Origin of the sequence: Herbidospora mongoliensis (genome assembly GCF_001570545.1) — a bacterium.
Classification (GTDB): Bacteria; Actinomycetota; Actinomycetes; order Streptosporangiales; family Streptosporangiaceae; genus Herbidospora; species Herbidospora mongoliensis.
The window spans coordinates 1-56,049 of the sequence record NZ_BBXD01000021.1 but is presented as its reverse complement, the minus strand read 5'-3'; the positions used below and the strand labels follow the sequence as shown (position 1 = coordinate 56,049).

The following is a 56,049-nucleotide window of genomic DNA, read 5'->3' as shown; positions in this document are numbered from 1 at the left end:
CGCATGATCACCATCAACGGCACCACCTGGGTCGCCGAGCCCATCGCCGAGGGCATGGAGCGGCTCTGGCGGATCGACGAGATCATCCACAGCGAGAGCACGCCGTTCCAGACGCTCGACTTCGCCAGGACCGCCCACGGCGTCACCCTCTTCGCCAATGGTGAGCGGCAGAGCAGCGAGCAGACCCAGGAGGTCTACCACGAGGCCCTGACCATCCCGCCGGTGCTTCTGGCCGACAGGGTGGACAGGTGCCTGGTCATCGGGTCGAGCGAGGGCGTCGCCTGCCAGATGCTCGTCGCCTGCGGCGCGACCGTCGTCGACCACGTCGACATCGACGAGCAGGCGGTACGCCTGTGCGCGAGCCGCCTGCCCTACGGCTACACCGAGAAGGAGCTGAAGGCCGCCGAGACCGGGGACGGCCCGATCAACGTCCACTTCGAAGACGGCTACGCCTTCGTCGAGGCGGCGGTCAAGGCCGGTCACACCTGGGACGTCATCATCGTCGACCTCCCCGACGAGACCGACGACGGCGAGGCCCAGCACGACCGCCTCTACAGCTCCACGTTCCTGGGTCTGTGCGCCCAGGCGCTCGCACCGGGCGGCGTCATCTCGACCCAGGCCGGCTGCCCGACCATGTGGCGGCAGACCACGCTCCGGCGCTCATGGCACAACTTCATCGCCGCCTTCCCGACGGTGGTCTACTTCGGATCGGCGGCGCACGAATGGGCCTTCATCAGCGGCCGGCGGGACACCGTGGACCGGCCCCACGACGTCATGGGGAAGCGGCTCCGCACCCTGTCCTACCGACCGGTCAGCATCGACGTGCGGACCCTGGACGCGGCCCTCGTACCCCCGCTGGAGGTCCGGGGAAAGTACCCGAAGCCCTGGCGACGCCGGCCTTTCGGGGGGCCGTCGCCCCGCTCATGACGTTCACGTTGCACGGCGTCCGTGAGGTTCTCTGGCACCCCGGGAACTGATCGGCGAAGGGCTCCGGACCACCCCTCCGGAGCCCTTTCCCGTTACTCGGCGCACTGAGATCTTGTGGACGAGCTCGCGATCCTCGTGCCTGGATATCCTGCCGGTGCCACTGACGTCCGCGATGGGGGTTCGCATGTCTGATCACCTGATCTTCTCCTACGGGACCCTGCGCCTTCCGCAGGTTCAGCGGGCCCGGTTCGGCCGGGAGCTCGAAGGCCGCGCCGACGCCCTGCTCGGGTTCCGCCTGGAGACGGTGAAGATCACCGATGCCTCGGTCGTCGCCGACAGCGGCAGCGACGAGCACCCCGTCGCCGTCCCGTCCGACGATCCGGGCGACTCCGTCGAGGGCATGGTCTTCACGCTCACCGCGCAGGATCTCGCCGCCGCCGACGCCTACGAGGTCGACGACTACCTCCGCGTCCGGGCCGACCTCCGTTCGGGGGAGAAGGCGTGGGCGTACGTCGACGCCGCCACCGCCGAGGAGTTCCGGGCCAGGCGGCTGCTGAACGCCCAGGCCAACGCCATCACGCTCTTCGACGAGATCGTCAAGCGTGACCTCATCGCCCCGGGCCGGCGGGAACGCGAGATCAGCGACGACATCCGCGACCTGGCCAACGAGATGTTCGGCACCACCCGCCACTGGCACAAGCGCATCGTCCGGTCGGGGCCGAACACCCTGTTCCCCTACCAGGAGAACCCGCCCGACCGGGCCGTCGAGGCCGACGACATCGTCTTCTGCGACTTCGGCCCGATCTTCGAGGAGTTCGAGGCCGACCTCGGCCGCACCTACGTCCTCGGCGACGACCCCGTGAAGCGCCGGCTCGCCGACGACCTGCCGGTCATCTTCGAGGCAGGCCGGAAGTTCTTCGCCGACGACCCCGGGATGACAGGAGACCGGCTGTTCGCCGAGGTCGACCGGCTGTCCCGGGAGCGCGGGTGGACGTTCGGCGGGGCCATCGCCGGTCATCTGGTGGGGGAGTTCCCGCACGAGAAGATCGACGCCGCCGACATCGAGTCATATGTCGCGCCGGGCAGTTTCACCCCGATGCGGCGCAAGGACAAGGCCGGCCGGATCGCCCACTGGATCCTGGAGATCCACCTCGTCGACACCGAACGCGACTTCGGCGGCTTCTACGAGCAGCTGCTCGACCTCGGCTAGCCCAGCAGAAGCCTGACGAGCTGGCCCGCGCCGTAGATGGCCCACAGCGATACGAAGGCCAGCAAGATCGACCAGAGGCAGCCGCGCCCGCCCTTCATCCGGTTGGGCGTGGCGGCCTTCCCCTCGCCGGGCCCTCGCCACAGGGGGCGGGGTTCCAGTACGAGGAACGGCAGGATCCCGAGCTGCCCGGCCGTGCACAACCAGAACCAGGCGAACCGGTTGGCCAGGCGGGTGGTGGTGTACGTCATCAGGAGGAAGGCGGTCACCCACGCGACGGCGGGCCAGATCAGCTGGTCGCCGCCCCGGAAGGCGAACGGCCACCCGGGCAGCAGCGGGAGGCTGCCCGCCTGGCTCCTGGTGTCTTCCTGCCGCCACGACGGAGGTGGCCGCACCCGGTCCAGGTCCGCCAGGAGCCGCCTCTTGTCGTAGAGGCCACGGGAGTCGGTGAACGTGTGCCCGTCCTCGGACCACATGATCTCGTGCCAGATCAGCGGCGACTCCGACCACACCAGGGTGGAGAAGCCGCCGCGGTCGGCGAGCAGGAAGGCGACCCGGTCGACCTGACCGGCCGCCAGCGCGGCCTGGAACTGCCCGAGTGTCCGGGGCGACGGGGCGTAGGAGGCGCCGGAGAGGAGCACGCCGGCCGTCAGGGTCAGCAGCAGCGACACCCGGAGGGCGAACCCCGCCAGGCGGAGGATGCGCGACGCCGGAGCGGGGTCCATCTCTCCTTGCTACCCGCAGCCCCGCGAAACCGCGTCACAACGCCGAAATCTGGCGCTGTCGGAGAACTCAGCCGCGCTCCGCTGCGATCGTGTCGTAGTCGGGGATCCGCGCCGAGATCTGGTCGCCGGTGAAGTCGCCGACCCAGCCGTCGTCGTCGTGGAAGAAGCGGATCGCGGTGAAGTGGGGGCTGGTGCCCATGTCGAACCAGTGAGTGGTGTTCTTCGGCACGCTCAGCAGGTCGCCGGGCTCGCAGAAGACGGCGTTCACCCGGCCGCCGACGTGGAGGTAGAAGATGCCTGAGCCGGCCACGAAGAAGCGGACCTCGTCGTCGTCGTGGGTGTGCTCGTTGAGGAACTTCGCGCGGGCGCCCGCGGCCACGTCGGCGGGGGCGTCCGGGCCGAGCTTGGCGACGTCGACGAACGTGTAGCCCTCTTCGGCGACGACGGCGGCGACCTCGTCGCGGTAGGCGGCGAGGACCTCGTCCTGGGTCGCGTCGTCGAGGCCGTCGACGATGTCCCAGTGGCGCAGGCGGACGCCGATCTCCTTCAGGGTGGTGGCGATCTCGGCCTGGTCTTCGGTCCGCAGGAGGGTCTCGGGGGCCGGGCCGTCGGTGTACACAGTGAGGTAGGTCATGGGCTTCGTCCCTAATCAACGGCTATCTGCGTAAATCCTACTTGAAAAGTAGACAATATCCGAGACGGTGCCTAGCATCCCGAGTGTGATTCACGCTCGACTCCTCGGAGCCTCTCTTCTCCTGGGCGTCCTGGCGCTCGCCGGATGCTCCCAGGGAACCCCTTCCACCGCCACTTCCGCGCCCGCGACGTCCGCTCCGGCGGCGGCCCCGGTCGCTTCACCTACCGTCTCCGTCCCGGCGAAGTTCGCCGCCGGGGGAGTGCGGGTCGCTCTGGTGCGTCAGCTCTCGTCCGGTGACTACTTCGAGCAGTGGCTCGCGGGGGCGCAGGCCGAGGCGCAGGCGCTCAAGGTCACGCTGGAGGTCTCCAGCGGCGACGGCAACAACGACAAGCAGGCACTCAACCTGGAGCAGGCCGTCCAGCAGAAGGCCGACGCGATCATCGTCGACCACGGGTTCGCCGACACCGTCCAGCCGGCCATCAAGAAGGCCGCTGACGCCGGCATCCCGCTGGTCGCCTTCGACGTCGACCCGGGCACGCCCAAGGCCGTCGCGCTGACCCAGGACGACCACAAGATCGCCGAACTGGCGCTCGGCGCGCTGAAGGCCGACACCGGGGGGACCGGCGAGGTCGTCTATGTGTACGTCTCCGGCTTCGCCCCCCTTGACCGGCGCAACGAGGTGTGGACGACCTTCAAGAAGGACAACCCGGGGATCAAGGAGGTCGCCCAGATCGGCGTGGTCAACAACTCGACCGCCTCGGCCGTGGCCGACCAGGCCAAGGCGACCCTCCAGGCCAACCCGAACGTGAAGGCGATCTTCGCTCCCTACGACGAGTTCGCCAAGGGCGCGGCCATCGCGGTCAAGGAACTCGGGCTGCAGGACAAGGTCAAGATCTACGGCGCGGACATCTCCACCGCCGACATCGGCGTCATCACCGAGCCGAACAGCCCGTGGGTGGCGACCGCCACGACCGACCCGTCGAACGTCGGCCGGATCGCGGTGCGGGCCGCCGCGCTGCTGGTCGCCGGGGAGCAGGTCGAGCCCGAGATCAAGATCCCGCCGGCCCTGGTCACCCAGAAGCAGCTCGTCGACGGCAAGATCGCCAACATCGAGCAGCTCACCACCGCCATCCCCGAGCTGACCACGCCTGACGTGGCCCCTGTGCCCTGGGCGGTTCCGTGACCCGTGCGGCCTACAAGTACGGCCTGCTGGTCGTACTCGCCGCGCTGATGGTCGTCTTCGCGGTGCTCCGCCCCGCTTTCGCCACCTACGGCAACGCGCTCATCGTGTTGCAGTCGGTGGCGATCGTCGGGGTGGTGGCGCTGGGCGTGACCGTGTCGATGACCACCGGCGGCTTCGACCTGTCGGCGGGGGCCAACGTCGGCGCGGTGGTCATGGTGACCGCGCTGACCATGGTCCGCTTCAACCTCACCGGCGCCACCGCCATCGTCGCCGGGCTGCTCACCGGCCTGCTGGTGGCGGGGGTGAACGCGCTGCTCACCGTGGTCGCGAAGATCCCCGACCTGGTGGCCACGCTGGGCACGATGTTCCTGTTCCAGGGCCTGGCGCTGATCCTCACCTCGGGCAAGTCGGTCGCGCCCGGCATGACCGTCGACGGCGCGCCCGCGCCCGGCCGCTACACCGAGGGCTTCGCCTGGATCGGCAGCGGCAAGATCTGGTCGGTGCCGGTCCCGGTCATCGTGTTCGCGCTGGTCGCGGTCGTCGTCTGGCTGTTCCTCGAACGCACCCGCTGGGGCGTCGCCCTGTACGCCATCGGCGGCAACGCCGAGGCCGCGCGGCTGGCCGGCATCCGGGTGACCCGCTACCGGGCGATGGCCTACGCCGTGTCGGGGCTGTGCGCGGCGGTCGCCGGGATCATGCTGTCGGCCCGCCTCGGGCGCGGCGACGTCGGCGCGGGCGACCCCTACCTGCTCCAATCGGTGGCGGCGGCCCTGATCGGCTACGCGGTGCTCGGCGCCAACCGGCCCAACGTGACCGGCACGGTCGTCGGCGCCGTCTTCATCGGCGTGGTGATCAACGGGATGACCATGCTGAACGCCCCCTACTACACCCAGACCTTCGTCCAGGGCGCCCTGCTGGCGGGCGCCCTCGTCGTGAGCTACACCCTCAGGAGTTCCGTTGACCGACTATGAGCTGCTCACCGTCGACAACGTCCCCGCCTACCTCGCGAGCAGGCCCGCCCTGGCGGCGTTCGCCGATCCCGTCTCCGTACGGGAGATCGGCGACGGCAACATGAACATCGTGTTCGCCGTGGCGACCGCCGACGGGCCCGGCGTGGTGCTCAAGCAGTCGATGCCGTACGTGAGAGTCGACCCCACCTGGCCGATCACCCCCGACCGCAACCGCATCGAGGCCGTGGTGCTGGCCGAACACGGGCGGGTGGCGCCGGGCCTGGTGCCCGCGCTGCTCGACTTCGACGACGAACGTCACGTCGTCGCGCTGGAGGACCTCTCTGACCATCGGGTCTGGCGTGGGCTGCTCAACGAGGGCGTGCGGACCGACGGGGTGGCCGCCGACCTGGGGCGCTATGTCGCCAAGGTGGCGTTCGGGACCTCGGTGTTCGGGCTGGGGAACTACCGGCACAAGGACGCGCTGGCCGCCTCGATCAACCCCGAGCTGTGCGAGATCACCGAGGACCTGGTCTTCACCGAGCCGTACATCGAGCACGAGCACAACAAGATCCTGCCCGCCACCAAGTCCGACGTGGCGGCCTACGTGGGCGACCCGGCGGTGCGGACCGCGATCGGGCTGGCCAAGCTGGCGTTCATGACCCACGGCGAGGCGCTGATCCACGGCGACCTGCACACGGGCTCTGTGCTGGTCCGGCCGGGGTCGCCGGTGTCGGCCCGCGCGTTCGACGTGGAGTTCGCCTTCTACGGCCCGGTCGGCTTCGACCTCGGCGCCCTGTGGGGCAACTACGTGCTGGCGGCGGCCCGGAGCTTCGTCCTCGGGGATACCGGCCACGCCACGTGGGCGCTCGGACTGGCCGAGGAGACCTGGACCGCGTTCGAGACCGAGTTCACCGCCCTGTGGCCGGACCGGGTCGACCCCCGGATCTACGGCGACGGCGTGCTGGCGGCCTACCTGGCCAAGGTCAGGGCCGACTCCGCGGTGTTCGCGGCGGCGAAGGCGACCCGGCGGATCATCGGCTTCGCCCGGGTCAGCGACATCGAGACGCTCCCCGAGCCGGAGCGCGCGACGGCCATCAGGGGCGTACTGCGGGTGGCGCGCCACCTGCTGACCACCGAGCCCGGCCGGGACGTGTTCGACCGAGTGGGCGACCTGCTCGTCAGCGCATAGCGGTCGGGCACATCGCCTGGCCGGTCGGCGGTCAGGCACGCCGCCGGCCGCATGCGCGCCAGGCGGCGGCCCGTTGGTGGCGGCCCATCAGCGGCGATTCGGCCGGGCGGCGATCGGTGATTCGGTACGCCGCCCGGCCGTCGTTCGTTCGGTCAGCGGATGGCGATGCGGTACGCCAGCAGCCACTCCACGCACTCGGTGATGTGCCGGGCCCGGTGCAGGGTGGGGGCCCAGGTGTAGAGGCCGTGGTTGGCGACGATCACGGCGGGGGTGCGGGGGTCGTACACGGCCTCGAAGCGGTCGCCCAGTTCGGTCATGTCCTGGCTGTTCTCGATGACGGGGATGACCACCTCGTCGTCGTGGGCCAGGCGGCCGATGCCCTTGAGGGTCTCGACGTCCTTCAGGACCACCCCCTTGGGCCAGTGGTGGCCCGCGAGCACCGCGTTCAGCGCGTGGACGTGCACGATCGCGTCGGCTCCCGACACCGCCGCCACGCGGGCGTGCAGACCGGCCTCGGCCGACGGGGTCAGCGGTTCGATGCCGGTGACCTCGACCGGTTCACCCTGCCCGCCGACCACGGCGATGTCGGAGGCGACGAGTTCGCCCTTGTCCAGGCCGCTGGCGGTGACCGCGAGCCGCAGCGGGTCGCGGGAGACCACCTCGGACAGGTTGCCCGAGGTGCCGCGCATCCAGCCCATGCCGGTGAACCTGGCCGCCTCGACGGCGAGCCGGGCGCCGGCGTCCAGCACGTGTTCCCGGTTCATCAGATCTCCTCGAAGCTCGTGGCCACGCGGTGCGCGCCGAAGTCGGCCCGCTCGCTGGGCTCGCCCGGCCGGCGGATGCCGATCGCCTGCCAGCCGGCCGCCGCCGCGGCGTCCAGTTCGGCCGGTACGTCTGACAGGAACAGTAGGTCGTCGGTGCCCAGCGCGGCGGCGATGCGCTCGTAGGACGCGCTCTCCCGTTTGGGGCCCGCGTTGACGGTGTCGAAGTGGTGCTCGATCAGCGTCGACAGGTCGCCGTCGGGGGTGTGCCGGAACCACGGCCGCTGGCTGGAGACCGCGCCGGAGGAGAAGACGGCCAGGTGACGGCCCTGGGCGTGCCATTCGCGCAGCCGGGGCGCGACATCGGGGAAGAAGTGCGCGGTGAGCTCGCCGTCGGCGAAGCCCGCCGCCCAGATCTGTCCCTGCAGGGTCTTCAGCGGGGTCGCCTTGACGTCGCCGTCCATCCACGCGTGCAGGATCGCGACGGTCTCGTCGGTGATTTCACCGCCGGTCTCCCGTACGGCCTGAGCGACCTCCGGGTCGTCGCGGTGGGCGTCGATCCACGGGCCGAGGCGCGGGCGGGCGTAGGAGTAGAGGCCGACGTGCACCGACTCGGTCGAGCTCGTCGTCCCTTCGATGTCCAGCACGATCCAGCTCATCGGGTGAGCACCTCCACGAAGTCGGCGACGAAGCGGGCCGCGTCCACCTCGGTGATCACCTTGGTCGGCGGGGCGGGCTCGTAGGGGAAGGCGGGTGGCAGGCCGTCGTGGGTGCGCATCAGCCTGGCTCTGGACATGAAACCATCGGTCCTCACGTTGACCGGGCCGTCGACTGAAGCGGTGGCGAACGTGGGGTCGAGCAGGATCGCGGCGGCGAGGGGGTCGTGCAGCGGGATGATCCGGCGGCCCCACTCGTTCTGGTAGAAGTCCATGTACGAGTCGAGGATCTCGGTGGCGAACCTCGCGATCGGGGTGTTCGTCGCGCGCAGGGCGCCGATGGCGACCTCGTCCAGGATCGTGGTCGCGGTGACGTTCACGCCGACCATGACCAGTTCGTTCCGCGGGGCCGAGAAGACCAGGCTCGCCGCCACCGGGTCGTTGTTGATGTTCGCGTCGACCATCAGCAGGGTGCCGGGCGGGGCGTAGGGGCCCGAACCGCCCATCAGCACGACCGAGCGGTAGCGGGTGAACAGGTCGGGGTCCAGGCGCAGCGCCAGGCCCAGGTTGGTCAGCGGGCCGAGGGCCAGCAGGTCGAGCTCGCCCGGCTGCTCCCGGCCCAGGCGGACCAGGAGTTCGGCGGCGCTCTCCTCACCCGTTTCCGGCAGAGGGCGGTCGTAGCCGACGTCGCCGAGGCCGTCCTTGCCGTGGACCGCACCGGCGATGCGGGGCTCGCCGACGAGCGGTTCGTTCGCGCCCCTGGATATCGGGACATCGAGGCCGACCAGGCGGTTCACGTAGGCGATGTTGCGGGCCGAGTCGGACTCGACGCAGTTGCCGTAGACCGAGGTGATCGCGACGATCTCCGCGTCGGGACGGCCGGCCAGGTAGAGCAGGGTGTGGGCGTCGTCGATGCCCGTGTCGGTGTCGACGACGATGCGCCTGGTCATAGTGCCTCTTTCACATTTTCCGGGCGGAAGGCGCCCTTTTCGGTGACGATCCGGGTGACCAGGTCAGGTGGGGTCGTGTCGAAGGCCGGGTAGTGGCCGGTGACGCCGTCGGCGGCGGTGCGGTGGCCGAGGACGTGCAGCACCTCGTCGGGGTCGCGGTACTCGATGACCACGTCATTCGGGGTGGGGGCCTGGGGGTCGGGCCGCTGGACGAGGGCGTAGAAGGGCCGGCCGAACCTGCTGGCGGCCAGGGCGACGCCGAGCGTGCCGACCTTGTTGATCACGTGTCCGTCGAGGGTGACCCGGTCGGCGGCGACGAGGGCGACGTCGGCGACGCCGTTCGCGAGCGCGGCGGCGACCATGCCGTCGGTGATCAGTGTCGGCTGGTAGCCCATCTCGACCAGGGTCGCGGCGGTCAGGCGTGCTCCCTGGAGGTAGGGGCGGGTTTCCGTACAGACGAATTCGAGGTATTTGCCCTGTTCCTCGGCGGCCTGCACGGTGGCGATCAGGTAGTAGTCGGCCCAGCAGTGGGTGAGCACCGTCGCGCCGTCGGGGAGCAGGTCGGCGGCGTGCCTGCCCAGGGCGGCGGACCGTTTCCGGTACGCGGCGTCGTGGGTGGCGGCGGCCTTCTGGACCTCGTCGGCCAGGTCTCCGTCTCCGAGGTCGCCGAGGATCGCGTGGACGGCGTCGCGGATGTGGTTGTTGGTGGGACGGGTCGCGATGAGCCTGTCGCCCGCTTTCCGTAGTTCCTCTACGGCCACGCCACGGGGGCGGTGCCGGACGGAACGGGCGGCCAGCACCATCGCGGCCGTGGTCGCGAACAGCGGGCCCGAGCTCTGGGTGACCATGTCCTTGATCGCCTGGGCGACCTCGTCGCTGGTCGTGCAGCGGACCCAGGTCCGCTCGAACGGGTAGACCCGCCGGTCGAGGATCTCCACGGCGTCGCCGGTCCACCGGACCGAATGCGCCAGCTCAGGCGTGCTCATGCGACCTCCTTCTCCACACCGCGGCGAGGACCAGCGCGACCAGGGTGATCACGTAGGGTGCGGCGTCGGCCGCCTGCTGCGGCAGCCCCGCGCCCTGAAGGCGGAAGCCGAACGCCTCGGCGACGCCGAACAGCAGGCAGGCCAGCAGCAGCCGGTAGGGCAGCACGCTGCTCAGCATCACCGCGACCACCGCGATCCAGCCGCGTCCGGCGCTCATGCCCTCGCTGAACAGCGTCACGTTGCCCAGGGAGAGCTGCGCTCCCGCCAGCCCGCACAGCGCGCCCGCCGCCAGCGTCACGCCGTGGCGGTAGGCGGCGACCGGCAGGCCGACCGCCTCGGCGGCCTCCAGATGCTGGCCCGCGCCGCGCAGCCGCAGGCCCGAGCGGGTCCGGGTCAGCCACCAGGCCATCGCCACGACCAGCAGCAACGCCAGCGGCACCAGCGGAGACTGCGGTCCCAGCACGGGTATGTCGAGGCCCAGTTCGGCCAGGGTGGGCAGACCGGCCAGGTCGGGGGAGCTGTAGGTGCCGCCGCTGCCGAAGATCTGCCGCATCAGGAACGCCGTCAGTCCGAGCGCCAGCAGGTTGAGGCCGACCGCGACCACGATGGGGTCGGCTTTCAGGCGTACCGAGGCCCCGGAGAGCAGTCCGGAGAACAGGACGGTCGCGATGATCGCGCCCGCCACGCCCGCCCACGCGCTGCCGGTCGCGTCGCTGACCACGACGGCGGTGAACGCGCCCCAGAGCAGCTGACCCTCCAGCGCGATGTTGAACACGCCCGCGACCTGGCAGAGCAGCCCGCCGAGCGCGGCCAGCAGCACCGGCGCGGTGGCGGTGAGCACACCGGACAGGAACGACCATTCGAAGATGTTCATCCGCGCACCCCCCGCCTGGCCCGGACGGTGGCCAGCACGGCGACGATCACGATGATCAGCCCTTGGACGATCTGGGTGAGCTGGCTCGGCACCCCGGCCTCCCGCTCCATGCCCAGGCCGCCGACCTGGAGCACTGTCAGCAGGGCCACCGCGACCGGGATCGCGAGGGGCCGGGCGCTCGCCAGCAGGACCGCCGCCACGGCGGTGAAGGTGTAGCCCGGCGCGGTGAGCGCGCCGTCGACGAACCGGTAGGGCGGGCCGAGCACGATCAGCGCCCCCGCGAGCCCGGCGAACGCCCCGCCGCCGGCCAGCGCCAGCGCCGCGACGCGGTCGACCTTGACGCCGCCGTAGCGGGCGAACTCCCGGTTCTGGCCGGTGGCGCGAATCTCGTACCCGGTGACGGTCCGGCCGTCGATGTGGAGCCAGAGGCCGGTGAGCACCACGATCAGCGGCAGGCCGATCGTGACGTAGCCGCTTCCGCCCATGAAGGGGAGATGCGAGGCGTCCGGCAGGGTCGGGGTCTGGGCGATGCCGGTGTTGGGCTCGGCCAGCGGGAAGCGGACCAGGTAGGAGGCCAGGGAGACGGCCGGGGCGCTGATCAGCAGGGTGCTGACGATGGCGGGGATCCTGAGCCGCGTGCTGAACGGCGCCGCGATCGCGGCGACCAGCCCGCCCGCGAGCGCGCCCGCCACCAGCGGCAGCACGACGGCGACGACCGGCGGCAGCGGCACGAGCAGGGCCAGAGCGGCGGCGGTGACCCCGCCGATGGCGAGCTGGCCGTCGCCGCCGAGGTTGAACTCGCCCGCGCGCAGCGGCAGGGCGAACGCCAGGGCCATGCCGAGCGTGGGGACGAAGGCGGCGATGGTGTATTCGAGGTTGCCGTCGAAGATCGCGCCCCTGACCAGGGCGGGGTAGGCGAGGGTGGGATCGACGCCTACGACAAGCATGACGAGGGTGGTCAGCGCGAGCGCGCCGACGACGGCCACTACCGGCGCGGAGGCGACGACCCGGCGGGCGAGAGCGGGTGCGGTCATGTGCTTGCTCCGGTCTCCGGGGCCACGACCGCGTTTCGGGATTTCACAAGAGCCCGACGGGTGCTTGTTCTGGCTGTGGTCATTCGGTCGCTCCCGTCATGGCGCGGCCGATGTCTGTCTCGTGGGCGTCGCCCTGGAACTCGGCGACGACGCGGCCCTCGTACAGGACCAGGATGCGGTCGGCGAGTTCGCGTAGCTCGGACAGCTCGCTCGACTGGAGGAGGATGGCGGCGCCCTCGTCGCGGGCGGCCAGGAGCAGGGCGTGGACGCGTTCCCGCACTCCCACGTCCACGCCCTGGGTCGGTTCCTCGGCCACCACCACGTGAGAGGGCCGCGTGAGTTCGCGGGCCAGCACCGCCTTCTGGGCGTTGCCGCCGGACAGGGCGCTGATGGGGATGTCGACCGAGGCGGCGCTGATGGAGAAGCGTTCCACCAGGTCTTTGGCGCGCTTTTTCACCGCCGCTCTCGGCAGGGACCAGCGGGAGCCCAGTTCGCGCTGGGCACCCATCAGGATGTTCTCGGCCACTGACATGCCCGGTGCGGTGGCGCGGCCGTGGCGGTCTTCCGGGACGTAGGCCACTCTCGGGTCGCGGCCGGACAGGACGGGGGTGCCCGCCAGGAACACTCCTGGCACCGCGCCGCGCAGGCCCGTCACCGAGTCGATGAGTTCCCGCTGGCCGCTGCCCGCGACGCCCGCGAGCCCGACGATCTCGCCGGGGTGGACGGACAGTGAGACCTCCGACAGCCGGGCCACGCCGTCGGCGTCGTGGATCGTCAGGTCGCGGACCTCCAGGACCGGGTTCTCCTGCGGGGGCTGCGCGCGCTTGGGTGCGGGTGGGGTGAGGGAGCGGCCGATCATGGCGTTGACGAGCTCGTTCGCGTTGGTCTCCCGCGTGGTGAAGCGGCCGGTGACCCGGCCTTGGCGGAGGACCGTCACGCGGTCGCCGACGGCCATGACCTCGGAGAGTTTGTGGGTGACCAGGAGGATCGATACGCCGGTCGCCGCCACGGTGCGCAGGACCTCGAAGAGGCGGTCGGTCTCGCCGGGGGTCAGGACGGCGGTCGGTTCGTCGAGGATGAGGATCTCGGCGTCGCGGTAGAGGGCGCGCAGGATCTCCACCCGCTGGCGCACGCCGACCGGCAGGCCGCGGACCAGGGCCGACGGGTCGGCGCGCAGGCCGTACTTCTCCGAGAGGGCGGCCACCGCCCGGTGGGCGGCGGCGCGGTCGAGGTGGCCTCTGCGGACGGGTTCGGCGCCGATGACGATGTTCTCGGCGACGGTCAGGTCGGGGAAGAGGCGGAAGCGCTGGTGGACCATGCCGAGGCCGTGGCGGATGGCGTCGGCGGGGGAGCGGAGGGTGATCCGCTGCCCGTCGCGGCGGATCTCTCCGGCGTCGGGGCGGTGCAGGCCGTACAGGATCGACATGAGGGTGGACTTGCCGGCCCCGTTCTCGCCGACCACGGCGTGCACCTCGCCCCTGGCGACTGCCAGGTCGATGCCGTCGTTGGCGAGTACGGGGCCGAACCGTTTGCTCACGCCGATCAACTCGGCGGCGAGATCGGTCATCAGCCGGCGAGCGGGTCCGCGACGGTGATCTTTCCGGCGACGATGTCGTCGCGGGTCTGCTTGACCTTGGCGACCACGTCGGGGCTGGCGGCCACCGTGCAGCCGGAGGAGGCCAGGTCGTCGCCCAGGGCGTTGACGCCCACGCCGCCCTCGGCCAGGCCGTAGACCTTCACGCCGCCGGCCTTGCCGTTGAAGATCTCCTTGATGGCGGCGTTCTCGGCGACATCCACATTCTTGAGGACGTTGTCGATGACGTTGCCGGGGCTCAGCGCGCACTGGTTGACGTCGACGCCGAAGGCCTTGCCGCCGGAGGCCGCGACCGCCTCGAAGACGCCCGGGTTGCCGCCGGAGGCCGCCGCCGCGATCACGTCGACGCCGCGTCCGGTGAGGGTCTGGGCCTGCGACTTGGCCCGCGCAGGGTCGCTGAACGGGTTGCTGCCGCCGACGTAGAGCGGAGTGCCTGCGCTCTCCGGCTTGACCGACTTCGCGCCTTCGAAGAACGGCTCGATCCAGCGGTGGATGAACGGGGTGTCCAGCGCGGCGACCACGCCGATCTGGCCGCTCGTGCTGAGCAGGCCCGCCTCGACGCCGGCCAGATAGGCGGCCTCGTGCTCCTTGAAGGAGACGCAGGAGAGGTTCGGGGCCTGGTCCTTGGCGCACGAGTCGACCTGGAGGAACTGCTGGCCGGGGTTGGCCTTGGGGACGGTGTTGAACACGTCGTCGAAGGAGAAGCTGATGCCCACGACCACGGTCGGCTTGGCGCGGACGGCCGCGTCGACGTTCTGCGCGATGGAGGTGGGGTCCTTGCTCTCGTACAGCTTGAAGGAGGCGCCGAGCTCCTTGGCGGCGGCCTCGGCACCCTTCACGCCGAGCTGCAGGAAGCTGTTGGTGCCGACCGGGTTGGGGGTGATCAGGATGATCGACTTGGCCGGAGGGGCCTCGGCGGCGGTGCCGCCGGTCTCGCCCCCGCCGCATGCGGCGAGGCTGAGGAGGAGGGCTACGGCGGCGATCGTGGGGGTTTTTCTCATGGGGTCCCGGTTCCGAGCTGCGGAGATGGTGCACGGAGAGCTTATCTACACTATTCCTACCGGAACAAGCGGGTATGTTGGGATGCCTGCCGCCTTCTGGAGACATCCATCGAGAAGAGGAGCGCATGAGCGTAGAGGTCGTGGCCGTGACAGGTGCGGCGGGCGGGATCGGCCGGGCCGTCGTCGAGTTGTTCGCCGGGCGGGGCGTGAAAGTGGTCGCCGTCGACGTCGACAAAAGAGGCCTCGACGAGATCGCGACCGACCACGTCGCGACCGTGACCGGGGACGTCTCCACCGAGGAGACCAATGAGGCGTTCGCCGAACTGGCTCTCAACCGATTTGGCCGGCTCGACGCGGTGGTGCTCAACGCGGGCATCGGCGGCGCCGGGTCGCTGGAGTCGCCCGGCGCGATCGAGCGGTTCGACCGCATCTGGGCGGTCAACGTGCGAGGTGTGGCGCTCGGCGTGAAGGCTGCGTTGCCCGCGCTCCGGGCCTCCGGGGGCGGCTCCGTCGTGGTCACCTCGTCGATCTCGGGGCTGGGCGGCGACCCGGGGACCTGGGCGTACAACGCGACCAAGGCGGCCGTGGTCAACCTGGTGCGCGGGCTCGCCCTCGACTACGCGGCCGAGGGCGTGCGGGTCAACGCGATCGCCCCCGGTGGCGTGTCGGTCGGGCTCAACGCCGGTGCCGCCGCCCACCCCGTGCTCGGCCCGGCGATCCTGGAGCGCATCCCGCAGCACCGGTGGTCGGAGGCGCGCGAGCAGGCCGAGGCGATCTGGTTCCTGGCCTCGCCTGCCGCGTCCTACATCACCGGCGTCACCCTTCCGGTCGACGGAGGGCTGTCCGCCAACAACGGCATCCTTTCGCCGCCCGCTATCCCGGAGAACCGGGCGAGGCACAGCGACATCCCGCTCTAGACCGTCAGCCGGCCTTGCGCAGGGACGCCACCACCAGCCTGGCGAACCTGTCGATGGTGGCGAATCCGGCCTTGGGCCCCGAGTAGTAGAGCGTGGCCTGCACGTTGGCGGTACGGATGGTGATCTTGGTCTGGTTGTAGGCGCCCGCGTCCCTGGTCCAGCCGATGCCCGCGTCGCCGACCGGCCCGCCGATGCGGAGCTTGGTGGCGGGCTCCCGTTTGGGTTCGTCCTCCTCGGTGGCGCGGGTCATGTCGTACATGAGCCGGGCCGTGGTCTCGGAGTCGAGCTGCACCTTCTGGATCTGCAGGTACTCCCCGGCGGGGGTCATCCACTGACAGGCGTCGTGGGTCATGAACTGCTGCTCGGCCGCGGCCCCGAGCAGGTTCCGGATCTGTGCCGGGGTGACCAGCTCACACGCCTCGGGGTTGCCGATCAGCACCGCCTTCGGTTCCTCGGTGACCTTCGCCGTCACGACCGCTTTCGTCGGTGACGGTGACGGCTTCCCCTCGGCCCGGTCGGGCCCGCCGAGCCACAGCGCGGCGCCGCTCCCGGCCACGAGCACCACGGCCAGACCGGCGCCGGCGAACATCGGCGCCTTGCTCTTCTTCTGCGAGTGCTTCACGGACGGAATCGTCGGCGGCGCGGTCACTCCGCCGCCTCCGCCGGCGACGGACCGCAGCAGTTCCGCGGCGTGGCCGGCCGGGATGCGGCGGCCCGGATCCTTGTCCAGCATCGCCATGAGCACCGGGGTCAGCGGCCCGGCCAGCCGCATGGGCTGCGGATCGTGCATGAGCACCGCCGCCATGACCGCCGCCGGATTGTCCCGCTGGAACGGCGGCGTCCCCTCGACCGCCGTGTAGAGCGTCGCGGCCAGCGACCACAGGTCGGACGGCGGCCCGTCGGGCTCACCGCGCAGCCGCTCGGGCGCGATGAACCCCGGCGACCCGGACACCGCCCCCGTCTGCGTCAGGTTGACGTCACCCGCGACGCTGGCGATGCCGAAGTCGGTCAGCAGCACCTGCCCCTGGTCGGTGATCATCACGTTCCCGGGCTTCACGTCGCGGTGCAGAATGCCCGTCGAGTGAGCGGCGGTGAGAGCGTCGAGGACGGTCATCCCGATCGCGGCCACCCGCTGAGGAGTCAGCGGGCCCTCGTGCCGCACGAGCGCCTGCAGCGACTGCCCCCGGACCAGCTCCATGATGATCCACGGCCGCCCGTCCTCCAGCACCACGTCGTGAACGGTCACGATCGACGGATGCGAGCGCAGCCTGGCGGCGGCCCGGGCCTCCCGGAGCGTGCGCTCCCGCATCTCGGCGAGGCGATGTTCGTCGAGGTCACGGGGCAGCAGCACCTCTTTGACCGCGACCTCCTGGCGCAGGAGCTCGTCGACGGCGTGCCAGACGGCGCCCATGCCGCCCTGGCCGATCCGGGAGAGCAGGCGGTAACGGCCGGCGAGCAGCGTCACGGCGTGCTCCTTCGTGCTGGGGGCGGCACAAACCGTACTGCATCTCACCCGCTGTGTTCATCTCGGCTGTGGACCACTTCGGGCGCTCTGATGGATGCGCTCGAAGCCGTCCAGGAGCAGGTCCAGCGCGAACTCGAACTCGAACTGGTCGTCGCAGCCCGACCCGACGATCGACTTCTCGTCGTGGGCCACCTGCAGCGCCAACTCCGCCAGCCACGGGAACGTGTCCTTCATCGCGTGCGCCGCCGCCTCCTGCGTCTCCGGGTCGGCCGCCATGTCGTCGAAGAGTTCCTGGCTGAACCCCAGGATCCGGCTGCCCAGCGAGTGGATGGCGTGGTGGGCGAGGTTCACGCTGAACCCGCCTCTCCGGAACAGGCCGATGATCGAGTTCATGTACGTCATCACGGCCGGCGTGGGGTTCCGGCGCGACTCGATGGCGCTGGACGCCCAGGGATGCCGCAGCAGTTGCTCGCGCGCCGTCAGGATGCGGGCCCTGACGGCCGGTTTCCAGTCGCCCTCGACCGGGCCCAGATCGATCTCGCCGACAACCGTGTCGATGATGCCGTCGAGGAGTTCGTCCTTGTTCGCGACGTGCTTGTAGAGGGCCATCGGCACCACGCCGAGTTCGGTCGCGAGTCTGCGCATGCTCAGCCCGTCGAGCCCGGCCTCGTCGGCCAGGGCCACGGCGGCCTCCAGAACGCGTTCGCGGCTGAGTCTTGCCAATCCTTCGTCGCCTCCTTGACGAGTGTACGCCGTACACCTATGGTCCAAGGTGTACGGCGTACACCTAGCAGAGGGGAACCCCCGTGAAGGCGATTGTGCAGGACCGCTACGGCTCACCCGACATCCTGGAGTGCAGAGACGTCCCCACTCCCGTCCCCGGCCCGGGGGAGGTGCTGGTCAAGGTCATGGCCGCCTCGCTCAACGCGCGCGACTGGCACGCGCTGCGCGGCGACCCCTACCTGTCGCGCCTGACCTTCGGGTTACGGCGGCCCAAGGCGCCGATCCTGGGCACCGACTTCGCCGGCGTCGTCGTCTCGGGGGAGGGCTTCGAGCCGGGCGACGAGGTCTACGGCGAGCACGACGGCGCGTTCGCCGAATACGTCGCCGCCCCCGCGAAGGTCGTCGGGCCCAAGCCCGCGAACCTCACCTTCGAGCAGGCCGCCGCGATGCCGCTGGCCGCCAACACCGCGCTGCAGGGGTTGAAGGACCTCGACAAGGGGCGGTCGGTGCTGATCAACGGGGCGTCCGGCGGCGTCGGCACGTTCGCCGTGCAGCTCGCCAAGGCGCGCGGCGCGCGGGTGACCGCCGTGTGCAGCACGCGGAACGCCGAGATGGTCGCCGGGCTCGGCGCCGACCGGGTCGTCGACTACCGGAAGCAGGACTTCGCCACGACGGGCGAGCGGCACGACCTGGTGTTCGACCTGGTCGGCAACCGGTCTCTCGGCGACCTGCGCAAGGTCCTCGCGCCGGGCGGGACGCTGCTGATCTCCGGCGGCGGGGTGTACGAAGGCGGCAGCCTCTTCGGGCCGATAGGACTCGTCCTCCGCAGCCAGCTGGTCAGGCCACTGATCAAAGACAAGATCCAGCTGCTGGGCGCCAAGCCGAGCCGCGCCAACTTCACAGCGCTGCGCGAGCTGGCCGAGGGCGGGGACGTGACGTCCGTCATCGACCGGACGTACCCGCTTGAGGAGGCCGCCGACGCCATGCGCTATCTGGAGGGCGAGCACGCCCGCGCGAAGGTCGTCCTCACCGTGAATCCGTAGGCGCGAATTTCATGGCACCTTGACCGGAATCGGGGACGTGCCCACCCGGTGCCGGAGGGGAGCCATGAAGATCATGAACCTATGTCTTCGATGCGTAGGTTGTTCCTGGTTGGGGCGCTCGCCGCCGCTTCCGCGCTCAGTCCCGTGCCCGTCTCCGCCGCCGCAGCGCCGGGCACCATCGCCTGTACGGGCGGTGAGGTCACGCTCCTGTTCAACCCCGCCATGAGCATGACGAGCACCACCCACTGGATGCAGCTCACCGGCCCGGTCGGCCACTGCGCGTCACCCGAGTACCCGTCGATCAGCGCGGGCGTGCTGCGCGCCCACGGCGGATTCACCGGCGCGTGCCCCGGGCCGATGGCGCCGGCGGATCTGGCGATGTCCATCCACTGGAACGACGGCTCGGTCAGCGAGGTCGGCGGCGCCCGCTTCCACGGCGACCTGACCGGATGGGTGCTGCTGCCCGGCACGATCACCTCGGGCCCGTTCACCGGCGACCGGATCGCCGCCGTCGCCCTGAGCGGGGGACTCCCGACCCCGCCGACGCTGCCCTGCGTCATCGGCGGCCTCAACCAGCTGCACACCAAGCTCCAGGCCTTCGCCATCGCCTGACAGGGACTGACAGGCCGGGCCCCGCACGGAGGCCCGGCACGCCCACACCGAAGGGCCGTGCGCCGACCTGATCGACGGATGGCCGCCGCCGCTGGTGGAGCTGTGCGTGGCGGCGGGCGTGCCCCAGGCCCAGGCGGCGGCTTTCACCCGGTTGAGCCTGGCCGCGACGCGTGGGCTGCTGTCCGACCTGACCCTCTCGGGAGTAGACGAGGGCATTGGCCCCGTCGGCGTCGATGTTCCCCCAGGTCACCGCAGGCCGGCCGTTTCCGTCAAGCGCCGCCGCAGGAACCGGCGCTGTGGCTCCTGATTCGTGAGCTCCAGCGCCCGTGTGTAGGCGGCTCCCGCCTCCTCGACGAGCCCGAGTCGGCGCAGCAGATCCGCGCGGGCGGCGTGCGCGAGCGCGTGCCCCTCCAGCCGATCCATCAGCGGTTCGATCAGGTCGAGCCCCGCGCGCGGCCCGTCGCGCATGGCGACTGCGACGGCCCGGTTGAGCGCCGCGACCGGATCGGGCGGCAGCAGGTCGTGGAGGGCCACGACCTTGGCCCAGTCGACCGGGTCGCCGGTGTGGGCCGCCGCGATGGCCGCCTGGACGCTGTACGTGCTGACCCGCGCCCGGTGCAGCAACGCCGCACCTTCGGCGATGAGGTCGAGGTCCCATCGGGACCTGTCCTGGTCGGCCAGCAGCACCAGGTCGCCCTCAGGTGACAGCCGGGCGCCGCGACGGGCGTGCTGGAACAGCAGCAGCGCGAGCAGCCCTTCGGCCCCCGGGAGCCGCCGGGCCAGCCGGATCGCCTCTTCGGCCAGGTCGTCGCGGAACTCCGTGTACCCCTGGGTGAAGATCAGATAGACGACCGAGAACGCCGTCTCCAGCCGGTCGGCGGGGTCGTCGGGAAGGTCGTACGGGATCCTGTCCTTCTTGATCTTCGCCTTGGCCCGCACGATGCGCTGCGCCACGACCGGCGCGGTCGTGAGGAACGCGGCGGCGATCTCCTCCGTCGTGAGCCCGCAGACCTCCCGCAGCGTCATCGCGACCTGCGCGTCCGGCGGCAGCGCCGGATGGCAGCACATCAGGATGAGCCGCAGTTCGTCGTCCGGCCGCTCCTCGGCGGTCAGCCGCGCCAGTTCCGGCAGGAGTTCCCGCAGTCGCGCGCCGCGCCGGATCCGGTCGATCGCTTTGAACCGCCCGGCCGAGATCAGCCACGCCCGCGGATTGTCCGGCACCCCGTCGGCGGGCCACTGTTCGGCCGCGGCGGCGAACGCGTCCTGGACGGCCTCCTCGGCCAGGTCGACGTCGCCCAGCAGCCGGACCAGCGTCGCCAGCACCCGCCCCGACTCGGCCCGGTAGAGCTCGCCGAGCGTCACGGCCGCACGTCGTTGAGGTCGACCACCGGCCGCACCTCGACACTGCCGAACCGCGCCCCCGGGATCCCGGCCGCGATCCCGACGGCCTCGTCCAGATCAGCGGCCTCGATGAGCAGGAACCCGCCGAGCTGCTCGTTCGTCTCCGCGAACGGCCCGGTCGTGGCGGAGACCCGCCCCCCGCGCACCCTGACGGTCACCGCCGACTCGACGTGCGCGAGCGCCTCACCCTGGACGAGACGGCCCTGCTCACCCAGCGCCGCGTCATTGGCCAGCGCCTCGTCGATGAGGGTGTTGAGCTCGGCCTGGGTCATCGAGATGAGCGCCGACTCGGCGGCGTACACGAGACAGACGAATTTCATCGGTAACCCCTGTCGATATGGGCCGGCCCCGTTCGACCACGTGACGAGAGAAAGGATTCTGACATGGTCATCGCACCTGACGGAGTGGAGATCTCCGTCGCACGCACCGGCACCGGCACCGGCACCGGCACCGCCCTCGTCGTCGTCGACGCGGCCGGCAACCACAGCGGCTTCCGCCCGCTCTCCGCCCCCGTCGACCTCCTGGCCGAGCACTTCTCCGTTTTCGTGTACGACCGTCGCGGCCGCGGCCACAGCGGCGACGCGGAGCCGTACACGGTCGAGAAGGAGATCGGCGACCTGGCCGCCGTGATCGACGCGGCCGGCGGCTCGGCGTACCTGTACGGAATGTCGTCCGGCTGCCTGCTCGCCGTCCACGCGGCGGCGGCCGGACTCCCGGTGCCCAAGATCGCCCTCTTCGAGCCCCCGCTGTCCTTCACCCCGGACCCCGCCTTCACCGCGGCCGTCCGGGATGTGCTCGCGTCCCGAGGGAAGCGGGCGACGGTGGAGTTCTTCAACCGCGCCATCGGCGTGCCCGACGACCTCATCGCCGCGATGCCTCCCGAGGCGTGGTCGGTGGGGCACACGCTCGTCTACGACTGCCTGCTCCTGGAGACGGCCTCACCGGAACTGCTCGGGGCGGTGCGGGTGCCGGCGCTCGTGCTCGACAGCACGGGCAGCGCGGGCCCGCTGACCGACATGGCGAAACTGGCGGCAGACCACCTCCCGGCGGCGACCCGGCGAACCCTGCCGGGGGAGTGGCACGGCGTGGCGGGGGAGGCACTGGCCCCGGTGTTGCGGACGTACTTTCTGGAGTGAACCCAAATCCTGTTTTCGGATGTCCCCGCCACACGGCAGCCGGAGTCCGCGCCCGGCCTGGAAAGAATGGCCGTCCCCTACTGATGGAGGCCCCATGAACCTCGGCCGTGTCCGCGGCTGCCTGATCGGCGGCGCCATCGGTGACGCGCTCGGCGCCCCCGTCGAGTTCGACTCCCTGCACCGGATCCGGGCGGACCACGGCCCCGCCGGTATCACCGACCTCACCGACGGCCTCGTCACCGACGACACCCAGATGACCCTCTTCACCGTCGAGGGCCTGATCCGGGGCAACGTCAGAGGCCGCGAGCGGGGCATCAGCCATGTCCCGTCGGTGGTCCGTCACGCCTACCTGCGCTGGCTCGACACCCAGGACCACCCGGCGCCCCCGCCCCCGGGCGACGCCTTCCACCGCACCGGCCGGCTCCGCGAGCAGACCTGGCTCTACGCCCGCCGCGCCCCCGGCAACGCGTGCCTCTCGGGCCTGCGCGGCAACGTCAACCCCGACTCCAAGGGCTGCGGTACGGTCATGCGCTCAGCCCCCTTCGGACTCGGCCCGTGGCCGGCCGACCAGGCCTACGCGTGGGCGGCCGAATGCTCCCGGTTCACCCACGGCCACCCGACCGCGACCGCTTCGGCCGGGGCGCTGGCCGCGATCGTCCACCACCTGACGAACGACGCCACGCTGGAGCAGGCGGTGGCCGCCACCCTCCCCCTGATCGACGATTCCGCCACGACGAAGGCGCTCCAGGGCGCCGTCGACCTCGCCCGCTCAGGCCCCCCGTCGGCGGCGAAGGTCGAGTCGCTGGGAGAGGCGTGGGTGGCCGAGGAGGCGCTGGCCATCGGCGTCTACTGCGCCCTCGCCGAGACCACTTTCGCCGACGCGCTGATCCTGGCCGTCAACCACTCGGGCGACAGTGACTCGACCGGCTCGATCTGCGGCAACCTGCTCGGCGCCGCCGGATGGGAGATCCCGGCCCGATGGGCGGACCGGGTGGAGGGCAGGGACACGATCGCCGAACTCGCCGACGACTTCGTCATGGAGATGACCCGGGGCGGCGCCTCCTGGGACCGCTACCCCGGCAACTGACGACCTAGTAGGGGTTCTGCTGCGGCGGCACCTGCTGCTGATACTGCTGCTGGTACTGCGGCTGTCCCTGGGGGTACCCGGGCGGGAACTGGCCCTGCGGCGGATACTGCGGCGCGGCGGCCCGCGGGATGGCCTGCAGCGACGTGATCTTGTTGAGGACCATGATCGCGAGGATGCCCGAGACCAGCGTCAGCGGGAAGAAGATCATCTCGATGAGCGCCGCGCTCTGCAGGTCCGCGAGCTCCGTGCTGCCGAACACGAACCGGGCGACCAGGTTCGAGCCGAACACCGACAGCACCCACGTGATCCACCAGGTCATCGCCAGCCCGCCGGGCTTACGCTGCTGCGGGTCGGAGGCGGTCCAGATGTCGTCCACGATCTGCTTGGGGAACCAGAACGAGATGATCGGGACGATCCATCCGAGGACCAGCCAGACCCGCCCGAGACGCTGCTTCACATGCGGAGACAGGGCCTCGGCGTTGGCACGCACGCGGAACAGCCAGACCCAGTAGAAGATCCCGGCCAGCAGCAGGGTGCCAGCCTGGAGGATGCCGGTGAACGCGTACAGGCTGTCGCTGTCCCCGACCTCGGCGAGGTCGACGCTCAGCGGATCGGCGGCGACGCGGCCGATGAACTCGTACCGGTCGAGGCTCACGAAGACGGCGGCGGCCTCGATGAGCAGGTTGAACGCGATCGCGAGCGTGGCCAGTATGGCGACGGCTCGCGCGGGCCGGACGGGAACGGGATGCATCAGGAATCCTTGGATAAGGGAGAGAAAGAGCGCATAACGCTAACTTTTTCGGTGCCCTATACAGGAAATCCGTGCGGGTATTGGCGGCTTAGTGGTTCATTCGTCCAGGGGATCTCGGACGCGAATGGGCCACTTCACCCGGCGGTGACTTTCGCGAAGTGGAAGACGTCCGGCGGCAGCGGACGCCGCAGCTCCCAGCGGAACTTGACGGGACGTTCGCCCTCGTCGGACAGGTAGGCCATCGGCCCGGCGTAGAGATAGGGCGGCGCGCCCTGCTTGGTCTCCCGGATGAACAAATGCACCGCCGTTTCCCCCGAACGGTAACGTCCGGCGGTCGGGGTGTTCCGTCGGAGCCCTGATTGTGACTCCCACTGGAACAGCGTGTCCGTGATGGCACGATCGGCGTACATCGTGGACGGCGAATAATGCGTTTCGGATTTGTCGATGGTGACAAAGAAGACATCGGCCCCCGCGTCCTTCACGAAGGCCACCCCTTCCCGCATGTGTTCCGGCTTGGCCACCCCGAAAGCGGCAAGAGCCTCGTTCTTCGTGTACGTCGCATGCACATGCAGCGGAACCGTCGCATCGGCGACGTGGGTGACCCGATGCCGCCGATCGGCCAGCAGCGCGGTCAGTTCGAGGAGCTCATCGGCCCGGTCGGGATGCTCCCGGAGGTCGGCCAAGCCGGTCGTCTCCAGCATCGCGAGCAACCGTTGTTCCCTGACGCTCCGGGCCGTGCCACCCCGTACCGCCCGCGCGATGAAATCGAGCCGCTCGGCGTCGTCGATGTGCAGGACACGCCCCAGAGCGCTCCCGATCCGCCTGTCCGAAGGGCCGGCCGGGAGACCGCGCCCGGCCGCCCGCAGCAGGTCCGACCAGCCGAGACGGCTGCCGCGATAGAGGTCGTCCAGCTCGATTCCGGTCACCGCCAGGAACCCGGCCAGAGTGGTGTCCTCCGGCAACTGGCGCAGCTCGGAGACGATCGCCGGCCAGCGCATGCTGACGGTCGCCCGCAGGTTGGCCAGCACCAGCCGGGAGACCTCCCGGTCCAGGTCGATGTGGCACCCGGCGGGCAGGGTCGGGAACCCCGCCTCGACCTCGGTGACCACCTCGGTCCGCCGCACCCCGCTCAGCGCCCGGAACCGCCGGTCGAAACGGAACTCGCGGTGCTGGTTGCCGATGAAGTCGAGCACGGTCAGGCACGCCTTGCCCTCGGCCAGCCGCAGCCCACGCCCGAGTTGCTGGAGGAACACCGTCGCGCTGTCGGTCGGCCGCAGGAACAGCACCGTGTCGATCGCCGGGATGTCCACGCCCTCGTTGAACAGGTCGACCGTGAACGCGACGTTGACGGTCCTGTCGGCCAGCGCCCTGATCGCCGCGGCCCGGTCCTGGGTGCGCGACGTGATGGCCACCGCCGGGATCCCGGCCTGGGTGAACCGGGCGGCCATGAACTCGGCGTGCGCGATGCTGACGCAGAAGCCGAGCGCCCGCATCCGGCGCGGGTCACCGACCTTGTCGTGAACGGCCTGCAGCACCAGCCGCACCCGGGCGTCGTTCCCGGTGTAGACGTTGCTGAGTTCGGCCAGGTCATAGCCCTGCCCCCGGCGCCACGGCACGTCTGCGAGGTCGACCCCGTCGTGCAGGCCGAAGTATTGGAACGGCGCCAGCAGTTGCCGTTCAATGGCCTCCCACAGCCGCAGTTCTGAGGCGATCCGCCCGTCGAACCAGTGCAGCACGTCCTGTCCGTCGGAACGTTCCGGCGTCGCGGTCAGGCCGAGCAGCACCCGGGGAGTGAGGCGGTCGAGCAGCCGCGTGTACGTCGCGGCGGCCGAGTGGTGGAACTCGTCGACGATCACCATGTCGGCGTCGAAGGGTTCGAGCCGCGACAGCGACTGGATCGAGGCGAACACGTGCCGCCACTCGGTCGGCCGCTGCCCGTCGACCAGCAGTTCGCCGAACGACCCGTCCCGCATGACCTGCCGGAACACCTCCCGGCTCTGTCCGAGGATCTCCTTCGTGTGGGCCACGAACAGCAGCGAGTCGACCGTGCCCTCGGCCCTCAGCCGCCGGTAGTCGAGCGCCGACACGATCGTCTTCCCGGTCCCGGTCGCCATCACCACGAGGTTGCGCCACCGGTCGTGCACTGTGCGCTCGGCCGCCAGATCGGCCAGCACCTCGCTCTGGTAGCCGTAGGGCCCGACATCGATCGTGGTGAGGATCTCGCTCTTGTCGGAGAACCGCTCCTGGCTCAGTGCCCGATCGAGCAGGTCTCCGTGGATCGCCGGGTCATAGGGCTCGAACGAGGCGTCCGACCAATACTCCTCGAAGGTCGCCGCGAACGTGTCGAGCAGGTGGGCCTGCTCCATCGCCGACAGCCGGACATTCCACTCCAACCCATCGATCAGCGCCGACTTCGACAGGTTCGACGAGCCGACATACGCCGTCGAATAGCTCGACGCCCGGCGGAACAGCCACGCCTTGGCGTGCAGACGGGTGGTTCTGGTCTCGTACGAGATCTTGACGCTCGCCCCGAGCTCCACCAGCCGGTCGAGGGCCCGTCGTTCGGTCGCCCCTCGATAGGTCGTGGTGATGACCCGTAAATCACCACCCCGGCGGACGAACTCGGTCAGCTCGCGCTCCAGAATCCGCACCCCCGGCCAGCGGATGAAGGCGCACAAAAGGTCGATCCGGTCGGCGGAGGCGATCTCCTTGCGCAGTTCGCTGCCCACGTTGGGCTGACCGTGCCCGTTGACCAGCAGCGCGCTCGCCCCGAGCGGAGTGCTGGGCCGGGCGGGGAACACCGCTTTCCCATCGGGTGTACGTGTCCGTGTCACCGCCAGCAGCAGATCGTTGACCGCCTGGTCATCGGGCTCCCCGACGAGCTTGGCCAGCTCGTTGGCGATCGCGAGCTGCTCCACGAGCCGTTCCTCATCAGTGCCCCGGACGGCCCGCAGCCGGCGCCGCACCAGCGAGGCAAGATGGGCGGTCAGCACGTCGGCCGACTCGGCCGGGTCGAGTTGTCGCGACTGCGCCAAATCGCCGTGAAGTGTCAGCCGGTGCTGCCATCCTGCCGTGATGAGTTGCTCGTAGATGCCGGGTGCGAGTTCCGTCATGGCCGGCACCGTATCCAACCGAGCCGGCCTGTTATGCCGCTTTCCGGGCAGAGGAGAGATCATGGGTGTTCGCGAGGCCGACGACCTCTGCCGGGTCGCAGATCGTCTGACGGCTACCGCCCGCACCCTTCTCGCCGACCACGCCGCCGTCCAGGGCCAGGCCCTCCAGGCCCTCGACACCCTGCGTAAGAACACCGTCCGCGACGATCTCGCACAGATGCCCATCAGCCGCCTCAAAGACGTCACCGACGGACGTCTCCGCACAGGTGCGCTCGAACGCTCCGGTATCACCACTGTCCTTCAGGTTCACGACATGTCGGCCTACCGGCTGCAGGAACTCCCCGGGGTCGGGCCGCAGACGGCCAGGCAGATCAAGGCCGCCGCCGACCAGATCGAAGAAGCGGCCAGGCAGCTGGCCAGTGTGAAGATCGAGCGCGGCGACTGGATGTCGGAGGCGCTGGTCATCGCGCTGAAGCGGCTCCTCGACGCCGGAACGGAACTCCCGTTCCATCTCCGTGCCGCCCATGACATCGACGCGACGTTCACCCCGCTCCTGAAGGCCGCCCAGCCCGCCAGGTCTCGCTGGCGGCTCGTCACCGCGAGCAGGAGGCGGCGGCAGGAGGCCCGCGATGCGGTCGAGAGCATCGACGCCCTGCTCGACGACGCGTCCCAGGTCGGCAACGAGTTTCCGCAGGTCATCACAGATTTGCTGCGGCCGCCGTCCAGTGGCGACGAGGCGTGGGCCGACTTCGAATACCGGTCGTCCGATTACTACTCCCTGCTCGCCGACCTCGCGGGGGAGCGGGTCACCGAGGGCGTCCTCCCGGACGACGTGCTGGCCAGGGTCAACGCCCAGCCGCTCGACGACGCCTTCCGGCGTGTCTCGCTGCGGGGCTACCAGTCGTTCGGCGCCAGGTTCGCCCTGGCCCAGAAGCGCGTCATCATCGGCGACGAGATGGGGCTCGGCAAGTCGATCGAGGCCATCGCGGCGCTCGCTCATCTCGCGGCCGAGGGGGCGACCCACTTCCTGGTCGTCTGTCCGGCCAGCGTGGTCGTCAACTGGGTGCGGGAGATCGAGACGCGCAGCGTCCTGAAGGCGCAGAAGATCCACGGCAACCGAAGAGAGGCCGCGCTCGACGAGTGGGAGAAGGAGGGCGGGGTCGCCGTCGCCACGCTCGACGGGCTCCACCGGCTGACCCCGACGTCCAAGGTCGCGATGCTGGTCGTCGACGAGGCCCACTTCGTCAAGAATCCCGCCACCAAGCGCGCGAAGGCCGTCGCCGCCTGGTGCGGCGCCGTCGACCGGGTGCTGTTCCTGACCGGCACCCCGATGGAGAACCGGGTCGAGGAGTTCCGGGTCCTCGTCGGGCACCTCGATCCCGGGTTGGAGATCAGCCAGGCCGGGCCGCAGGCGTTCCGGAAATCGGTCGCCTCCGCTTATCTGCGGAGGAACCAGGAGGACGTCCTGCACGAACTTCCTGATCGCGTCGAGGCCGACGAATGGGTCGAGTTCTCCGGCGACGACCTCGACGCCTACCGTCAGGCGGTCGCCGACCGGCACTTCCCGAAGATGCGCCGCGCCGCGTTCGCCCATCCGGCCACGTCGGCCAAGCTCAAGCGGCTCACCGAACTCGTCGAGGACGCCGAGGCCAACGGGCTGAAGGTCATCGTGTTCTCCTATTTCAAGGACGTCCTGAAAGCCGTCGGCGAGACCGTGGCGAACGCCTACAAACTGTCCGGCGACATCGACCCCGACCGTCGTCAGGAGATCGTCGACGCCTTCTCCGCCGAGAAGGGTCACGCGGTCATGCTGAGTCAGATCGTCGCCGGTGGGGTCGGGCTCAACCTCCAGGCCGCCTCGGTCGTGATCATCTGCGAGCCGCAGCTCAAGCCGAGCACCGAGACCCAGGCCATCGCGCGCGCCCACCGCATGGGGCAGACCAGGAAGGTGCAGGTCCACCGGCTGCTCGCGGTCGACTCGGTCGACCAGCGGCTGCTGGAGATCCTCGCCACGAAGACCCAGAGGTTCGACGACTACGCCCGGCGCAGCGATCTGGCCGAGTCGAGCCCGGCCGCCGTCGACATCTCCGAACAGTCGCTCGCGCACCAGATCATCGAAGAGGAACAGCGCCGCCTTCTGGGTTAATGTTCATGAGCGCTCTCCCGACAGATGGAGTCTTTTGGGATGCGTTCCTCGATTTTTCTCTCCTACGCGGCGTTCGTGCTCGTCGGGATCGGCGCCGCCGCCGGCGGAGTGCTGTTACCCGCGCAGATCGCCGACTACGGCGTCGACAAGGCCCTGATCGGGCTGATCTTCTTCACCTCGTCGGCGGGGTTCCTGCTCGCCGGTCTCACCAACGGCGCGCTCATCGAGAGGCTCGGGCTGCGGCTGTCACTCGTCGCGGGCAGCAGCGCGTTCGTGCTCGCCGCCGTCATCACCGCCGCACGGCCGCCGTTCTGGGCGCTCATCGCCGTGCAGGGGCTCGCCGGGTATGGCTCGGGGGTGCTCGAATCGGTGCTGAACGTGCACCTGGCGGCGCTGCCGAACGCGGCCACCCTGCTCAACCGGCTGCACGCCTTCTTCGGCGTCGGCGCGCTGGCCGGTCCGGTCATCGCGGCCTGGACGCTGAACTACGCCTCGTGGACCGCCGTCTGGTGGGGCCTGGCCGCCGCGACCGCCCTCATGGCCGTCGCCTTCATGTGGACGTTCCCGAAGAAGGTCGTACAGGAGAAGGAAGAGAAGCAGAAGCTGACGAACGCACTGCGGAATCGGTACGTGCTGCTCGCGGCGGCCTTCCTCACCGTCTACCTGGGCGTAGAGATCGGGGTGGGCAACTGGGCCTACTCCTACCTGCGTGAGGTCAACCTGGAGAGCCACCTCGTCGCCGGTTACGCGGTGAGCGGCTACTGGGCGGGGCTCACGGCAGGCCGGTTCGTCATCAATCCCCTAGCCGGAAGATTCCGGATGACACCAGCACGAACCTCTCTCTGGTGCTGCGTCGGCGTCGCGGGAACCACGGTCCTGATCTGGCTCGGCGTCGTTCCCATCGCCGGGTTCGTGCTGCTCGGGTTCTTCCTCGGCCCGCTGTTCCCCACGACGATGGCGATCCTGCCCGACCTGCTCCCGGCCCGGCTGGTGCCGACCGCGATCGGGGTGCTGAACGGCGGCTCGGTGATCGGCGGCTCGGCGCTGCCGTGGCTGGCCGGGGCGCTGGGCCAGGGGGCGGGCATGTGGGCGCTGATGCCGTTCGCCCTCACGCTGGCCCTGGCCCAGCTCGCGATCTGGTTCTACTTGTCGGCCCCCTCGTTGGCCCCGCGCACGAAGTAACGCTGGAACACCACGAACAGGACCGCCACCGGGATCGTCGCCAAAACGGCAGCGCCCAGTTTGAGCGGATACTGGTTCCCCGACCCCAGCGACCCGCTCACCAGCACCGCCAACCCTCGCGGCAGCGTGTACAGGTCAGGCGACTGCACCGCCACCAGGCTGTGCGGGAGTTCGTTCCACGAACTCTGGAACGAGATGATCGTCAGGGTGATCAGCGCGGGCCGTCCCATGGGGAGGACGACCGACCAGAAGGTCCGCCACGTCCCCGCGCCGTCGATCTTCGCCGCCTCCTCCACGCTGCGGGGGATCGACTCGAAGAACTGTTTCATGATGAAGACGCCGCCCGCGTCGGCGATGATCGGCAGGATCAGGGCCGTGTACGAGTCGTACATCCCGAACTGCTTGAGCACCAGGAACTTCGGGATGAACAGCACGACGCCCGGCACCGCCAAGATGGCGATCACCGCGCCGAACAGCGCCTTGCGGCCCTTGAAGCGGAGCCGGGCCAGGGCGTAGCCGGCCATCGAGTCGAGCAGCACCCGGCCGAGCGTGATCGCGATGGTCACGATCAGCGAGTTGCCCAGCCACAGCGGCATGTCGGTGCTCAGGAACACCTTGTGGTACGCGTCGGTGACGAACGGGTCGGCGATCGGGTTCAGCGGGCTGGCGGCCGCGTTCGCCTCGGTCTTGAACGACGCCGAGAGCTGGATGACGAACGGGTAGATGAAGACCAGCGCGAAGAAGATGAGGATGAAGTAGCCGACGAAGGTCGACGCCACGGTTCGCGCCCCGTGGTTCGCTCGGACCGTGGCCATCAGGCGTTCCTTTCCCTGAGCAACCACCGCTGCACGATCGTGAACAGCACGATGATCGCGAACAGCACGAACGAGATGGCCGTTCCTGTGCCGTACTCGAAGCTGTCGAACGCCTGGGTGTACGACAGGTACGCCGGGGTCAGCGTCGTCTTGCCGGGGGCGCCCTGGCTCATCACGTAGACCTGGTCGAAGACCTGCCAGGTCGAGATGATGCCCATGGTCAGCACCAGGAACAGGGTCGGCTTCAGCATCGGCAGCGTGACGAAGCGCAGTCGCTTCCAGCGGCCCGCGCCGTCGAGCATCGAGGCCTCTTCGAGCGTGACCGGGACGTCTTGGAGGGCGGCCAGGAACATCAGCATGAACGTTCCCGACGTCGTCCAGATGACCAGAAGCATGATCGTCGACATCGCGACCGACGGACCTGCCAGCCACTCCCACCAGCTCAGCCCGAACGGGCCGCCACTGGTCAGGAACGCCGGCGGGCTGTCGGCGTTCACCAGGCCGACGGCGTCGAGCGCGAGGTGCAGGAGGCCGCGGGCGTCGGCGAACCACTGCGGGCCCTGGATGCCGAAGAACGCCAGCAGGTTGTTGACCGCGCCGGAGCTGGCGAAGATGAACAGGAACACCACGCTGATCGCGACCGAGCTGGTCACTGACGGGAAGAAGAACGCGGCGCGGAAGAAGGTCTTGCCCTTCAGCATCCGCGAGTTCACCACCAGCGCCAGGCCCAGCGCGAGGATGGTCTGGATCGGCACGACGAGACCGACGTAATACAGGTTGTTGCGCACGCTCGTCATGAAGTCCTGGCGCGTCAGGCCGTCTTCGGCGAACAACTTCGTGTAGTTGTCCATCCCGACGAACGGGACGCTCGACTTGAACGGGCTGCCCTGGCCGTTCCAGTCGGTCACGCTGACCCACATCGCCATCAAAATCGGCAGCAGCATGAACAGACCCAGGATCAGGATCACCGGGGCGACGAACAACCAGCCCGCGATGTTCTCCCTGGCTTTCGCCGAGAGCCGCATGGGCGGTACCTCCTCTGACGCGGGAAGCCCGCGCCCGGCACCATCCCCGAAGATGCCGGACGCGGAGTCCTACCTAGTTGCCGGCGAGCGCGGCTTCGGTGTTCTTCTGCACCCGCGCGAGGAGGGTCTTGGGGTCCATCGAGGTGAGCTGCTGGATGCCGGTGTCGAAGTCGGCCAGCACGCTGTCCATCTTCGGCGCGTTCACCGGGCCCTGCGCGTAGTCGGCGCCGCTCACGAACGGGGCGTCGTTCGGGAACTCGGCGGTGTAGGCGTCCTTGGCCGACTGGCGCGAGGGCATGACGCCGAACGCCTTGGCGTAGGCCATCTGCTGGTCGGCGGTGGTCATCGCCTCCACGAAGCTGATGGCCGCCTCCTTGTTCTTGGACTTGGCGGCCACGCCCCAGCAGGTGGTGAACGACAGCGTGCCCTTGCCCTTCGGGCCGGCCGGGAGCTCGTGGACGCTGTACTTCACGTCGGGGTAGTCGTTGGTCATCGCGCCCTTGATCCAGTTGCCCTCGATCGTCATGGCCGCGCTGCCCTTGCCGAACGCCTCGCCGCCCCAGCCCGCGCTGAGCTGCTTGGGGTACTGCGCCGTCTTGTCCTTGACCAGCTTCTGCACGTACGTCAGGGCTTCCAGGTTCTCCGGGGAGTCGGCACTGGCCGTCTTCCCGTCGGCGCTGGTGATCCAGCCGCCCGCCTGCACCATGAACGCGCCCACGCGGTCACGCGTGTCGCCGATGGCCAGCGGGGTGATCTTCTGGGCCTTCAGCTTGTCGCCGACGGCGGTGAGCTGGTCCCACGTGGTGGGGATGTCGGCGTCGGTCAGGCCCGCCTTGCTCCACAGGTCGGTGTTCACGATGAGCGCCAGGGTCGAGAAGTCCTTGGGCACGCAGTAGAACTTGCCGTCGTAGGTGAAGGTGGTGCGCAGGCTCTCGTAGAAGTCGGTCGGGTTGGTGATCTTGTCGGCGTACGGCTCCAGCGCGCCGACGCTGGCGTAGTCGGCGAAGCGCGAGGCGTCCACGTAGAACACGTCGGGCGGGCTGTCGCCGGCGAACGCCTGGCCGAGCTGCTGGCCGAGGTCCTGGGCCGGGGTGACGGTCGCGGTGTTGCCGGTGGCCGTGCCCCACGCGGTGGCGGCGTCGGTGACGGCCTTCGTCTCGGCGTCGCCGGAGGAGCCGATGAGAACCTGCAGCTGGGCGGGACCGGCCGAGGCCTGAGTCGGCTGCGCGGCCGGCTGGTCGGTCTCCTCGAAACCACTGCCGCCGCCGCAGGCGGCGGAGGACAACAGGACGGCGCCGGCGGCCGTCGACAGGGCCGCCTTCCGGACGTTGCTGCGCTTCATCGCGTTTTCCTTTGTTTCTTTACCGGGGGTGGTGTCTGGGTCAGCCCGACGCGCGGACGACCAGGGAGGGCGGAAGCAGGAGGTGTTCCGGAGGCGCCCCCGCGCCTCCGTCGAGCTGGTGGGCCAGCTGCCGCAGGCAGCTCGAGGCCACCTCGCCGATCGGCTGGCGGACACTCGTGAGGCCGATCGCCTTGGCGACCGGGGTGTCGTCGAACCCGACGACGGCGACGGGGCGGTGCGGATGGCCGCCCGCGTGCCAGGCCGGGCCGGGGGCGCGCGCCACGTGCAGGGCGCCGAGCGCGAGCGAGTCGCTCGCGCAGACCAGGGCGGTGATCTCGGGATCGGCGTCCAGGAGCCGCCGGGCGGCCTGCTCGCCGGGGGCGACGTCGTCCTCGGTCTCGGTGAACAGCCCGGCGGTGCCGAGCCCGACCTCGGCCAGCGCCCGCCGCCAGCCCTCGCGCCGGTCGTCGCCGACGCCCGAGCCCTTGGGCCAGCCGAGGAAACCGATCCGGCGGTGGCCGCGGGAGAGCAGGTGGCGGGTGGCCGCGTCGGTCCCGGCGGCGCCGTCGACGTCGACCCAGGGATGACCGGCGGCCGTCGGTTCGCTCCACGGGCGGCCGAACGTGACGAACGGCACTCCGCGTTCGGTCAGCCAGCTCGTGCGCCGGTCACCGTGGTGGGTGGCCATCAGCACGAACGCGTCGGGTTCGTGCGCGCCGAGCAGGTCGTCGAAGGCGGCGATCTCGCCGTCGTCGCCGTTGGCCTTGGCGGTGTAGAGCAGCACGCGGTAGCCCTCGGCGGCGGCCGTCTCGGTGAGGCCGTGCAGGAAGCGGTCGCCGACCGAGCCGTTGATGCCGTCCTGCTCGGGGTCGATGCGGGCGGCGATCAGCCGGGACCGGCCGGTGCGCATCTGGCGGGCCGCCAGGTTGACCCGGTAACCGAGCTCCTCGACGACGTCGAGCACTCGGCGGCGGGTCTCCTCACGGACCACCTCGGGGGTGTTCAGAGCGTTGGAGACCGTCTGGCGAGACACACCGGCAGCACGCGCCACGTCGGCGATCGTCACCTTGTCGGCCATCTGCGCACCTTTCGGGGGGTTGAACGATCAAACGGAAGTAATGCATGATTTGATCGTTCAAGTTAAGGAATTGTTTCGCAATCTGGACCACTGCTCTTGCTTCTGTCAAGACACAACTTCGTGAAGGACCACCGCGTGCCTGCCGACTCCCCCGCCGCCACCGAAGTCCGGTTGCAGCCGCTCCTGCACGACCTGGTCAGCACCGTCATGGCGCCCACGAGCGCGCTCAGCGGGGCCGACGGGCAGATACGGGCGGCCGGTGTGCAGGGGACCTTCCACGCCGACCGGCGGGTCGTCTCGGAGGCGGTGCTGCTGATCGACGGCCGGGAGACCGAGCCGATCGCGCATGCCGCCGCAGGCCCCGGCCGCAGCCGGTTCACCTCGCTGGCGCGCTGGATCGGCGACGTGCAGCCCGACCCCGTGGTCCGGATCGACCGGCTCCGCGAGATCCGCGGCTACGGCATGGCCGAGGAGATCACCATCGCCTCGACCGCCACCATGCCCGTGACGATGACCGTCACGATGCGGGTGAACTGCGACTTCGCCGCCATCGAGACGGTGAAGTCGGGCGGCGACGTCGAGCCGGTGACCCCGGTCGACGGCGCGCTCAAGTGGGTGTCGGGCGCCGCCACCGTGGCGATGACCGGCGAGGGGGCGGAGGTGCACGACCACGCTCTGCGCTGGGAGGTCGCCCTCAAACCGGGCGAGACCAAGTCGTTGTGCTGGCGCGTGATGGTGACCGACCCGGCCGCCGTCGTGGCGCCGCCGCCGGGCCCGGTCGAGTGGGCTCGTCCTGCCGTGCGGGCCACTGACCAGCGGCTGACCCGCTTGCTGGCCCAGAGCCTCGACGACCTCGCCGGCCTGCGCCTCACCGAGACCGGCCACCCCGCCGACACCTTCCTGGGCGCGGGCGTGCCGTGGTTCCTGACCGTGTTCGGCCGCGACAGCCTGTGGGCCGCCCGCATGCTGCTGCCGCTCGGCACCGACCTGGCGAAGGGCACCCTGCGGGTGCTGGCCCGCCGCCAGGGCGTCAAGCACGACCCGCTGACCGGCGAGGCACCCGGCAAGATCATGCACGAGCTCCGCAGGGGCGAGTTCGTGGTCCCCGTGCACGGGCTCCGGCTGCCGGCCGCCTACTACGGCACGATCGACGCCACCCCGCTGTGGATCAGCCTGCTGCACGACGCCTGGCGCTGGGGCCTGCCCGACGGCGAGGTCCAGGCGCTGCTCCCGGCGATGGAGGCGGCGCTGTCCTGGCTCGCCACCGACGCCGACCCCGACGGCGACGGCTTCATCGAGTACATCGACGCCAGTGGCCGCGGCCTGGCCAACCAGGGCTGGAAGGACTCCGGCGACTCGGTGAGGTTCCGCGACGGAAGCCTGGCCGCCCCGCCCATCGCCCTGGCCGAGGTCCAGGGCTATGCCTACGAGGCCGCCGTCAAGGGCGCCGCGATCCTGGACGCCTTCGGCCGCCCGGGCGCCGACGCCTGGCGCGCGTACGCCGCCTCGATGGCCACCCGATTCCGCGAGCGCTTCTGGGTCGAGGGCGGCTACCCCGCTCTCGCACTCGATCGCGACAAGCGGCCGGTCGATGCGCTGACCAGCAACATCGGCCACCTACTCGGGACCGGCATCCTCAACCACGAGGAGTCGGCCCGGGTAGCCTCCTTCCTGGCCTCACCCGAGATGTCGGCGGGCTTCGGCCTGCGCACGATGTCGTCGGCTGACCAGGGCTTCAGCCCGCTGTCCTACCACTGCGGCTCGGTCTGGCCGCACGACACCGCCGTCGTCATCGCCGGCCTGGCCCACGACGGCTTCGGCGCCGAGGCCGCCACCCTGGCCGAAGGACTGCTGGCCGCGGCCGAGCCGTTCGAGAACCGGCTGCCCGAACTGTTGTCCGGCGACGCCCGCGACGCGGTCGGCCGCCCGGTGCCCTACCCGGCCTCCTGCCGTCCGCAGGCCTGGTCGGCGGCGGCCGCCGTGGTGATCACCCACGCCGCGCTCGGCCTCTATCCGGACGTCCCCGGCGGCGCGGTCACCCTGCGCCCGATGGCGGGCGCGCCCCTCGGCGCGGTCCGCGCTGACGGGTTCGTGGTCGCGGGGACACCGGTGTCCGTATCGGTTGACGTCAGCGGGGCCGCCGAGATCGATCGGTTGCCGGACCGATTCACAGTGGTAACCACGGGTTAACCGGCTCACCGGAGACTGGGCTGTCCTGACTTCGATCTTGCCCGGGAGCGTTCCATGACCGAGCCGGTGCACCCACCGCGCCCCGCGATGTTCGCCCTGACCGACACGCGGGACGCGGAGGAGGTCTCGGTCCGGGGCCTGGTGTTCACCGGGTTCCTGCTGACGGCTCTGGTCACGACGTCGTGGATCCTGCTGACGGTGCCGACCACGCTCACCGAGCAGTGGATCGTCGGCGCCACGGTCACGCTGACCGGCATCGTCGCGTTCTTCGGCCTCTACGCGTCGGTCCGGAGGATCCGGATCGCCCTGGCGGGCGCGCTGTTCGTGTCGTGGCTGCTGCTGAACACCTACGCGTTCGTCATCGGCCCGCTCGACGACCGCAAGGAGTTCTGGGACACGCTGCGCCAGCTGATGACGGTCGCCGTCGCGTTCTTCTTCGCCTCGGAGACGATCGTGCAGGCCACGAAGGTCTTCCAGGCCGGGCGGATCACCTCGGAGACGATCCGCCGGACCGGGGTCGCGCCCGATCCGGCGGGGGTGCGGGCCGCGCTCAACGTCGACGCCGAGCGCGCCCGCCGCAAGGCCTAACGCAGGCCCCGGAACAGGTCGTCCTCGATCCCGTCGAAAGCCGGCACGGTCGACCTGACCAGCATGAACGCCTCGCCCGCGAACATCGTGTGCTGGGTCTCGGGCGGCAGGCCCAGGAAGAACGCGCTGTCGCCCTGGCTGCCGTGGGCGGTCATCGCCTTGATCTTCTGCTCGACGTAGGCCGAGGTGTCGAGGATCGCGCTGATGTCCTCGTCGGGGACGGTCCAGCTCTCGTACTCCTCCCAGCCCTCGGTGTCCATGCCGGCGGCGACCATGGCGTCGTACATGCCCTTCATCCAGCTGCGCGGGGTGGCGGTGTAGTAGAACTTCGCCGGCACGCCGCTCAGCTCGACCGCCCGCGCCGCCACCCGATGGGCCTGGATGTGGTCGGGGTGGCCGTAGCCGCCGTTCTCGTCGTAGGTCACCACGACCTGCGGCTGATATTTCCGCATCAGCTCAGCCAGGCGCCCGGCCGCCTCGTCGACCGGGACGTTGGCGAACGCGCGTTCGTGCCCGTTGCCGTCCCAGCCGTCCATGCCCGAGTCGCGGTAACCGAGCAGTTCGACGTCGGTGATGCCCAAGTGGGCCGCCGACTCGCGCAACTCGGCGAGGCGGACTTTCGCCACCGCCTCGTCGTCGTGACCGGGCTGGCCCGGTTTGACCCCGTCGGGGCCGTCTCCCTGTTCCCCGTTGGTGCACGTGACCAGGACGGTCCGCACCCCTTGGGCGGCATAGTGGGCGAACACGCCGCCGGTTCCCATCACCTCGTCATCGGGATGGGCGTGCACGGCCATCAGTGTCAACATCTCGCTACCTCCACGAATTGCTAGAACATCCCGCCCCCATGGGCGATTCCAGTTGCGTCGAGGCACAAATGCATTTGAACTTGCACCGTCCTCGGCGAGTCTCACTCTCCGAACGACAAAACGGACGACCGACCACCCCCGGGGGAAACCGAATGACCCGCCCGCTGATCGCCACCGCCGTCGCCGCCCTGGCCGCGAGCACACTCATAGCCACGCCCGCCGCCGCCACCGGTGCGAAGACCCAGACCATCTACGGCTACGCCTGGGCGGACGGTTCCAACCATCTGCGCATCACCCCGGCCAAGGCCAAGCTCGTCACCCAGAACGGGATCCGCCGCTACAAACTGACCACGGTCGCGGGCGCCAAGGAGCGCCGCATCTTCACCGACGGCGTGCGCTACCGCCGCATCACCACCGCGTGCGACCTCAAGGAGACCGAGGGCCGCATCCGGCAGGACAGGAAGGGCCTGGGCACCACCGACTGCGACGCTCTCGACCTCAAGTTCGTGCTCAGCCTCGGCCCGGCCCCGGTGAAGATCACCATCACCCCGTCGCTGACCACGGTCGCCGAGTTCCTGGCCACGCCGACCAACCCGGTCACCGCCTACGGCTCGATGAAGAGCATCGACAACCGCACCGTCATCTTCTACCGCCCCGGCAGGAAGGCCGTGAAGCTGCGCTACACCGGCCTCGGCTTCAACCGGGTGACCAAGAGTTGCAGTGACGGCTGGACCGCGAACATCCCCAACGAAGAGGCCGGCATCGGCACCAAGCCGTGCAACGCGGCGGCCTTCCGCAAGGCCATCAAGGGCACCGGCCCCGTCAAGGTGAAGGTCTACTACCAGCCGGTCAGCGGTCATATGTGGGAGGTCTGGGAAGCGCTGGGCGACTGACCCACGAACAGGCTCATACGACCACGCTAACGAGCGCCACCGACAGTTCGGCGAATTGTCGGTGGCCTCCGGCGGCTAGGGCGTCGACTGAGGACCGTGGGCGCCGGCGCCGGTGAGGGCGCGGAGGGAGAGTTCCGAATAACGTTCGGGGTCGGCTTTCTCCCTGCTCAGCAGCGTTCCGATCACCGCGCACAGGAACGCGAACGGGATCGACACCAGTCCCGGGTTCTCCAGCGGGAACACGTGGAAGTCGACCGGTGGCGGCAGCAGGGAGCGGGGCCCGCCCGACATCACCGGTGACAGCGCGACGAGCGTGATCGAGCCGATCAGGCCGCCGTAGATGCCGCACACCACGCCGGTCGAGTTGAAGCGCCGCCAGAACAGCGACAGCACGATCGCCGGGAGGTTCGCCGAGGCCGCCATCGCGAAGGCCAGCGCCACCAGGAACGCCACGTTCATGTCCCGCACCACGACGGCCAGGAACACCGCGAACACGCCGATCACGAACGCCGAGAAGCGGGCCACCGCGACCTCCTGCGACTCCTTCGGCTTGCCGAGCATCAGCACGTGCCCGAAGAAGTCGTGCGCCAGCGACGTCGACGACGCCAGCACCAGCCCGGACACCACCGCCAGGATCGTCGCGAACGCCACCGCGCCGATGAAGGCGAGCAGGATCTCCCCGCCGAGCGGCCCGGCCACCTGGGTGCCGACGGCCTGGGCGAGTTGCAGCGCGGCCGTGTTGCCCGACGGGTCCTGCGCGGTGATGGCCGCCTGTCCGACCAGCGCGGTCGCCCCGAATCCGAGCGCGAGGGTCATCAGGTAGAAGGCGCCGACCAGGCCGATCGCCCAGTTCACCGACGTGCGGGCGGCGCGTGCGTCGGGGACGGTGAAGAAGCGGCCGACGATGTGGGGGAGCCCGGCGGTGCCGAGCACCAGCGCGACGGCGAGGCTGACGAAGTCGAGCTTGCCGATGATGCCGTCGGCCTCCTTCGCGTAGCGCAGGCCGGGGTTGAGGAAGTCGCCCGGCTGCCCGCTGCGCGCGTCGGCCGCGCCCAGCATCTCGCTCGGGTTGAAGCCGAACCGGCCCAGGACCAGGACCGTCAGGACGGTGGTCCCGGCCATCAGCAGCACGGCCTTGATGATCTGCACCCAGGTGGTGCCCTTCATGCCGCCGTAGCTGACGTAGAAGATCATCATCATGCCGACGGCCAGGATCGTGATGACCTTCGCGGCCTCCGGCGAGATCCCCATGAAGGTCTCGCCGGGATGGATGCCGAGCAGCAGCCCCACCAGCGCGCCCGCGCCGACCATCTGCGCGACCAGGTAGAACACCGACACGGTCACCGTCGAGACGGCGGCGGCGGTGCGCACCCTCGGGCGCTTCCCGACCCGGTAGGAGAGCACGTCGGCCATGGTGAACCGGCCCGCGTTGCGCATCAGCTCGACCAGCAGCAGCGTGAGCAGCCAGGCCACCAGGAAGCCGATGGAGTAGAGGAACCCGTCATATCCCGACAGCGCGATGATGCCGGCGATGCCGAGGAACGACGCCGCCGACATGTAGTCGCCCGCGAGCGCCAGGCCGTTCTGCGGGCCGGAGAAGCCCCGGCCACCGGCGTAGAAGTCGTCGGTGCCCTTCGTGTTGACGCGGGCCCAGATCGTCACCCCGAGGGTGATCACGATGAAGACGGCGAACAGCCCGATGGTCATCGGCGCGTCCAGTTCTCGATGCGGTGGCGTTCGGCCAGGATGCGGCGTTCCCGGTCGCGTTCGGCCTGGCGCTGCCCGGCCTCGTCGCGCAGCTCGGCCGACAGCGGGTCGAGCATCCGGCGGGCGTAACGGGTGTAGCGCCAGGCCAGCACGAACGTCGAGACGAACTGCAGCACCCCGAGCAGCAGCGCGACGTTGACGTGTCCGATCGCGGGCAGGGCCATGAAGTCGCGGGCGAACGCCGACAGGGCGATGTAGAGGAAATACCAGCCCAGGAACGCTCCAACGAGCGTCAGGGCCAGTCGTCGGAAGCGCGATTTCAGCAGGCGGAACCGTTCGTCGGTCGCTAACGCGGCCAGGTCGTCCGCCTGCACGTGGCCTCCATCAGGGAAGATTCTCTTGCGGTGACCGTACGTACACGAGTCGCTCCGCACCGAGACCTCACCATAAAGGGGGTTACGCCGATTTTCCGGTGAACGCGGGAAAGTGGGTCTCGGACTTGGTCGAGGCGACCACCCTGCCGCCCACGACGACGTGGCGGGGCGGGTTGTGGCGGGTCAGGGCCTCCCTGATCGTCGTCCCGTCGAGGACGACGAAGTCGGCCACGGCGCCCTCCTTCAGGCCTGCCGGCTCCCGGCCGATCACTCTGGCGGCGGTGGTGGTGATCATGTCGTACAGATCGTCGAGGCGGTTCGGGCCGAGGATGTGCGCGGCGAGGAAGGCGACTTCGAGCAGGTTGTGGCGGCCGAACGGATAGTAGGCGTCTTCGATGTCGTCCTGGCCGAGCGCCACGGGCACGCCCGCGTCGGTGAGCGGGAAGACCGGCAGGTGCAGCGGGCCGGTGTGCGGGTCGCTGACCAGGCCGAGGCCCGCCAGCTTGCAGAGCTCGGTGAGTCTGCGCAGGTAGGGCTCGGGATAGAGGGCCATCGCGCGGGCGTGCTGCGCGCTGGCGCGGCCGGTCATGCCCTGTGCGATCAGTTCCGCGGCGAGGGTCTCCGTGGTGCGCAGGCCGGGGTCGCCGGCGTCGTCCACGAGCATCGCGATTCTTTTCTCCGTACGTCTGGCGAGCGCCACCATCCGCCGGATGTGCTCCGTGGCGTCGGCGTCGGTCAGCTCGATCCACGGGATCCCGCCGACCACGTCGGCCCCCAGTTCGACGGCCTCCTCGATCAGCTCTTCGGTGCCGGGGGCCTTGAGCAGGCCGTCCTGGGGGAAGGCGACGACCCTGACGTCGACGAACTCCGCGAACTCCGCCTTCAGCGCGAGCAGGGCCTTCACCCCGGTCAGCCCGGCCACCGGGTCGACGTCGGCGAACGCCTGCACCGCCCGCACCCCGTGCCGGACCGACTCGATCAGGGCGGATCGGGCGCGCTCGGTGACGGCCTCCTCTGTCTGGTGGGCCTTCACGGCCGAGGCGCCGTCGATGGCGTCCATCGCCGCGCCCATGGTTCCCCGCGTGTACGCCCGGAGCGGCCCCTCCCCGGCCAGGTCCAGCGTGTGGACCTTGCAGAGATGAAGGTGGGCGTCCACGAACGGCTCGGTGACCAGGCCGCCACCGGCGTCGACGGCGGGGGTGGCGGGGGTCGTACCGGAATCGGGTTCTATCGAGGTGAAGCGGCACTGGTCGACGGTCAGCGACCATCGGCCGGAGCGGCCGCGAAGGGCGGCGTTGCGCACGATGAGCATGCGGAATATTTTCTGCCCTCACCTGTCCATCTGGTGAGGTCCCGTTCGTCGTCATCTCGTCAGACCACGAAACGAAGGAGCGCTGGCTCATGAAATACATGCTGCTGATCTACACCGGGGGCAACACCGGCGACGCCGGGGACTTCCAGGCCTGGATGGAATACGACAAGTCGGTCAAGGAGGCCGGGGTCTACGTCTCGGGCGAATCCCTGACCGACCCCGCCGACACCACCACGGTCAAGGTCACGGGCGGGGAGCGTATCGTGACCGACGGCCCGTTCGCCGAGGGTCGTGAGCTGCTCGGCGGCTACTACGTCATCGACGTCCCCGACAAGGCGACCGCGCTGGAGTGGGCGGCCCGCTGCCCCGGCTCCTGGGAGGGCGGCGCCGTCTCCGTCCGCCCCTGCGACACGTACTGATCCAGAGGAGCGCGAAGAGTGAAGTACATGCTGCTGATCCACGGCTCGGGCGACGGCTGCACCCCTCAGGAGTGGATGGACTACGACAAGTCCGTCCGCGAGGCCGGCATCTTCGTTTCCGGTGAATCGCTGGCCGAACAGGCCCTCGCCACCTCGGTCACGATCGGCGAAAGCGGCGAGCGGGTCGTCACCGACGGCCCCTACGCCGAAGCCCGCGAGGTCCTCGGCGGCTTCTACGTCATCGACGTGCCCGACCTCGACGCCGCCACCGACTGGGCCGCCCGCTGTCCCGGCGCCCGCGACGGGGGCTCGATGGTGGTCCGGCCGGTCGTCGAGTACGCCTGACCGGCATGCCCGGCGACATCCGCGCGTCGGTCGAGGCGATCTTCCGTGAGGAGCGCGGCCGCCTGCTGGCCGCGCTCGTCCGGCGGTTCGGCGACCTCGACATGGCCGAGGAGGTGACCTCCGAGGCGATCGAGGCGGCCCTGCTCAGGTGGCCGATCGACGGTGTTCCGGCCAGCCCGGGGGCCTGGCTGATGACCACCGCCCGCCGCCGCGCGGTCGACCGGCTCCGCCGCGACAAGGCGTACGCCGCCCGGCTCGCCCTCCTTCAGGTGGAGGCCGACCGGGCGGCCCCGGCCGCGCCGGAAGCCGACGGCGGCCTGCCCGACGAGCGGCTCCGCCTGTTCTTCACCTGCGCCCACCCCGCCCTTCCCGAAGCCGACCGGGGCGCGCTGACCCTGCGCTATCTGGCCGGCCTGACGACGGTCGAGGTGGCGCGGGCCTATCTGGTCCCGGTGGAGACCATGGCCAAACGCCTGGTCCGGGCCAAGAAGAAGATCAGCGGGGCACGCATCCCGTTCCGGGTGCCGGAACCCCACGAGCTCCCCTCCCGTCTCCCCGGCGTCCTGCAGGCGATCTACTCGATCTTCACCGAGGGCTACGCCGCCAGTGCGGGCCCCGATCTCGTCCGCCACGACCTGGCCGAAGAGGCGTTGCGCCTGGGCCGCATCCTGCGCCGCCTGCTGCCGGCGGAACGCGAGGTGGCGGGCCTGCTGGCGCTGATGCTCCTCACCCACGCCCGCCGCGACGCCCGAACCGGCCCCGACGGGGGCCTGATCCTCCTGGAAGACCAGGACCGCTCGCAGTGGGACCGCGTCATGATCGACGAAGGCGAACCCCTGGTCGTGACAGCCCTGACCGGCGGCCCGCCGGGGCCCTATGGCGTGCAGGCCGCCATAGCCGCCCTCCACTCCACGGCGGCCGACGTGACCTCCACCGACTGGCCGCAGATCGTCCTGCTGTACGACGTCCTCCGGTCGCTGACGCCGTCCCCCGTGGTGGACCTCAACCGCGCGGTCGCCGTCGCGATGCGCGACGGCGAGGAAGCGGGGTTGGCCCTGCTCGACGGGCTGGCGGGGGAGCCCCAGCTACGCGGCCTGCACGTCTATCCGGCGGCACGGGCCGAACTGCTGCGCCGGCTGGGCCGGTTCCCGGAGGCGGCGGAGGCGTTCCGCGAGGCACTGGGCCTGGCGGGCAGCGACCCGGAACGCCTGCATCTGCGGCAGCGGCTGTCCGAAGTGGAAGGGCACTGACCCGCAAGACGAGACGCGGCGCCCTAGTCGACCTCGGCGCTCCCGTTGACCCGCAGTTTCCGCCGGGCCCGCTCGTAGAAGGTCGTGGCCCCCAGCCGCACCACCCGGGCCGCCGCCCGCACCGCCGTGACGGTGATCTGATTGCCCGGGGACAGATGCCCGAAGATCGTCCCGTCGACCTCGACCGCGATGTGCCCGCTGGTCGGCAGCACTTCGAGGGTCACCTCCTCGTCGGCCGACAGCACGAGCGCCCGGTTGAACGTGGAGTGCGCCGCCGCCGGGACGACGAGGAACCCTTCGACATTGGGCGACACGATCGGCCCACCCGCCGAGAAGCTGTAAGCCGTCGACCCGGTAGAGGTCGCCACGATCACCGCATCGGCCGCCAGCCGCACGAACGGATGCCCCGCCACCGACACCGCGACGGCCGCCATCCCGTCACCCGGATGCCGGACGAGCGCGATGTCGTTGAACGCCATCACCTCGCCGTCGGCGGGCAGCGTCGTCTTGACGGCCATCCGCGACTCCACCTGGTGGGCGTGGCTGTCGATGGTGGTCAGCGCCGGGGGCAGCTCCGCGACGTCGATCTCGGCCAGAAACCCCAGCTTCCCGAGGTTGACCCCGAGCACCGGGGTGATCCGGCCCGCGACCAGCCGCATCGCCCGCAGCATCGTCCCGTCACCGCCGAGGCTGACCATCAGATCGGACCGCTCGGCGAGTTCGGCGGGCCCGACGGCCTGAGCACTGCAGTCGATCCGCCCGACCTCCTCGGGCAACCCGAGCACCGTCACCCCGCGCCCCCGGGCCCACTCGATGATCGTGTCGATGGCCTCTTTGGAGTCCCGGCGCGGATGCAGCACCAGCCCGACCGTCTTCACCATGCCCATGCCGCCCACTGTAGATCGCCCCCACCGGTGACGGGAACGTGCCTCATAAAGCGGGTTCTTGCCCATAATATTGTCGAGTTTTTGACAATGGAGGGTGCGATGACGTTCTGTCAGGCCTTCGCCGACGAGTCAGTGCGAAAGTCTTTTATCTTCTGCGTGGTGTTGGTATTTCCCGAGGATTTCGCGCCGATTCGGGGTGAATTTCGAAGCCTGTGTAAACCGGGACAGCAGAGGGTGCACATGACCTCGGAGAGCGACAGCCGCAGACGGGAGATTCTCAGCGTGGTGGCCCGGCTCCCCGTCCGGGCCCGGCTCTTCGAAGCCAGGCTGGGTGGTGGCAGATCACAGCGGGTTGTGCGGGACGACTGCCTGCGGGTGGCGGTGGCCGATCTCGCGAACGAGCCCGTCAAGGCGCTCGTGATCGAGTCGTGCGACCAGGATCAGCGTGATCGTCAGGTCATCACGGAAATAGCGCGGAAAGTCGCACTTCCGGAGGATTTTCGATACCGACATGACCGCCCTGCGGTCGAACCATTGTTGTGGTTGCCCGATGTCGTGGCGTGGGCCCACGGAAAAGGCGGAGACTGGGGCCGGCGAGTGGTGAGAACAATCGACACGGTGGTGAAAATCGACCCGTGAAAACGCGAAACCCGGCCGACTCACCGTCCGGAGAGCTGCCGGGTTCACTTCCACCGACTATTGCCAGTGACTCGTTCCATCATCGGTGACTGTCGGTACTCAAGTCAACCGAGATCCGGCGACGGGGCATGATGGCGTGATGGGTGTGCGGCCGGTTTCGGTTTCCGGGCTTGTGGGCGAGCTGGTGGAGGCGATCTCGGAGCGGCCGGGCCGGGTGCGGGTGGCCGTCGACGGGGCCGACGCCGCCAGGCCGTGGGAGCTGGCCGACAAGGTCGCTGAGGGGCTGCGGGTCAGGCGGCATGTGCTCCGGGTGTCGGCCAAGGACTTTCTGCGGCCCGCCTCGCTCCGCTTCGAGTTCGGCAAGCAGGATCCCGACTCCTATTACGACGGCTGGCTCGACGTGAAGGGCCTCACCCGTGAGGTCCTCCAGCCGCTCGAACCCGGCGGCACCGGGCGGGTCATCCCTTCGCTGTGGGATCCGGAGAAGGACCGGGCCACGCGAGCCCCCTACCAGGAGCTTCCGCCAGACGCCGTGGTCATCCTCGATGGTCCGCTGCTGCTCGGGCAGGGGCTGCCGATCGACTTCTCCGTCCACCTCAGTCTGTCGAGGGGGGCGTTGCGGCGACGTACAGAAGAGGAATGGACCCTTCCCGCGTTCGAGCGGTACGCCGATGAGGTCAGACCGCAGGATTGGGCGGATGTGGTGGTTCGGGTGGATGATTCACGACACCCGGCACTGGTAGAAATTGACCCATGAATATCGGTGAACTCGTCACGGACTTCGCGCTTCCGGACGAGAACGGGGAGACCCGCCGCCTGAGCGATTATCTCAAGGAAGGGCCTGTCGTGCTCTTCTTCTACCCGGCGGCCATGACCTCCGGATGCACCGCCGAGACCTGCTACTTCCGTGACCTGGCCGCCGAATTCAAAGCTGTTGGAGCGGTCCGAGTCGGGATCAGCAAAGACGCGCCGAAGCGGCAGAAGATGTTCGCCGAGACGAACCGGCTCGACTACCCGCTGCTGTCCGACTCCGAGGGGGTGGTGGCCAAGCAGATGGGGGTGCGCCGCACGGTCGCCGTCGGGCCGTTCGTGACCAGGCGGATGACCTTCGTCATCGACACCGACTTCCGGCTGATCGACGTCATCCACAACGAGGTCACCATGACCGATCACGCCGACCGGGCGCTGAAGACCCTCAGGGGTAGAGCCTGACCCGGTCGTCGACGTCGAAATGGAACTCCCCGTCCAGCGGGACGTCGTGGGCCAGGGTCACGGTCCACTGTTCGTAGTACCACTCCAGGCTGTGGCCGCTGAAGCGGAAGTTGGCCCGGTATCGGGCGCGCCGGCCCGGGGCGAGGGTGAACAGCGGAACGGCCCGCCGGTCGCGCGGGTACGACGCGAACACGGCGGCCCGGGACACCCGGCCGCCGGAGGCGATGCGCAGGCCCGCCGCCGTCGCGGGCAGGGACAGCTCGCGAAGCCGCTCTGACCAGGGCGAAGCGATGACGTCGTGGAAGACGACGTCTCCCGTGCAGGCCGGCAGCGGCACCCGATCCGGCAGCGACCCCCGCAGCGTGGCCGCGGCCGCGCCGCGGCCGACCTTGGACCAGCGGGTCAGCACCCGCTGTACCACGAGCATGGTGGCATTTTAGAGACCATGCGCGTTCCCGCCCAGGCCGGACTCGGGGCCATCTTCGTGGCCGCCGCCGCCATTCTCACGTTGGAGTACTCCTCGGGCCTCGATCTGGCCCGCCGGACGATCAGTGAACACCAGCTGGGGGAGTACGCCTGGCTGTTCGCCGCCTCGGTGGCGCTGATCGCCGCGGGGTCGCTCGGCATCGGGGTCACCCTGATGGCGCAGCGGAGAAATCCGGTGGGCATCGTGGCGCTGTTCGGGTGGAGCCTCGGGCTGCTGATCGTGGCGATCTTCCCCAAGCACAACTGGGCCCTCGGACCGTCGATCGAGGGGACGATCCACCGGGCGGGCAGCGTGCTGGCCTTCGTCTGCCTGCCGATCGCGGTGCTGCTCCTGGCCCACCCGTGGCGGGACACCCTGGCCAGGATCGCCGCGCTTCTCGGGCTCGGCGCCGTCGTCTGGATCGCCGGGATCGCGTCGGTGGCGTTCACCGCCGCGCGCGACGGGATCCCGTGGTGGCGGGCCATGCCGATCGGGCTCGGCGCGGTCGAGCGGGGGCTGGTGTTCACCGAGATGGCCGCGCTCGCGGCGTTGGGAGTTTGGGCCATCGCGAGACAGCGGCATCCGGCATAAATGTATCTATTCCCCCTGGAACTCCCGCTGGTAGATTCCACGTTTGCAAGAGGGGACACGGCGCAATTGCCGTAAAGGGGATAGAAGTTGCGCGATTTTCTGGACGCCGCATTAGGTTTCCCGGCCGTCCTGTTCAGCTTCGCGCTGATCGTCGTCATCGGGTTCTGGCTGCTGGTGGCCACCGGCGTGGTCGACGCGGGTGAGGAGGGCGGCCTGCTGGGCGGCCTTCCCGCGCTCGCGATCTCGGGGTTCGTCGCCGTCGGGTGGTTCGCCGCACTGGCCGGAACCGTGCTGTTTCCCGCGCTCGGCTGGGTGATCCTGGCCGCCGCGCTCGTCGTGGGGTTCGGCGCCGCCGTTCTCGTACGCCGCCTCACACCCACCCCCGAGAAGGTGCCCTCACGGCACGACTTCGTCGGGCAGATGTGCGTCATCCGTACCCAGTCGGTCTCCACCGACTTCGGTCAGGCCGAGGTGCGCGCCGTAGACGGCTCGACCGCGGTCATCCAGGTGCGCCAGACCGGCACCGACACCTTCAACGCGGGCGGGGCCGCGCTGATTTTCCAATATGACACCGAAGGCGAGTTCTTCTGGGTCATGCCTTACGAACGGGGATTGTGAACATGGACGTCATCTCGGCGGGAGCCGGCATACTCATCGCGGTCATTCTGATCATCGTCATCGCGCTGGTGCTCGTGGTCAGCCGGTTGTTCAAGAAGGTCGAACAGGGCAAGGCCCTGATCGTGTCGAAGGTGCGCCGCGTCGACGTCACCTTCACCGGCGCCGTGGTGTTACCGGTGCTGCACAAGGCCGAATTCATGGACATCTCGGTGAAGACGATCGAGATCGAGCGGACCGGCCAGGAAGGGCTGATCTGCCGCGACAACATCCGGGCCGACATCCGGATCACGTTCTTCGTCCGCGTGAACAAGACCGCGGAAGACGTCGTGAAGGTCGCCCAGGCCATCGGCACCGCCCGAGCCAGCGACGAGACCACGCTCCAGGTCCTGTTCAACGCCAAGTTCTCCGAGGCGCTCAAGACCGTCGGCAAGCAGCTCGACTTCGTCGACCTCTACACCCAGCGCGACGAGTTCCGCGACCAGATCATCCGCGTCATCGGCACCGACCTCAACGGCTACTCGCTGGAGGACGCGGCCATCGACTTCCTGGAGCAGACCCCGCTGTCCAGCCTCGACCCGGCCAACATCCTCGACGCGCAGGGCATCCGCAAGATCACCGAGCTGACGGCGATCGAGCACGTCAAGACGAACGAGTTCCAGCGCAACGAGGAGAAGGAGATCACCCGGCAGAACGTCGACGCCCGGGAGGCCATCCTCGAACTGGAGCGCCGCCAGGCCGACGCCGAGATCAAGCAGAAGCGTGAAGTCGAGACCATGCGCGCCCGCGAAGAAGCCGAAATCTCTCGTGTACGAGCTGAGGAACGCCTCAAGGCCCAGGCGGCGGCCATCAAGACCGACGAGCAGCTCGGCGTCCAGAACGAGAACAAGGCCCGTGAGGTCGCCGTCGCCGAGAAGAACCGCGAGCGCGTGATCGCCATCGAGAGCGAGCGCATCGAGAAGGACCGCCTGCTGGAGGTCATCGCCCGCGAGCGGGAGACCGAGCTGTCGCGCATCTCCAAGGAGAAGGAGCTCGAGGTCGAGAAGCGCTCGATCGCCGAGGTCATGCGCGAGCGCATCGCGGTCGAGCGGACCGTCGCCGAGCAGGAGGAGAGCATCAAGCGCCTGCGCGTCGTCGAGGAGGCCGAGCGCACCCGCCAGGCCGTCATCATCGCCGCCGAGGCCGAGGCGCAGGAGCACCTGGTCAAGGACATCAAGGCCGCGGAAGCCGCCGAGACCGCCTCGAAGTTCAAGGCCCGCGAGGCGCTCGTGCTGGCCGAGTCGCGCCAGCAGGCCGCCGAACTCGACGCCCGCGCCAAGATCCGCCTGGCCGAGGGTGTCCAGGCCGAGGCCGCCGCGCAGGGACTGGCCGACGTGCAGGTCAAGGAGCGCGACGCCGCCGCGATCGAGAAGGTCGGCCGCGCCGAGGCGATCGTCGAGCGCGAGAAGGCCCTGGCGAGCGCCGAGGGCACCCGCGAGCGGCTGAAGGCTGAGGCGGAAGGCGAGCAGGCCAAGGCCGTCGCCGCCGCCATGATGATCGGCGAGAAGCTGAAGGCCGAGGCCGAAGGTCTCACCGAGAAGGCCGGCGCGCTGGCCGCGATGTCGGACGCTTCGCGCGTCCACGAGGAATACCGCCTGCGGCTGGAGGCCGAGAAGGAGATCCGCCTGGCCGGGGTCGAGGTGCACCGCAGGGTCGCCGAGGCGCAGGCCCAGGTCCTGTCGGCCGGTCTGGCCAAGGCCAACATCGACATCGTCGGCGGCGACAGCGTCTTCTTCGACAAGCTGGTCGGCGCGGTCACCATGGGCAAGAGCATCGACGGCTTCGTCGACAGCTCCAACGTGGCCCGCACCCTGGCCGACCCCTACCTCAACGGCGACGCCAGCATCAGCGCCGACGTGGCCAAGATCGTGTCCGGGGTCGACTCGGGCGCCGTCCGCGACATGACGGTGTCGGCCTTCCTCGCCAGCCTGATGAAGTCGCAGAACGGTCCCGCGATCCCCTCGGCCGAGAAGTGACGGCGGCGCTCGACGCCGGCACGTACGAGATCCTCCGCACCCGGCTGGCCGACCAGGCGAAAGCACTGGCCGGCCGGGCCGAGGAACTCAACGCCCGGCGCCTCGAGGTGTTCGGCGGGTCGGAGATGCGCCTGGTGGGTACGGAGCGCATCCGTACAGAGAACAACTGCGTGCCCCGGGACGTGGTCTCCGCCGGCGACACCATGATCTTCGGCTACAACGTGTTCATCGGGCTGCGCCCGCAGACCACCGTTTCCGACGTCTTCTCGTTTCATCGTTTCTCCCGCGAGGGGGACACGTTCGCCTTCTCGGTGTCGGAGAGCGTCTTCGGCGACCCGGCTTTCGAGAAGGACTTCGCCGAGCTCTACCGGTATTACAAGGAAACCCGGCTGCTGCAGTTGCGGAAGATCGAGGGCAAGCTCCTCGCCATTTTCCAGACCGGGCCGCAGGACATCCGGGTGCTGCGGTGGAACATGTCGGTCGACGGAGCTCTGTCATATCTCGATTCGCGGGGGGAACGGGACCATGTCCTGCCGCCGTCCCACGATTTCGAGTGGGTCGAGACGACGCGCGACAACCATGTTCTCGGACGTCACCCGCACATCTCCATCGGCGGCGAGCTGTTCGTCGAGACCGTCGGCGGCGACCTGACCATCAAGGTCGAGAACAACACGGAGACCGGGGAGGGCGTCTATTCCGAGCCGGTGACCGAACGGCTGCAGAGCCTCGCCGACGCCGACGTGTTCCACGCGCGGGTCGGGCCGCTGATCCTGCTGAAGATCCGGCCCTACAAGGAAACCGACTGGCGATTCCTGGTTTTCAACACCCGTACCAAGAGCGTGACCAGGCTCGACGGAATCGGGCAGGCCTGCCAGCGGCTGCCCGAAGACCAGGGAATCATCTTCCCCGGCGGCTACTACCTGACCACGGGTGTGGCGAAGACATTCGAGACCGACGTCGCCGCGTTGGAGTTCGAGCGGGTCATCCGGGGCGAGGAGGACGTGCTCTACGTCTTCCACGCGCGGGAGGAGGGGCGTTATCTCCTGCTTCCGTACAACGTGATCCGCAAGGAGGTCGCCAACCCGCTGCCCTGCCACGGCTACTCGCTGTTCGACGACGGCACGCTGGTGGTGTTCCGGGCGACCTCCGACGAACCGGCACGGGTCCACCCGATGCAGGTGTGGGACACCCCGTTCGCGGTGGAGTCGTCCACGCCCGTCGGCACCGGCCCGCTGGAACGGATCGGGAACGGAGAGCTGGTCAGAGGCATCTCCGACGCGCTGTCCGTGGCGCGGATGGTCGGCGAGATGGCCCCCGCGCAGGCCGTTTTCGAGGCGCTGATCGCCTCCTGCGACCGCATCGCCGACGCCTACCACTGGCTCGGCGAGCACGACCTGCACGAGCCGCTGAAGGCCGTGCGGAGCACGGCCGAGCAGGTCCTCGACGAGTTCGAGAACGTCCAACGCCTGACCGAGGACGCCGCCCAGGCCGTGGTCGAAGCCCGCGACCGGATCGTGGCGATCAGGTCGACCGGAGTCGCCCGCCTGGCCGACCTACGGCGGGCCCAGGGCCACCTGGTGACGCTCCGGGAGCGCCGCTACGCCGATCTCGAAGCCCTCGACGCCCTGGCCGAGACCGTCACACGGGAGACGGAGGAGACCGCCTCCCAAGTGGTCGCCGACCTGCAACGCGACGACGCGTTCGCCGGCTTCCACACCGAGACGACCGCTCTGGCGGACGAGGCCGAGACCATCCGGACCGTGGCCGACTCGGGCCCGCTGTCGGAGCGCCTGGCGGCCCAATCCGACGGTCTGGAGACGCTGGTCGAGGTGGTCGGGACACTGGAGGTTGAAGCGACCGCCCGGACCGTCATCCTGGAGAAGGTCGGCGCCGTCCTCGCCGAGATCAACCGAGTCAGGGCGACCCTCGACGCGCGGCGACGGGAACTCCTCGCGGCCGAGGGACAGGCCGAGTTCGCGGCCGAATTCGGACTGCTAGGCCAAGCCGTGACGGCCGGACTGACCGGGGCCGATTCGCCGGAGAAATGCGACGAGCGCCTCGGCCGCTTGCTACTCCAGATCGAGGGCCTGGAATCTCGTTTCGGCGAATTCGACGACTTCCTCTCGCAGCTGGAACGGAAGCGGGAAGAGGTCTACGAGGCGTTCTCGGCACGGAAGCAGACCCTTCTCGACGACCGGGCGCGGCGGGCCGACCGGCTGACCGAGTCGGCCGACCGCATTCTGGGAACGGTGCGGCGCCGCTCGTCGACGCTTTCTTCGCTGGACGAGGTCAACGCCTATTTCGCGGCCGACCCGATGGTCGCGAAGCTGCGAGCTGTGGCCGTTGATCTGCGGGAACTCGGTGATTCTGTACGAGCTGACGAACTCGACGGCCGTGTTCGAGCCGCCCGCCAAGAGGCCGGCCGCGCCCTCAAGGATCGAACCGACCTGTTCGACGGCGACACTGTCAAACTCGGGCGCCATCGGTTCGCCATCAACACGCAGCCTCTTGATCTGACCCTGGTCCCGCACGAAGGCTCGCTGTCATTCGCCATCACCGGGACCGACTATCGGGCTCCCGTGACGGGATTCGACGACACCCGGAGTTTCTGGGACCAGCTGCTCGTGTCGGAGACGCGTGAGGTCTATCGGGGCGAATATCTGGCGGCGTCGCTTTTCCCCATTGAAGGGGACGTCGCCGACGCGGTCCGGCGGGCGGCGGAGTCTCGTTATGACGAGGGCTATGAGCGTGGGGTACACGACCACGACGCGGTGAAAATCCTCGACGTCGTGACGCGGCTGCACGCCGGGGCCGGTCTGCTGCGGCACCTGCCTTCCGCTCGTGCTGCGGCGCAGTTCTTCTGGGCCTTTGGGAACCCGTCGGAGACGTGGGAGGTCAGGGCGCAGTCCCTCACCCGGGCCCGGGAGCTGTTCGGCGGCGGAGCGGAGGCCCTGGAGGCGCTGGCCGGTGAGCTGGCCGCGGCGATCCAGGATCATGGCGGCTACCTGGAAGGACCCGCCTCCCTGGCCGCGGACTACCTGATCGAAGAACTGGCCGCCGGGCCGGAGGGCTTCGTGACCTCCACGGCGGCGCGGGCTTTCCTGGACGGGTTCCAGGAGGCACTGGGGGCCGAGCGGTTCGCCGCGTTCACCGATGAGTTGTCGTCGCTGGACCTGCCGGCCAGGATCCAACTCGCGCGGGCCTGGCTGGCGGCGTTCGGCAAGGGCGACGTGTCGCCTGAGGTCGTCTCGTTGTTGCTGTGTGAGCTGCCGCGATACGACTCGGCCGCGACGTTGGACGGGGTTGTCGAGGGCTTGCTCGGGGCGCATCCGCGTATTCAGGGGCGCTCGATGGAGCTGCGGCTTGACGAGTTTCTGGCCCGGACGCGGATCTTCCGGGCGGAGCGCGTTCCGGCGTACCGGACCTACCAGAAACGCCGGGGCGAACTGGTGGTCGGCGAGAAGAAGCGCCTGCGCCTGGACGAATACCGCCCCAAGGTCATGGACTCCTTCGTCCGGAACCAGCTGATCGATCAGGTCTACCTGCCGCTGATCGGCGACAACCTGGCGAAGCAGCTGGACCACGGGATGGGGTTGCTACTGCTGATCTCACCGCCTGGGTATGGCAAGACGACCTTGATGGAGTACGTCGCCAGTCGCCTTGGCCTGGTTTTCGTCAAGGTCAACGGCCCTGCGCTGGGGCATGAGGTCACCTCGGTCGACCCTGCTGACGCTCCCGACGCGACTTCGCGGTCGGAGGTGGAGAAGATCTCGTTCGCCCTGGAGATGGGCAGCAACGTCTTGCTCTACCTGGACGACATCCAGCACACGTCGCCCGAACTGCTGCAGAAGTTCATCTCGCTGTGTGACGCGCAGCGGCGGATGGAAGGCGTGTGGAACGGGACCGCCCGCACTTATGACCTACGGGGGAAGCGCTTCGCGGTCTGTATGGCAGGTAACCCCTACACGGAGTCGGGGCAACTGTTCCGTGTTCCCGACATGCTGGCCAACCGTGCTGACGTGTGGAACCTCGGTGAGGTGCTGAGCGGCCGGGACGACCTGTTCGCACTCAGCTACATCGAGAACGCGTTGACGGCGAACAGCGTTCTGGCACCGGTCTCCGACCATGGCGAGATCGAGAAGCTGGTTCGGCTGGCGCGGGGTGAGGGGAGTTCTGACCAGCTGGAACATCCCTACAGCACGGTGGAGCTCGACCAGATTCTCAGCGTGCTTCGGAAGATGCTGCGGTTGCAGGAGGTGGTCCTGGCCAACAACAGGGCCTACATCGCCTCGGCGGCCCAGTCGGACGCCAGCCGCACGGAACCCCCCTTCTTGCTTCAGGGCTCCTACCGGAACATGAACAAACTCGCCCAGCGGGTGGTCCCGGTGCTGACTGACGCGGAGTTGGAAGGCATCATCGACGACCACTACCTGGGCGAAGCCCAGACGCTCACCTCAGGGGCGGAGTCGAACCTCCTGAAGTTGGCGGAGCTTCGCGGCGTGCTCACCGACCAGCAGAAGATCCGCTGGGAAGAGGTCAAGGCCGCCTACAGCCGAGCGAGGGCCATGGGCGGTGAGGACGACGACCCGACGACCCGGACGGTCTCGGCGATCACCCACCTGGCGGATCGGGTCAGTGGGGCGATCAGCACATTGAACGCCCGTCATCCATAGATCTGGATTGTTGGGCGTTCTCGAAAGGGAAGCTTCGACGAGCGCGAACCGCGGCCAGGGATTCTCGAAGATTTCCTGGCCGCCTGCCGCCTATTTCCTACCTCTGGGCTGGCGGCGCTTGGCCGACTTGCTTCCGCCGAACAGGAACCCCTTGAGCCGCTCCTTGATGCTCTTCTGTTCTCCGGTCAGATTGGCCGGGGGCTCCTTGGACAGCCACGACAAGTTCTGCATGATGAGTGCCTTCCTCGCGCTTGCCTCATGCGGAGAGTCGAAAATGGACACCAGCTCCATGGCCATCTTCGATGTGATCGGGTTTTTCTTACCGTGAACTTTCGAGCTCATATCAAGGGCGTCGCGAAGAAGCAACCGGGAACCAGCCGTTTCTCCCTGTGTGTAAAGGATGGCGGCGAGGCTGGCGGTCGTGTTGAGGGTGTCGGGGTGTTCGGGGCCGAGGAGGCGTCGGCGAGCGTCGAGGGCCTGTTCTTGCATGGTGCGCGCTTCGCTCAGCTCGCCTTGGGCGTGAAGCGTGGCGGCGAGGTTGCCGATCGCGTTGAGGGTGT

Annotated in this window: 53 protein-coding genes (1 of these 53 only partly in view); 26 read left to right on the top strand and 27 right to left on the bottom strand. The window is 69.5% G+C overall.

What is annotated here, in order from left to right; translation table 11 throughout:
• The 3 genes from speD to AW272_RS41220 all read left to right on the top strand — a co-directional run.
• Positions 1-7 carry the 3' portion of an adenosylmethionine decarboxylase gene (gene speD, locus AW272_RS30845; protein ID WP_066372757.1) on the top strand. The gene continues 371 nt to the left of window position 1, outside the view, so 7 of the gene's 378 nt are visible here — the last part of the coding sequence; its start codon lies beyond the left edge, outside the window; its stop codon occupies positions 5-7.
• Positions 4-927 carry a spermidine synthase gene (locus tag AW272_RS30840; protein WP_066373084.1) on the top strand — a complete coding sequence of 308 codons (924 nt, stop codon included), beginning with the start codon at positions 4-6 and terminating at the stop codon, positions 925-927. Before speD ends, AW272_RS30840 begins: the two co-directional genes overlap by 4 nt.
• Positions 928-1,111: 184 nt before the next feature.
• Complete coding sequence (locus tag AW272_RS41220) at positions 1,112-2,137, top strand: M24 family metallopeptidase (RefSeq protein ID WP_083958866.1); 1,026 nt, start codon at positions 1,112-1,114, stop codon at positions 2,135-2,137.
• Here the strand turns inward: AW272_RS41220 and AW272_RS30830 are convergent.
• Positions 2,134-2,859 carry a hypothetical protein gene (locus AW272_RS30830; protein WP_066372755.1) on the bottom strand — a complete coding sequence of 242 codons (726 nt, stop codon included), beginning with the start codon at positions 2,857-2,859 and terminating at the stop codon, positions 2,134-2,136. The two genes, AW272_RS41220 and AW272_RS30830, sit on opposite strands and share 4 nt — an antisense overlap.
• 67 nt (positions 2,860-2,926) lie before the next feature.
• A complete protein-coding gene (locus AW272_RS30825; protein WP_066372752.1) occupies positions 2,927-3,493 on the bottom strand; it encodes a 1,2-dihydroxy-3-keto-5-methylthiopentene dioxygenase in 567 nt (188 codons plus the stop codon).
• An 85-nt stretch (positions 3,494-3,578) separates the two neighbouring features.
• On the opposite strand from AW272_RS30825, the gene AW272_RS30820 reads away from it, so the two are divergent.
• Genes AW272_RS30820 through mtnK form a run of 3 tightly spaced genes read left to right on the top strand, consistent with a single transcriptional unit; the run spans position 3,579 to position 6,815 of the window.
• Complete coding sequence (locus tag AW272_RS30820) at positions 3,579-4,676, top strand: substrate-binding domain-containing protein (RefSeq protein ID WP_169807667.1); 1,098 nt, start codon at positions 3,579-3,581, stop codon at positions 4,674-4,676.
• Entirely contained in the window at positions 4,673-5,647 is a 975-nt protein-coding gene (locus AW272_RS30815) for an ABC transporter permease (protein WP_218011137.1), read from the top strand. Before AW272_RS30820 ends, AW272_RS30815 begins: the two co-directional genes overlap by 4 nt.
• Complete coding sequence (mtnK, locus tag AW272_RS30810; RefSeq protein ID WP_066372747.1) at positions 5,634-6,815, top strand: S-methyl-5-thioribose kinase; 1,182 nt, start codon at positions 5,634-5,636, stop codon at positions 6,813-6,815. The genes AW272_RS30815 and mtnK overlap by 14 nt, the downstream gene beginning before the upstream one ends.
• 152 nt (positions 6,816-6,967) lie before the next feature.
• Here mtnK and mtnB read toward each other — a convergent pair whose 3' ends face one another.
• The 8 genes from mtnB to AW272_RS30770 all read right to left on the bottom strand — a co-directional run bounded on the left by mtnB (position 6,968) and on the right by AW272_RS30770 (position 14,671).
• Positions 6,968-7,579 carry a methylthioribulose 1-phosphate dehydratase gene (gene mtnB, locus AW272_RS30805; protein WP_066372745.1) on the bottom strand — a complete coding sequence of 204 codons (612 nt, stop codon included), beginning with the start codon at positions 7,577-7,579 and terminating at the stop codon, positions 6,968-6,970.
• On the bottom strand, positions 7,579-8,235 hold the full coding sequence (gene mtnC, locus AW272_RS30800; protein WP_066372742.1) for an acireductone synthase: 657 nt from the start codon (positions 8,233-8,235) through the stop codon (positions 7,579-7,581). Before mtnC ends, mtnB begins: the two co-directional genes overlap by 1 nt.
• Entirely contained in the window at positions 8,232-9,182 is a 951-nt protein-coding gene (locus AW272_RS30795; protein WP_066372739.1) for a nucleoside hydrolase, read from the bottom strand. Before AW272_RS30795 ends, mtnC begins: the two co-directional genes overlap by 4 nt.
• A complete protein-coding gene (locus AW272_RS30790; RefSeq protein ID WP_066372737.1) occupies positions 9,179-10,168 on the bottom strand; it encodes a s-methyl-5-thioribose-1-phosphate isomerase in 990 nt (329 codons plus the stop codon). The genes AW272_RS30795 and AW272_RS30790 overlap by 4 nt, the downstream gene beginning before the upstream one ends.
• Complete coding sequence (locus tag AW272_RS30785) at positions 10,155-11,042, bottom strand: ABC transporter permease (protein WP_157518902.1); 888 nt, start codon at positions 11,040-11,042, stop codon at positions 10,155-10,157. The genes AW272_RS30790 and AW272_RS30785 overlap by 14 nt, the downstream gene beginning before the upstream one ends.
• Positions 11,039-12,076 carry an ABC transporter permease gene (locus AW272_RS30780; protein WP_066372731.1) on the bottom strand — a complete coding sequence of 346 codons (1,038 nt, stop codon included), beginning with the start codon at positions 12,074-12,076 and terminating at the stop codon, positions 11,039-11,041. The genes AW272_RS30785 and AW272_RS30780 overlap by 4 nt, the downstream gene beginning before the upstream one ends.
• A 79-nt stretch (positions 12,077-12,155) precedes the next feature.
• Positions 12,156-13,643, bottom strand: a complete 1,488-nt coding sequence (locus AW272_RS30775) for an ABC transporter ATP-binding protein (protein WP_066372729.1) — start codon at positions 13,641-13,643, stop codon at positions 12,156-12,158.
• A complete protein-coding gene (locus tag AW272_RS30770; protein ID WP_066372726.1) occupies positions 13,643-14,671 on the bottom strand; it encodes a BMP family ABC transporter substrate-binding protein in 1,029 nt (342 codons plus the stop codon). Before AW272_RS30770 ends, AW272_RS30775 begins: the two co-directional genes overlap by 1 nt.
• Positions 14,672-14,796: 125 nt before the next feature.
• Here AW272_RS30770 and AW272_RS30765 point away from each other — a divergent pair, with 125 nt between their 5' ends.
• The gene (locus tag AW272_RS30765; RefSeq protein WP_066372724.1) at positions 14,797-15,588 is read left to right on the top strand and encodes an SDR family NAD(P)-dependent oxidoreductase; all 792 of its coding nucleotides are present in this window, start codon (positions 14,797-14,799) and stop codon (positions 15,586-15,588) included.
• A gap of 4 nt (positions 15,589-15,592) precedes the next feature.
• Here the strand turns inward: AW272_RS30765 and AW272_RS30760 are convergent, their stop codons facing one another.
• Entirely contained in the window at positions 15,593-17,053 is a 1,461-nt protein-coding gene (locus AW272_RS30760) for a serine/threonine-protein kinase (protein ID WP_066372722.1), read from the bottom strand.
• A 57-nt stretch (positions 17,054-17,110) separates the two neighbouring features.
• On the bottom strand, positions 17,111-17,776 hold the full coding sequence (locus AW272_RS30755; RefSeq protein WP_066372720.1) for a TetR/AcrR family transcriptional regulator C-terminal domain-containing protein: 666 nt from the start codon (positions 17,774-17,776) through the stop codon (positions 17,111-17,113).
• Positions 17,777-17,859: 83 nt separating this feature from the next.
• Here AW272_RS30755 and AW272_RS30750 point away from each other — a divergent pair, with 83 nt between their 5' ends.
• Complete coding sequence (locus AW272_RS30750; RefSeq protein WP_066372718.1) at positions 17,860-18,819, top strand: NAD(P)-dependent alcohol dehydrogenase; 960 nt, start codon at positions 17,860-17,862, stop codon at positions 18,817-18,819.
• An 81-nt stretch (positions 18,820-18,900) separates the two neighbouring features.
• Positions 18,901-19,431, top strand: coding sequence for a hypothetical protein (locus tag AW272_RS42645; protein WP_157518900.1), 531 nt, complete (start codon positions 18,901-18,903; stop codon positions 19,429-19,431).
• Positions 19,432-19,677: 246 nt separating this feature from the next.
• Here AW272_RS42645 and AW272_RS30740 read toward each other — a convergent pair whose 3' ends face one another.
• Together AW272_RS30740 and AW272_RS30735 are read right to left on the bottom strand one after the other, a co-directional pair.
• Positions 19,678-20,793 (bottom strand): RNA polymerase sigma factor, encoded by a 1,116-nt coding sequence (locus AW272_RS30740; RefSeq protein WP_066372715.1) that lies wholly within the window; start codon positions 20,791-20,793, stop codon positions 19,678-19,680.
• Positions 20,790-21,152 carry a YciI family protein gene (locus tag AW272_RS30735; protein WP_066372713.1) on the bottom strand — a complete coding sequence of 121 codons (363 nt, stop codon included), beginning with the start codon at positions 21,150-21,152 and terminating at the stop codon, positions 20,790-20,792. The genes AW272_RS30740 and AW272_RS30735 overlap by 4 nt, the downstream gene beginning before the upstream one ends.
• A gap of 63 nt (positions 21,153-21,215) precedes the next feature.
• Between AW272_RS30735 and AW272_RS30730 the strand changes: the two genes are divergently transcribed.
• Positions 21,216-21,968 (top strand): alpha/beta fold hydrolase, encoded by a 753-nt coding sequence (locus AW272_RS30730; protein ID WP_066372712.1) that lies wholly within the window; start codon positions 21,216-21,218, stop codon positions 21,966-21,968.
• Positions 21,969-22,062: 94 nt separating this feature from the next.
• A complete protein-coding gene (locus AW272_RS30725) occupies positions 22,063-23,055 on the top strand; it encodes an ADP-ribosylglycohydrolase family protein (protein WP_066372711.1) in 993 nt (330 codons plus the stop codon).
• A 4-nt stretch (positions 23,056-23,059) separates the two neighbouring features.
• On the opposite strand, the gene AW272_RS30720 is transcribed toward AW272_RS30725, so the two are convergent.
• Both AW272_RS30720 and AW272_RS30715 read right to left on the bottom strand, forming a co-directional pair.
• On the bottom strand, positions 23,060-23,806 hold the full coding sequence (locus tag AW272_RS30720) for a DUF4328 domain-containing protein (RefSeq protein ID WP_066372705.1): 747 nt from the start codon (positions 23,804-23,806) through the stop codon (positions 23,060-23,062).
• A gap of 134 nt (positions 23,807-23,940) precedes the next feature.
• Positions 23,941-26,919 (bottom strand): DEAD/DEAH box helicase, encoded by a 2,979-nt coding sequence (locus AW272_RS30715; RefSeq protein WP_066372703.1) that lies wholly within the window; start codon positions 26,917-26,919, stop codon positions 23,941-23,943.
• Positions 26,920-26,980: 61 nt separating this feature from the next.
• On the opposite strand from AW272_RS30715, the gene AW272_RS30710 reads away from it, so the two are divergent.
• Complete coding sequence (locus tag AW272_RS30710; RefSeq protein WP_066372701.1) at positions 26,981-29,065, top strand: DEAD/DEAH box helicase; 2,085 nt, start codon at positions 26,981-26,983, stop codon at positions 29,063-29,065.
• A 39-nt stretch (positions 29,066-29,104) separates the two neighbouring features.
• Positions 29,105-30,247 (top strand): MFS transporter, encoded by a 1,143-nt coding sequence (locus AW272_RS30705; RefSeq protein ID WP_066372699.1) that lies wholly within the window; start codon positions 29,105-29,107, stop codon positions 30,245-30,247.
• Here the strand turns inward: AW272_RS30705 and AW272_RS30700 are convergent.
• From AW272_RS30700 to AW272_RS30685, 4 genes are all read right to left on the bottom strand, one after another.
• Entirely contained in the window at positions 30,208-31,062 is an 855-nt protein-coding gene (locus AW272_RS30700; protein WP_066372697.1) for a carbohydrate ABC transporter permease, read from the bottom strand. The genes AW272_RS30705 and AW272_RS30700 overlap by 40 nt on opposite strands.
• Positions 31,062-32,087 carry a carbohydrate ABC transporter permease gene (locus AW272_RS30695; RefSeq protein ID WP_066372694.1) on the bottom strand — a complete coding sequence of 342 codons (1,026 nt, stop codon included), beginning with the start codon at positions 32,085-32,087 and terminating at the stop codon, positions 31,062-31,064. The genes AW272_RS30700 and AW272_RS30695 overlap by 1 nt, the downstream gene beginning before the upstream one ends.
• 73 nt (positions 32,088-32,160) lie before the next feature.
• Positions 32,161-33,429 (bottom strand): sugar ABC transporter substrate-binding protein, encoded by a 1,269-nt coding sequence (locus AW272_RS30690; protein WP_066372692.1) that lies wholly within the window; start codon positions 33,427-33,429, stop codon positions 32,161-32,163.
• 40 nt (positions 33,430-33,469) lie between these two features.
• Entirely contained in the window at positions 33,470-34,507 is a 1,038-nt protein-coding gene (locus AW272_RS30685) for a LacI family DNA-binding transcriptional regulator (protein ID WP_066372689.1), read from the bottom strand.
• 135 nt (positions 34,508-34,642) lie between these two features.
• Here AW272_RS30685 and AW272_RS30680 point away from each other — a divergent pair, with 135 nt between their 5' ends.
• On the top strand, positions 34,643-36,697 hold the full coding sequence (locus AW272_RS30680; RefSeq protein WP_245657804.1) for an amylo-alpha-1,6-glucosidase: 2,055 nt from the start codon (positions 34,643-34,645) through the stop codon (positions 36,695-36,697).
• A 54-nt stretch (positions 36,698-36,751) separates the two neighbouring features.
• Complete coding sequence (locus AW272_RS30675; RefSeq protein ID WP_157518896.1) at positions 36,752-37,285, top strand: hypothetical protein; 534 nt, start codon at positions 36,752-36,754, stop codon at positions 37,283-37,285.
• Here AW272_RS30675 and AW272_RS30670 read toward each other — a convergent pair.
• A complete protein-coding gene (locus AW272_RS30670) occupies positions 37,282-38,091 on the bottom strand; it encodes a PIG-L family deacetylase (RefSeq protein WP_066372684.1) in 810 nt (269 codons plus the stop codon). The genes AW272_RS30675 and AW272_RS30670 overlap by 4 nt on opposite strands.
• 152 nt (positions 38,092-38,243) lie before the next feature.
• On the opposite strand from AW272_RS30670, the gene AW272_RS30665 reads away from it, so the two are divergent.
• The gene (locus AW272_RS30665) at positions 38,244-38,984 is read left to right on the top strand and encodes a hypothetical protein (protein ID WP_066372681.1); all 741 of its coding nucleotides are present in this window, start codon (positions 38,244-38,246) and stop codon (positions 38,982-38,984) included.
• Between the two features lie 75 nt (positions 38,985-39,059).
• Here AW272_RS30665 and AW272_RS30660 read toward each other — a convergent pair whose 3' ends face one another.
• The 3 genes from AW272_RS30660 to AW272_RS30650 all read right to left on the bottom strand — a co-directional run bounded on the left by AW272_RS30660 (position 39,060) and on the right by AW272_RS30650 (position 42,377).
• The gene (locus AW272_RS30660) at positions 39,060-40,691 is read right to left on the bottom strand and encodes a monocarboxylic acid transporter (protein ID WP_066372678.1); all 1,632 of its coding nucleotides are present in this window, start codon (positions 40,689-40,691) and stop codon (positions 39,060-39,062) included.
• The gene (locus AW272_RS30655; protein WP_066372676.1) at positions 40,688-41,065 is read right to left on the bottom strand and encodes a DUF485 domain-containing protein; all 378 of its coding nucleotides are present in this window, start codon (positions 41,063-41,065) and stop codon (positions 40,688-40,690) included. Before AW272_RS30655 ends, AW272_RS30660 begins: the two co-directional genes overlap by 4 nt.
• An 82-nt stretch (positions 41,066-41,147) precedes the next feature.
• Positions 41,148-42,377 carry an amidohydrolase family protein gene (locus AW272_RS30650; RefSeq protein ID WP_066372674.1) on the bottom strand — a complete coding sequence of 410 codons (1,230 nt, stop codon included), beginning with the start codon at positions 42,375-42,377 and terminating at the stop codon, positions 41,148-41,150.
• 89 nt (positions 42,378-42,466) lie between these two features.
• On the opposite strand from AW272_RS30650, the gene AW272_RS30645 reads away from it, so the two are divergent.
• From AW272_RS30645 to AW272_RS30635, 3 genes are read left to right on the top strand one after another with little or no spacing between them, the layout of a single operon-like run.
• Positions 42,467-42,796 carry a YciI family protein gene (locus AW272_RS30645; RefSeq protein WP_066372671.1) on the top strand — a complete coding sequence of 110 codons (330 nt, stop codon included), beginning with the start codon at positions 42,467-42,469 and terminating at the stop codon, positions 42,794-42,796.
• A 27-nt stretch (positions 42,797-42,823) separates the two neighbouring features.
• Entirely contained in the window at positions 42,824-43,141 is a 318-nt protein-coding gene (locus AW272_RS30640) for a YciI family protein (protein WP_174551873.1), read from the top strand.
• 5 nt (positions 43,142-43,146) lie between these two features.
• A complete protein-coding gene (locus tag AW272_RS30635) occupies positions 43,147-44,391 on the top strand; it encodes an RNA polymerase sigma factor (RefSeq protein ID WP_066372666.1) in 1,245 nt (414 codons plus the stop codon).
• Between the two features lie 23 nt (positions 44,392-44,414).
• On the opposite strand, the gene AW272_RS30630 is transcribed toward AW272_RS30635, so the two are convergent.
• Positions 44,415-45,278 carry an NAD(+)/NADH kinase gene (locus tag AW272_RS30630; protein WP_174551872.1) on the bottom strand — a complete coding sequence of 288 codons (864 nt, stop codon included), beginning with the start codon at positions 45,276-45,278 and terminating at the stop codon, positions 44,415-44,417.
• A 99-nt stretch (positions 45,279-45,377) separates the two neighbouring features.
• Between AW272_RS30630 and AW272_RS30625 the strand changes: the two genes are divergently transcribed.
• The 3 genes from AW272_RS30625 (at position 45,378) to AW272_RS30615 (ending at position 47,129) form a co-directional block, all read left to right on the top strand.
• Complete coding sequence (locus tag AW272_RS30625; RefSeq protein WP_066373076.1) at positions 45,378-45,917, top strand: hypothetical protein; 540 nt, start codon at positions 45,378-45,380, stop codon at positions 45,915-45,917.
• A gap of 139 nt (positions 45,918-46,056) precedes the next feature.
• Entirely contained in the window at positions 46,057-46,674 is a 618-nt protein-coding gene (locus tag AW272_RS30620; RefSeq protein WP_066372663.1) for a nucleoside/nucleotide kinase family protein, read from the top strand.
• The gene (locus AW272_RS30615; RefSeq protein WP_066372659.1) at positions 46,671-47,129 is read left to right on the top strand and encodes a peroxiredoxin; all 459 of its coding nucleotides are present in this window, start codon (positions 46,671-46,673) and stop codon (positions 47,127-47,129) included. Before AW272_RS30620 ends, AW272_RS30615 begins: the two co-directional genes overlap by 4 nt.
• Here AW272_RS30615 and AW272_RS30610 read toward each other — a convergent pair.
• Complete coding sequence (locus tag AW272_RS30610; RefSeq protein ID WP_066372656.1) at positions 47,113-47,556, bottom strand: hypothetical protein; 444 nt, start codon at positions 47,554-47,556, stop codon at positions 47,113-47,115. The two genes, AW272_RS30615 and AW272_RS30610, sit on opposite strands and share 17 nt — an antisense overlap.
• An 18-nt stretch (positions 47,557-47,574) precedes the next feature.
• Here AW272_RS30610 and AW272_RS30605 point away from each other — a divergent pair, with 18 nt between their 5' ends.
• The 4 genes from AW272_RS30605 to AW272_RS30590 all read left to right on the top strand — a co-directional run bounded on the left by AW272_RS30605 (position 47,575) and on the right by AW272_RS30590 (position 55,489).
• Positions 47,575-48,186 carry a DUF998 domain-containing protein gene (locus AW272_RS30605; protein ID WP_066372654.1) on the top strand — a complete coding sequence of 204 codons (612 nt, stop codon included), beginning with the start codon at positions 47,575-47,577 and terminating at the stop codon, positions 48,184-48,186.
• A gap of 87 nt (positions 48,187-48,273) precedes the next feature.
• Positions 48,274-48,804: a hypothetical protein gene (locus tag AW272_RS30600; RefSeq protein ID WP_066372652.1), complete on the top strand. Its 531-nt coding sequence runs from the start codon at positions 48,274-48,276 to the stop codon at positions 48,802-48,804.
• Positions 48,805-48,806: 2 nt separating this feature from the next.
• A complete protein-coding gene (locus tag AW272_RS30595; protein WP_066372649.1) occupies positions 48,807-50,816 on the top strand; it encodes a flotillin family protein in 2,010 nt (669 codons plus the stop codon).
• Positions 50,813-55,489 (top strand): DNA repair ATPase, encoded by a 4,677-nt coding sequence (locus tag AW272_RS30590; RefSeq protein ID WP_066372646.1) that lies wholly within the window; start codon positions 50,813-50,815, stop codon positions 55,487-55,489. Before AW272_RS30595 ends, AW272_RS30590 begins: the two co-directional genes overlap by 4 nt.
• Before the next feature lie 90 nt (positions 55,490-55,579).
• Here the strand turns inward: AW272_RS30590 and AW272_RS30585 are convergent.
• Positions 55,580-56,049 (bottom strand): tetratricopeptide repeat protein (locus AW272_RS30585; RefSeq protein WP_157518894.1); only part of this gene is annotated, 470 nt, incomplete at its 5' end.

Coding starts and splice junctions, on each gene's coding strand:
- AW272_RS30840 (WP_066373084.1), top strand. CDS start 4: ATGATCACCATCAACGGCACCACCTGGGTCGCCGAGCCCATCGCCGAG.
- AW272_RS41220 (WP_083958866.1), top strand. CDS start 1,112: ATGTCTGATCACCTGATCTTCTCCTACGGGACCCTGCGCCTTCCGCAG.
- AW272_RS30830 (WP_066372755.1), bottom strand. CDS start 2,859: ATGGACCCCGCTCCGGCGTCGCGCATCCTCCGCCTGGCGGGGTTCGCC.
- AW272_RS30825 (WP_066372752.1), bottom strand. CDS start 3,493: ATGACCTACCTCACTGTGTACACCGACGGCCCGGCCCCCGAGACCCTC.
- mtnB (WP_066372745.1), bottom strand. CDS start 7,579: ATGAACCGGGAACACGTGCTGGACGCCGGCGCCCGGCTCGCCGTCGAG.
- mtnC (WP_066372742.1), bottom strand. CDS start 8,235: ATGAGCTGGATCGTGCTGGACATCGAAGGGACGACGAGCTCGACCGAG.
- AW272_RS30795 (WP_066372739.1), bottom strand. CDS start 9,182: ATGACCAGGCGCATCGTCGTCGACACCGACACGGGCATCGACGACGCC.
- AW272_RS30790 (WP_066372737.1), bottom strand. CDS start 10,168: ATGAGCACGCCTGAGCTGGCGCATTCGGTCCGGTGGACCGGCGACGCC.
- AW272_RS30785 (WP_157518902.1), bottom strand. CDS start 11,042: ATGAACATCTTCGAATGGTCGTTCCTGTCCGGTGTGCTCACCGCCACC.
- AW272_RS30780 (WP_066372731.1), bottom strand. CDS start 12,076: ATGACCGCACCCGCTCTCGCCCGCCGGGTCGTCGCCTCCGCGCCGGTA.
- AW272_RS30775 (WP_066372729.1), bottom strand. CDS start 13,643: ATGACCGATCTCGCCGCCGAGTTGATCGGCGTGAGCAAACGGTTCGGC.
- AW272_RS30770 (WP_066372726.1), bottom strand. CDS start 14,671: ATGAGAAAAACCCCCACGATCGCCGCCGTAGCCCTCCTCCTCAGCCTC.
- AW272_RS30765 (WP_066372724.1), top strand. CDS start 14,797: ATGAGCGTAGAGGTCGTGGCCGTGACAGGTGCGGCGGGCGGGATCGGC.
- AW272_RS42645 (WP_157518900.1), top strand. CDS start 18,901: ATGTCTTCGATGCGTAGGTTGTTCCTGGTTGGGGCGCTCGCCGCCGCT.
- AW272_RS30735 (WP_066372713.1), bottom strand. CDS start 21,152: ATGAAATTCGTCTGTCTCGTGTACGCCGCCGAGTCGGCGCTCATCTCG.
- AW272_RS30730 (WP_066372712.1), top strand. CDS start 21,216: ATGGTCATCGCACCTGACGGAGTGGAGATCTCCGTCGCACGCACCGGC.
- AW272_RS30725 (WP_066372711.1), top strand. CDS start 22,063: ATGAACCTCGGCCGTGTCCGCGGCTGCCTGATCGGCGGCGCCATCGGT.
- AW272_RS30720 (WP_066372705.1), bottom strand. CDS start 23,806: ATGCATCCCGTTCCCGTCCGGCCCGCGCGAGCCGTCGCCATACTGGCC.
- AW272_RS30715 (WP_066372703.1), bottom strand. CDS start 26,919: ATGACGGAACTCGCACCCGGCATCTACGAGCAACTCATCACGGCAGGA.
- AW272_RS30710 (WP_066372701.1), top strand. CDS start 26,981: ATGGGTGTTCGCGAGGCCGACGACCTCTGCCGGGTCGCAGATCGTCTG.
- AW272_RS30705 (WP_066372699.1), top strand. CDS start 29,105: ATGCGTTCCTCGATTTTTCTCTCCTACGCGGCGTTCGTGCTCGTCGGG.
- AW272_RS30700 (WP_066372697.1), bottom strand. CDS start 31,062: ATGGCCACGGTCCGAGCGAACCACGGGGCGCGAACCGTGGCGTCGACC.
- AW272_RS30695 (WP_066372694.1), bottom strand. CDS start 32,087: ATGCGGCTCTCGGCGAAAGCCAGGGAGAACATCGCGGGCTGGTTGTTC.
- AW272_RS30690 (WP_066372692.1), bottom strand. CDS start 33,429: ATGAAGCGCAGCAACGTCCGGAAGGCGGCCCTGTCGACGGCCGCCGGC.
- AW272_RS30685 (WP_066372689.1), bottom strand. CDS start 34,507: ATGGCCGACAAGGTGACGATCGCCGACGTGGCGCGTGCTGCCGGTGTG.
- AW272_RS30675 (WP_157518896.1), top strand. CDS start 36,752: ATGACCGAGCCGGTGCACCCACCGCGCCCCGCGATGTTCGCCCTGACC.
- AW272_RS30670 (WP_066372684.1), bottom strand. CDS start 38,091: ATGTTGACACTGATGGCCGTGCACGCCCATCCCGATGACGAGGTGATG.
- AW272_RS30665 (WP_066372681.1), top strand. CDS start 38,244: ATGACCCGCCCGCTGATCGCCACCGCCGTCGCCGCCCTGGCCGCGAGC.
- AW272_RS30660 (WP_066372678.1), bottom strand. CDS start 40,691: ATGACCATCGGGCTGTTCGCCGTCTTCATCGTGATCACCCTCGGGGTG.
- AW272_RS30650 (WP_066372674.1), bottom strand. CDS start 42,377: ATGCTCATCGTGCGCAACGCCGCCCTTCGCGGCCGCTCCGGCCGATGG.
- AW272_RS30645 (WP_066372671.1), top strand. CDS start 42,467: ATGAAATACATGCTGCTGATCTACACCGGGGGCAACACCGGCGACGCC.
- AW272_RS30640 (WP_174551873.1), top strand. CDS start 42,824: ATGCTGCTGATCCACGGCTCGGGCGACGGCTGCACCCCTCAGGAGTGG.
- AW272_RS30635 (WP_066372666.1), top strand. CDS start 43,147: ATGCCCGGCGACATCCGCGCGTCGGTCGAGGCGATCTTCCGTGAGGAG.
- AW272_RS30630 (WP_174551872.1), bottom strand. CDS start 45,278: ATGGGCATGGTGAAGACGGTCGGGCTGGTGCTGCATCCGCGCCGGGAC.
- AW272_RS30625 (WP_066373076.1), top strand. CDS start 45,378: ATGACGTTCTGTCAGGCCTTCGCCGACGAGTCAGTGCGAAAGTCTTTT.
- AW272_RS30620 (WP_066372663.1), top strand. CDS start 46,057: ATGGGTGTGCGGCCGGTTTCGGTTTCCGGGCTTGTGGGCGAGCTGGTG.
- AW272_RS30615 (WP_066372659.1), top strand. CDS start 46,671: ATGAATATCGGTGAACTCGTCACGGACTTCGCGCTTCCGGACGAGAAC.
- AW272_RS30610 (WP_066372656.1), bottom strand. CDS start 47,556: ATGCTCGTGGTACAGCGGGTGCTGACCCGCTGGTCCAAGGTCGGCCGC.
- AW272_RS30605 (WP_066372654.1), top strand. CDS start 47,575: ATGCGCGTTCCCGCCCAGGCCGGACTCGGGGCCATCTTCGTGGCCGCC.
- AW272_RS30595 (WP_066372649.1), top strand. CDS start 48,807: ATGGACGTCATCTCGGCGGGAGCCGGCATACTCATCGCGGTCATTCTG.